This is a genomic window from Lysinibacillus sp. NPDC093197, assembly GCF_044754025.1.
Taxonomy (GTDB): domain Bacteria; phylum Bacillota; class Bacilli; order Bacillales_A; family Planococcaceae; genus Lysinibacillus.
Genome location: NZ_JBIVOH010000011.1, coordinates 1 through 57671, shown reverse-complemented (window position 1 = coordinate 57671; position 57671 = coordinate 1). Strand labels below are relative to the sequence as shown.

General features: G+C 37.6%; 37 protein-coding genes and 1 riboswitch (1 of these 38 running past the window's edge). Of the genes, 23 read left to right on the top strand and 14 right to left on the bottom strand.

From position 1 onward, the window contains the following. The 4 genes from ACIP9G_RS21140 to ACIP9G_RS21125 form a co-directional block, all read left to right on the top strand. Nucleotides 1-778, top strand: part of the annotated coding region (locus ACIP9G_RS21140) for an InlB B-repeat-containing protein (protein WP_401022034.1) (this coding region is incomplete at its 5' end). The annotated region extends 1836 nt beyond the left edge of the window; 778 of its 2614 annotated nt are in view. Nucleotides 779-1074: 296 nt separating this feature from the next. Beyond that, entirely contained in the window at nt 1075-2784 is a 1710-nt protein-coding gene (locus ACIP9G_RS21135; protein WP_401022032.1) for an RTX toxin, read from the top strand. A 54-nt stretch (nt 2785-2838) separates the two neighbouring features. Next, entirely contained in the window at nt 2839-5232 is a 2394-nt protein-coding gene (locus ACIP9G_RS21130; protein WP_401022029.1) for an S-layer homology domain-containing protein, read from the top strand. A gap of 89 nt (nt 5233-5321) precedes the next feature. Continuing rightward, nucleotides 5322-5507, top strand: coding sequence for a hypothetical protein (locus tag ACIP9G_RS21125; protein ID WP_401022027.1), 186 nt, complete (start codon nt 5322-5324; stop codon nt 5505-5507). 125 nt (nt 5508-5632) lie between these two features. On the opposite strand, the gene ACIP9G_RS21120 is transcribed toward ACIP9G_RS21125, so the two are convergent. Both ACIP9G_RS21120 and ACIP9G_RS21115 read right to left on the bottom strand, forming a co-directional pair. Then, complete coding sequence (locus ACIP9G_RS21120) at nt 5633-6334, bottom strand: response regulator (protein ID WP_401022024.1); 702 nt, start codon at nt 6332-6334, stop codon at nt 5633-5635. Between the two features lie 4 nt (nt 6335-6338). Beyond that, entirely contained in the window at nt 6339-9377 is a 3039-nt protein-coding gene (locus ACIP9G_RS21115) for an ATP-binding protein (protein ID WP_401022021.1), read from the bottom strand. Nucleotides 9378-9647: 270 nt separating this feature from the next. Between ACIP9G_RS21115 and ACIP9G_RS21110 the strand changes: the two genes are divergently transcribed. Beyond that, on the top strand, nt 9648-10463 hold the full coding sequence (locus ACIP9G_RS21110; protein ID WP_401022019.1) for a metallophosphoesterase: 816 nt from the start codon (nt 9648-9650) through the stop codon (nt 10461-10463). 365 nt (nt 10464-10828) lie between these two features. Here ACIP9G_RS21110 and tatC read toward each other — a convergent pair whose 3' ends face one another. The 4 genes from tatC to ACIP9G_RS21090 are packed head-to-tail and all read right to left on the bottom strand — an operon-like array spanning nt 10829 to nt 14409. Beyond that, the gene (tatC, locus tag ACIP9G_RS21105; RefSeq protein WP_401022016.1) at nt 10829-11668 is read right to left on the bottom strand and encodes a twin-arginine translocase subunit TatC; all 840 of its coding nucleotides are present in this window, start codon (nt 11666-11668) and stop codon (nt 10829-10831) included. Nucleotides 11669-11678: 10 nt separating this feature from the next. After that, nucleotides 11679-11882, bottom strand: a complete 204-nt coding sequence (gene tatA / locus ACIP9G_RS21100) for a twin-arginine translocase TatA/TatE family subunit (RefSeq protein WP_139860418.1) — start codon at nt 11880-11882, stop codon at nt 11679-11681. Nucleotides 11883-11936: 54 nt separating this feature from the next. Beyond that, entirely contained in the window at nt 11937-13649 is a 1713-nt protein-coding gene (locus ACIP9G_RS21095; protein WP_340821350.1) for a GMC family oxidoreductase, read from the bottom strand. 19 nt (nt 13650-13668) lie between these two features. Continuing rightward, the gene (locus ACIP9G_RS21090; protein ID WP_340821349.1) at nt 13669-14409 is read right to left on the bottom strand and encodes a gluconate 2-dehydrogenase subunit 3 family protein; all 741 of its coding nucleotides are present in this window, start codon (nt 14407-14409) and stop codon (nt 13669-13671) included. Nucleotides 14410-14719: 310 nt separating this feature from the next. Here ACIP9G_RS21090 and ACIP9G_RS21085 point away from each other — a divergent pair, with 310 nt between their 5' ends. Next, nucleotides 14720-16732 (top strand): methyl-accepting chemotaxis protein, encoded by a 2013-nt coding sequence (locus tag ACIP9G_RS21085; protein ID WP_401022011.1) that lies wholly within the window; start codon nt 14720-14722, stop codon nt 16730-16732. A gap of 143 nt (nt 16733-16875) precedes the next feature. Here the strand turns inward: ACIP9G_RS21085 and ACIP9G_RS21080 are convergent, their stop codons facing one another. After that, a complete protein-coding gene (locus tag ACIP9G_RS21080) occupies nt 16876-18081 on the bottom strand; it encodes an alanyl-tRNA editing protein (RefSeq protein ID WP_401022008.1) in 1206 nt (401 codons plus the stop codon). Nucleotides 18082-18242: 161 nt separating this feature from the next. Here ACIP9G_RS21080 and ACIP9G_RS21075 point away from each other — a divergent pair, with 161 nt between their 5' ends. The 6 genes from ACIP9G_RS21075 to ACIP9G_RS21050 all read left to right on the top strand — a co-directional run bounded on the left by ACIP9G_RS21075 (nt 18243) and on the right by ACIP9G_RS21050 (nt 24103). After that, nucleotides 18243-18530: a DUF6509 family protein gene (locus ACIP9G_RS21075; RefSeq protein ID WP_340821346.1), complete on the top strand. Its 288-nt coding sequence runs from the start codon at nt 18243-18245 to the stop codon at nt 18528-18530. Nucleotides 18531-18897: 367 nt separating this feature from the next. Beyond that, nucleotides 18898-20232 (top strand): FAD-dependent oxidoreductase, encoded by a 1335-nt coding sequence (locus tag ACIP9G_RS21070; RefSeq protein ID WP_340821345.1) that lies wholly within the window; start codon nt 18898-18900, stop codon nt 20230-20232. 26 nt (nt 20233-20258) lie between these two features. Beyond that, nucleotides 20259-20732, top strand: coding sequence for a glutathione peroxidase (locus ACIP9G_RS21065; RefSeq protein WP_340821344.1), 474 nt, complete (start codon nt 20259-20261; stop codon nt 20730-20732). A 387-nt stretch (nt 20733-21119) separates the two neighbouring features. Next, nucleotides 21120-21887 carry an ABC transporter ATP-binding protein gene (locus tag ACIP9G_RS21060; RefSeq protein WP_401022003.1) on the top strand — a complete coding sequence of 256 codons (768 nt, stop codon included), beginning with the start codon at nt 21120-21122 and terminating at the stop codon, nt 21885-21887. Then, nucleotides 21874-23742, top strand: coding sequence for an FtsX-like permease family protein (locus ACIP9G_RS21055; protein WP_401022001.1), 1869 nt, complete (start codon nt 21874-21876; stop codon nt 23740-23742). The genes ACIP9G_RS21060 and ACIP9G_RS21055 overlap by 14 nt, the downstream gene beginning before the upstream one ends. A 1-nt stretch (nt 23743) precedes the next feature. Next, nucleotides 23744-24103 (top strand): YxeA family protein, encoded by a 360-nt coding sequence (locus ACIP9G_RS21050; RefSeq protein WP_340821341.1) that lies wholly within the window; start codon nt 23744-23746, stop codon nt 24101-24103. Between the two features lie 42 nt (nt 24104-24145). Here the strand turns inward: ACIP9G_RS21050 and ACIP9G_RS21045 are convergent, their stop codons facing one another. Next, nucleotides 24146-25537: a sensor histidine kinase gene (locus tag ACIP9G_RS21045; protein WP_401021997.1), complete on the bottom strand. Its 1392-nt coding sequence runs from the start codon at nt 25535-25537 to the stop codon at nt 24146-24148. Continuing rightward, complete coding sequence (locus tag ACIP9G_RS21040) at nt 25534-26256, bottom strand: response regulator transcription factor (RefSeq protein ID WP_401021995.1); 723 nt, start codon at nt 26254-26256, stop codon at nt 25534-25536. The genes ACIP9G_RS21045 and ACIP9G_RS21040 overlap by 4 nt, the downstream gene beginning before the upstream one ends. Before the next feature lie 517 nt (nt 26257-26773). On the opposite strand from ACIP9G_RS21040, the gene ACIP9G_RS21035 reads away from it, so the two are divergent. The 3 genes from ACIP9G_RS21035 to ACIP9G_RS21025 all read left to right on the top strand — a co-directional run bounded on the left by ACIP9G_RS21035 (nt 26774) and on the right by ACIP9G_RS21025 (nt 30842). Next, complete coding sequence (locus ACIP9G_RS21035; protein ID WP_401021992.1) at nt 26774-28135, top strand: acetamidase/formamidase family protein; 1362 nt, start codon at nt 26774-26776, stop codon at nt 28133-28135. A gap of 222 nt (nt 28136-28357) precedes the next feature. Continuing rightward, complete coding sequence (locus ACIP9G_RS21030; RefSeq protein ID WP_340821337.1) at nt 28358-28912, top strand: HPP family protein; 555 nt, start codon at nt 28358-28360, stop codon at nt 28910-28912. 448 nt (nt 28913-29360) lie between these two features. Beyond that, nucleotides 29361-30842, top strand: coding sequence for a hypothetical protein (locus ACIP9G_RS21025; RefSeq protein WP_401021990.1), 1482 nt, complete (start codon nt 29361-29363; stop codon nt 30840-30842). Nucleotides 30843-30968: 126 nt separating this feature from the next. On the opposite strand, the gene ACIP9G_RS21020 is transcribed toward ACIP9G_RS21025, so the two are convergent. Continuing rightward, nucleotides 30969-32153, bottom strand: coding sequence for a CaiB/BaiF CoA transferase family protein (locus ACIP9G_RS21020; protein ID WP_401021988.1), 1185 nt, complete (start codon nt 32151-32153; stop codon nt 30969-30971). 737 nt (nt 32154-32890) lie between these two features. Here ACIP9G_RS21020 and ACIP9G_RS21015 point away from each other — a divergent pair. After that, nucleotides 32891-37141: an S-layer homology domain-containing protein gene (locus ACIP9G_RS21015; protein WP_401021985.1), complete on the top strand. Its 4251-nt coding sequence runs from the start codon at nt 32891-32893 to the stop codon at nt 37139-37141. Nucleotides 37142-37251: 110 nt separating this feature from the next. On the opposite strand, the gene ACIP9G_RS21010 is transcribed toward ACIP9G_RS21015, so the two are convergent. Beyond that, nucleotides 37252-38556 carry a hypothetical protein gene (locus ACIP9G_RS21010; protein ID WP_340821333.1) on the bottom strand — a complete coding sequence of 435 codons (1305 nt, stop codon included), beginning with the start codon at nt 38554-38556 and terminating at the stop codon, nt 37252-37254. A 384-nt stretch (nt 38557-38940) separates the two neighbouring features. Here ACIP9G_RS21010 and ACIP9G_RS21005 point away from each other — a divergent pair, with 384 nt between their 5' ends. The 3 genes from ACIP9G_RS21005 (at nt 38941) to thiC (ending at nt 44345) form a co-directional block, all read left to right on the top strand. Then, nucleotides 38941-41043, top strand: coding sequence for a methyl-accepting chemotaxis protein (locus tag ACIP9G_RS21005; RefSeq protein ID WP_401021983.1), 2103 nt, complete (start codon nt 38941-38943; stop codon nt 41041-41043). A 282-nt stretch (nt 41044-41325) separates the two neighbouring features. After that, a complete protein-coding gene (locus ACIP9G_RS21000; RefSeq protein ID WP_401014015.1) occupies nt 41326-42255 on the top strand; it encodes an AEC family transporter in 930 nt (309 codons plus the stop codon). A gap of 47 nt (nt 42256-42302) precedes the next feature. After that, a riboswitch (TPP riboswitch) is annotated at nt 42303-42417 on the top strand. Nucleotides 42418-42566: 149 nt separating this feature from the next. Then, nucleotides 42567-44345: a phosphomethylpyrimidine synthase ThiC gene (gene thiC, locus ACIP9G_RS20995; protein ID WP_401021982.1), complete on the top strand. Its 1779-nt coding sequence runs from the start codon at nt 42567-42569 to the stop codon at nt 44343-44345. Between the two features lie 245 nt (nt 44346-44590). Here the strand turns inward: thiC and ACIP9G_RS20990 are convergent, their stop codons facing one another. The 3 genes from ACIP9G_RS20990 to ACIP9G_RS20980 form a co-directional block, all read right to left on the bottom strand. Beyond that, entirely contained in the window at nt 44591-46276 is a 1686-nt protein-coding gene (locus tag ACIP9G_RS20990; protein ID WP_401021980.1) for a methyl-accepting chemotaxis protein, read from the bottom strand. Nucleotides 46277-46799: 523 nt separating this feature from the next. Further along, nucleotides 46800-48329 carry a catalase gene (locus ACIP9G_RS20985; RefSeq protein ID WP_340821327.1) on the bottom strand — a complete coding sequence of 510 codons (1530 nt, stop codon included), beginning with the start codon at nt 48327-48329 and terminating at the stop codon, nt 46800-46802. A 335-nt stretch (nt 48330-48664) separates the two neighbouring features. After that, on the bottom strand, nt 48665-50128 hold the full coding sequence (locus ACIP9G_RS20980; RefSeq protein ID WP_340821326.1) for a helix-turn-helix domain-containing protein: 1464 nt from the start codon (nt 50126-50128) through the stop codon (nt 48665-48667). Between the two features lie 206 nt (nt 50129-50334). Here ACIP9G_RS20980 and hutH point away from each other — a divergent pair, with 206 nt between their 5' ends. From hutH to ACIP9G_RS20960, 4 genes are all read left to right on the top strand, one after another. Beyond that, nucleotides 50335-51849: a histidine ammonia-lyase gene (gene hutH, locus ACIP9G_RS20975; RefSeq protein WP_401021976.1), complete on the top strand. Its 1515-nt coding sequence runs from the start codon at nt 50335-50337 to the stop codon at nt 51847-51849. Nucleotides 51850-51868: 19 nt separating this feature from the next. After that, a complete protein-coding gene (hutU, locus tag ACIP9G_RS20970) occupies nt 51869-53539 on the top strand; it encodes a urocanate hydratase (RefSeq protein WP_340821324.1) in 1671 nt (556 codons plus the stop codon). Beyond that, the gene (gene hutI, locus ACIP9G_RS20965) at nt 53536-54804 is read left to right on the top strand and encodes an imidazolonepropionase (RefSeq protein ID WP_340821323.1); all 1269 of its coding nucleotides are present in this window, start codon (nt 53536-53538) and stop codon (nt 54802-54804) included. Before hutU ends, hutI begins: the two co-directional genes overlap by 4 nt. Nucleotides 54805-54948: 144 nt before the next feature. Further along, nucleotides 54949-56805 carry an SLC13 family permease gene (locus tag ACIP9G_RS20960; RefSeq protein ID WP_340821322.1) on the top strand — a complete coding sequence of 619 codons (1857 nt, stop codon included), beginning with the start codon at nt 54949-54951 and terminating at the stop codon, nt 56803-56805. The last annotated feature ends 866 nt before the right edge of the window (nt 56806-57671 follow it).

The window sequence follows — 57671 nt, the reverse complement described above, 5'->3', positions numbered from 1 at the left end:
TAATAATTTAGCTATCTATATCGAGCATAGCGATGGTACAAAAGAGTTATTACGTGGCAAAGTTGTAGATTATCAAAAAGATATGTTAGGTGTGCAATTTGAAGTTACAAAATTCTCTACTTTCTCGATTCTCTATTTACCAGTAGATGAGGAACCAACGACTGACGATATTACACATACACCGTATATTCAAGGCTATGCAGATGGCACATTCCGTCCGAATGCATCTGTAACGCGCGCACAGATGGCAAGTATGTTCGCTCGTCAATTAACAGGTAATGCAATTCCGCAAGCGCAGGCATCGTATACAGATACAATGAAACATGACGCAAAAGATGCCATAGAATTTGTGAAGGATGCAGGTTTATTTAATGGTGTTACGGAAACAAGCTTCAATCCAAATGGCTTCATTACGCGTGCCCAAATGGCGGCAGTAGCGGCTCGTTGGATAGAAAAGCACTGCGTAGACAATCCAAATGCAGATTTTTGTAAAACAACATCAGAAGGTAATGCTTTCAAAGATGTTAGTAATAATCATTGGGCTGTTCAAGCGATTGATACTGTCTATGCATTGGGCATTATGACGGGAACAACAGCAGACACATTTAATCCAGATGGTAATTTAACTCGTGCGCAAGCAGTGAAGGTACTAAATCACTTGTTTGAGCGTCAAGCGCCAACAGAGCTTCAAAGTCCAATTTTTAAAGACGTCCAAAGTAATCATTGGGCATTTTATGAGATTCAAGAAGCTGCAGTAAAACATACTCATAATAGATAATGAATTAGTTAAAACGGCTGGATGAAAGAATTTTAGCCAGTGAAAATCCCGAACTTTTAAAAAAACACTCTAATTTAGTGTTTTGTAATAGTTCGGGTTTTCTGTTTTGCCGTTTAGTAAATTTCAACTATATAACAGATAAAATAAATTATGTAATCGCCTCCTTTATATCAAATAAAGGTTAAGAAAAATTAACTTTTGTTATTGTGATATCTCATAGTTAGGATTTTAGTACTGATATATAATGGGAGATGAGTTAAAAGTCATTGCTTAAATTTAAAAAAGGAGGGGTAACTTTGTATCGAAAAAGAGAATGTTTTATGATAGCCATTTTACTAACATTAATCTGTAGTTTTTGTTTTCAAGAAAAATTAGCCTATGCAGCTTCTGTTAATCATCCTCCTGTTGTTGTAGCTTCTGAAATAATTCCAAAGCAATCAATGACACTGGGACAAGGAAAAATTGTTATTGATTTAAGTAAGTTATTTTATGATGCAGATAACGATCAGTTAATACTTAAAGCTATTACTGAAACTGTAGGTATTGTAACAGCAGATTTAAATTCAAATTTATTAACCATTGAGGCGCTTTCACCTGGGAAGACAAGAATAAAGATTAGTGCTGATGATCGAAAGTTAGGAAGAGCAAGCAGTAGTTTTGAGGTAGAAGTCTTACCTAAGTTGAATAATATACCAATAGTTACTCAAGTAATAAATGATCAAACTGGGCATGTTGGAGATGCTCCAATTCTAGTTGATGCAAGTAATGTTTTTGCTGATGTAGATGATGATATTTTAACGTTAGAAGTTAGTTCGAGTGATGAATCTGTTGCTACAGCTCAATTGAATTCTCAAATGATAACTATCATACCAGTAGGCGTAGGCCAAAGTATAATTTCAGTACAAGCAGATGATGGTAACGGAGGTAGGGAAACTACAACATTTGCTGTTACCGTAATTAGTCCACCGAACCAACCTCCTGTGGTTGTGCAATCAATTAGTAATAAATTAGGAATAGTGAATGATGTCATCACTATAGACGGTAGTGGTATTTTTTCAGATGCAGACAATGACGTTCTTACGATAAATGTTAATTCTAGTGATGAATCTATTGCTACAGCTCAAATTCATGGACAAACAATTACTGTTCTGCCGATAGCAGCAGGCGTAAGTACTATTACAGTCCATGCGGATGATGGAAAAGGTGGGCAAGTATCTACAAGTTTTATAGTTACTGTATCTAACCCAACGTTTAACCATGCCCCAATGGTTGCTAAAACGATTAGTAATCAAAGAGCAACAATAGGCGGGAAGCATTGGGAGATGATAGTAAGTGATGTGTTTTCAGATGATGATAACGATACATTAACATTAACTGTAAGCTCGAGTAATAGTGGAGTAGCAACTGCTAGTCTGAATGGTTCGTCTCTTAAAATTACACAAAATGCATTGGGTACAAGCGTTATTACTATTTCAGCAGATGATGGAAAAGGTGGGCTAGTATCAACAAGCTTTATTTTCAGTGTAGATGCCCCAGGACTTTTTATATCGGATTTTGTGCAAAATGGAGAATATAATGATGTGCTAGAAATATATAATGCAACAATGGTTCCTCTATCAAATTATAAAATAGAAATTCAGCAATATAATCTAATTTTAAAGCAACATAGTATCAAAACAATAAATATACCTTTAGTATATCCAAACACAAACTTTGTGTTAATCCATACTTATTTTTATGACTTTTTTGATATTACTACTTCACAATACTTCAATGATGATTTTATTTTTAGAGATGCCTCTAAAATAACGGTTTCAATGACATTAAAAGACAGTAATGGCATTGTAGTAGATACGGTTGGGGTTAGGGATTCAAACATCCCGATATTGGAAAGTAACGGTGGTTATATAAGAGATAAAAGGCTACAATCTGGGTCATCAAATTTTAACAAATCAGAATGGATATTATTACCTAAAAACGATTATTCTACAATTGGTCACTATTAAAAAGAGAGGGCGATTTTTATTCAATATTCTAAAAGAAAAGTAATAAATTTAATTATGGTAACCATCTTAGTATTTATTATGATGCCTGTGACTTTTGTAGCGGCAAAAAGTGATGTTTATTCATTTAATACCGCAACTAATAAAGAAGAAATGAAATTAGCAATGACTACAGATTGGAGTGTAGTACATTACACAGCTCAAGGAAATGATTTATTTCAAAATTTTAAAGTAGCAGATCAAAATTATTTGGCAAATAAATTATTAATTGAGCGACCACAGACAGGGTATACTTCTACAAGTACATTACGACAAGTATATTTAAATGCTGTCAATGATCGATCCTATCTTATAAATGTTAACAATGCGACAGATGCACTTACACTATGGACAATTTTTATTGATGATTATCATTTAAATTATAGTAACTTCAATCGCCTGACTATAGAAGATCAAGATAAAGTCTGTCAGCAAATTATTATGGCACGTCCTAATCAAGGTTTTGATTCTATAGAAACTTTACAATCCGTGTTTGATAGTGAAGTTAATAGTATTTTTATTAAAAAAGTACAACTTGATAAAGATGCACTTACTATTTTATATGCTCAAAATGATACTTCAGAAAATGTAACTAAAAATCTTGTTTTACCTACTATTGGAGATAATGGTGCGACAATAACTTGGGTATCTGACAAGCCAGAGCTAGTTAAAAGTAATGGCGAAGTTATACGCCCATCTGCAGGCAAAGGAAATGAAATGGTTACATTGACTGCTAAAATTTCCTTCGGTGAATATGTGGAAACTAAAGTCTTCTCTATTAATGTAAAAGCATTTTCACCGAGTCAAAATGCTTTTTTAAAGGAGTTAACGATTACTTCGGGCAACTTCAATACGCCATTTGATAAGAAGACAATATCTTATACAGCAAAAGTTCCACATATAGTAGATAGTGTAAATATTAGAGCTATAGCTGAGGACGATAAAGCAAATGTAACAATAAACAGTAAGGCAAGTACGGAAGCAATAAAGCTTGTAACAGGTATGAATACAATAAAGATTTTAGTGACTGCTGAAGATGGTAGCCAAAGGGAATATACAATTTTGGTTACTAGGGAAAATGCTCCTATTAATAGCGGGGATACAACTGTCTCTGAATCTACAGAAATTTTTACTGTGAATATAGAGTCAAGTAGTGGAGAAGCTGTTTCTAAAACGACAATTAAACGAACAATTGGTGAAGATGGATTCATGAAAGATGAAGTGATTTTAACAGAAAAAAGTGCATTAGAAACTATTTCAAAGTTGAAAGAAGTAGGGTCAGATCAAGCACGTATTGTTATTCCAGATTCACAGGATAAAGTAAAACAGGTTGATATATCAATACCTAATAATATTGTTAGCCTGTTGAAAAACAATCAATTAAATCTAACTATCCAGGCTTATAATGTAAACATTGATGTTTCAAAAGATTCATTGGCAACATTTAATGATAATTTATATTTCCGACTAATACCTTTAAATGAACAAAACGAGCAATTAGAAATCGAAGAGCGTGCAAAAAATGAATTGATTGATAAAGATATAACTGGTAGTTCAATTAGTAAGTTAATAGGGCGTCCAATGAAAATTGAGACCAATATGCAAAATCGCCCAGTAACATTAACCTTACCTTTGCCTAATAATTTATCCCAAGAACAGCTTAATAATTTAGCTATCTATATCGAGCATAGCGATGGCACAAAAGAGTTATTACGTGGGAAAGTTGTAGATTATCAAAAAGATATGCTAGGCTTGCAATTTAAAGTTACAAAATTCTCTACTTTCTCCATGCTCTATTTGCCAGACAAGGGTGACGATGTTAAGTATACACCTTATATTCAAGGCTATGCAGATGGTACATTCCGACCGAATGCATTTGTAACGCGCGCACAGATGGCAAGTATGTTTGCACGACAACTAACTAGTAATGCGATTCCAAAGTCTAATGCGACATTTACAGATACGGCTCAGCATGATGCAAAAGATGCAATCGAATTTGTGAAGGAAACAGGTTTATTTAAAGGTGTTACGGAGACAAGCTTTAATCCGAACGGTTCCATTACACGTGCACAAATGGCAGTAGTAGCAGCTCGTTGGGTAGAAAGACAGTGCAAAGAAAATCCTAATGCAGATTTTTGTAAACCAACATCAGAGGGCATCGTTTTCAAAGATGTTAGTAATAGTCATTGGGCTATCAAAGCAATTAATACTGTCAATGCATTGGGCATTATGACTGGCGTAACGGTAGACACATTTAATCCTGAAGGTTATTTAACACGTGCCCAAGCGGTGAAGGTGCTAAATCGCTTGTTTGAACGGCAAGTAACAACAGAACATCAAGAGCCAATATTTAAAGATGTACCAAGTAATCATTGGGCATTTTATGAGATTCAAGAAGCGGCAAAAAAATAAAGCGAACGGGTACCAAAAGAGAAAAAGTGTTAGATTGACCGCAATCAATCTAACACTTTTTACTATGTCGTTGATGTCCGCTATGGTGGATGCTTTCCGAAGGTTTACAGGCGATTGGCAGAATGTTAGCGGCGATAACTGCAGACGTACAGGCGATTGGCAGAATGTTAGCGGCGATATCCGCTGACGTACAGGCGATTTACAGGGTGTTAGCGGCGATAACTGCAGACGTACAGGCGATTTACAGAATGTTAGCGGCGATATCTCCTGACTAACCAGCGATTCACGGGCTTTTGCCTGCGATTTCTCTAGGTATACCGTAAGCCGCAACCAAAGCGCGTGGTGCCCTTGTCTTACGTTCTAAGCAGGGGGCACCGCATCTGCTACCAAAAAGAAAGAATTACTCAAAGAGGAACTGATAACCAGAACCCCTTACAGTTACAATTTTAGCTCGATGGCCAGAGATCGATTCCAGTTTTTTTCGCAAATTACTGATATGTACTTTTAACGCCTGCGTTTGTCCGATACTATCTTCCGCCCAAATGAGCTTATACAAGTCAGATGGGTGGAAAATTTCCCCTGGTCGCTGTGCTAAAAAGTACAGAATATGAAATTCCTTAGTGGATAAAATTAAAGCTACGCCATCAATGTATACTTTTCCCGAATGAACATGGAAGTGAAAATTATTAATGACCTGCACATCTTCATTGCGTATATTTCCGTCTGTTAATTGCATATTTCCCTTCCGTAGAGAAATTCTTTCAATTGTTTTCATTAAGCGCGCTTTATCAATCGGCTTCAAAATATAATCAATGGCTTGAACAGAAAAGGCATCAATTGCATAATGCTCATAGGCAGTTACAAAAATAATATCCAATACATGTGTTAAATCTTCTAATTTACTAGCAACATCAATCCCATTCATCTCTGCCATCTCAATATCTAAAAAAAGAATATCTGGTTTGAGTGTAGGGATGTTTGCTATAGCGTCCAAAGGGTTTAAATATTTCCCGACAACATCAATTGCCCCATTGTCCTTTAACATCGTCTCTAGTAAATTGATTGCTAAAATTTCATCGTCAACAATGATTGCTTTTAACATTCTTTCACCTCTTTTCATCCAAAAATAGTGGGAACTTTAGTATCACCGTCGTTCCTTCACCAACAACACTTTCAATATGGAAAGTGGCCTTCTCGTATTTTTTTAAACGTTTAGTGATATTGCGAATCCCTACGCTCTGATGAACGGATGGCTCTTCTGATAATACCTTTTCTATTACTTCTTGTGTCATACCTATACCGTTGTCCTGAATTTTAATATCAATCATTTGTTGATCTTTTTTAATAGTCATTGTTACTTTCCCATTTATTCGCTTGTTTCTTAAACCATGGAAAAGAGCATTTTCTACTAATGGCTGAAGAAGCAGAGGCGGGATTAGTATTTTTAAAGGCTCCTCCATCTGAATTTCCCATTCAAGTTGATCTGGATATCTTGTTTGGTGAATATTAACGTAAGATTGAATTAGCACGAGCTCCTGTTCTAGAGGAATAAGGCTATTTGTATTCTCAAACGAGAAGCTACTTCTTAAAAATGTTGCAAAATCTGTTATCATAATACGGGCTTTATCCAAGTCTAAATAGCTTAGCGATAAAATAGAATTTAAAACATTGTAAATAAAATGTGGTTTAATTTGTGCTTGTAAAAATGCAGTCTCCATTTTAATTGCAATTTCAGCCGACTCCTTTAGTAATATAAGATTTCGTACCCTTGTCTTCAATTCAGCAGTATCTAATGGTTTGTGTAAAAAATCATTCGCCCCAGATTGGAATGCTGCTAGCATATCCTCTGGTCGTATCGCTGCTGTGAGCATTAAAATCGGTAACTCGGCAGAAGAATAGTTTTTCCTAATTTGTTGGCAAACCTCATATCCAGAAAGGTTCGGCATCATAATATCTAAAATCAATAAGTCTATATCTGGATGCACTTGTAATTGTTCGAAAACATGCTGACTATCATCAACAGCGATAATAGAATAGTTCTCCTTTGCAAGAATATCGATTAGTACTTTGAGGTTAATATGATCATCATCAGCAATGAGTATTTTTTTGCCTATTTTTCTTTCCTCAAAATAAGGAAATGTTATTGGCAAATAATCTTTAGTTAATGTGATTTTATTCCGTTGTTGTTTATCTTGCTGGACTTTCTTTATTGTCTGCACAGGTAATTTAACAGAGAAAGTTGTTCCTTGATCAACAACTGAATGGACCGTAATTTCTCCGCCATGCAACTTCACAAGCTCTTTCGTCACATTTAGCCCTAAACCCGTACCTTTACTTGCGTCTTCTAACTGTCGGAATGGTTCAAATATCGACTCCAAATGTTCTGGAGCTATGCCTCGACCGGTGTCACTTATTTCAATAGTCAGGAATCCTTGTTCTTCGTAGCATGAAATTTCTACTTTCCCATGCCTAGTGTACTTAACAGCATTTTCTATTATGTTATAAAGAATTTGACGCAGTCTATCCTCGTCAGCTACGATAAATTTTCCTCGTTCAATGTAATTGTAAATCTTTACGTCTTTATTTCCGATGTACGACAATATTTCAACGATGACATGGGTCACAGAATAAAGATCAACGTTAGTAAGACGAAGCTTTAGTTCGCCTTCTTTTAACTTGGAAAAATCTAAAATGTCATTCACAAGATGTGATAACTTTTCTGTGATATTAAATATGAGTGATATTTTTTCCTTTTGTTCCATCGTTAATGTAGAGCTTTCTTGAGGCTCTAACATGGAATGAGATATGGCAATCACACCGTGTAACGGAGTGCGAAATTCATGTGAGGTTTTTGCAAGAAATTCATCTTTTAACTTATCCACTCGGATTAAAGCATTTGTTAATCTACCTTTTTCTAAATAAGAATCTGTAAAGCGATGAGAAATATACAGAGCGAGCATCGTTAAACAAATAAAAGGAAGCAAGGGAGGTAAAGAGTAAATTTCTAGATTAATATTGAGATTTAAGGTAGCTACGACCATATATAAAAGAATGGACATAGTACTAAGCCATAAATAGATAGCACCTACTAATCGTTTAAAGATTGCAATCGTTTGAATATAAAGCAAATAAAAGATATTTATTAAAATATAAATAGAATGTACAGTTTGTAGGTATGAGCTAATAGATATTGGGAGCATGACTGTAGCTAATAATAAAATGCCAATAATACAAAGTACTTTCACGAACTTTTTATGTGAAAATTGCTGAAGGGCATGGTAAAAATACAGTAGCATAAAGATACCCGAACCGATACTCGAAATGATTTGGACTCTTATCAGAAATTCATAGCTGATAGGGAGTAACGACATTAATATTTTTTCTCCATGAGATAGACCGTATAAACCAACCATGAAGCAAAATAAAGAAAAGTAGAGCTGCTCAATTTCAAGCTTGGCGTATAGGTAGGAACCAGCAAAATAAATAAACATTGTAAAAAAAGCAGCAAAGGTTATTAAATCGTAGAAAAGTGAACCTTCTCTTAATTTACCAATACTCTCTTGATCCCCGATAAAAATGGAACCAATAATTCCTCCGCCTGATGCATAATCAAAATTAGCTACATGAATGATGAGTTCAAGTTCATTATTTTTAGGTGAGAAATATGCAACATACGGTACATTTTGTTGAATATATGTCGAATCTTCTGCAGGCTCTCCACTTTGTCCAATACGTTTTTCGTTTATGTAAATGGCATTCGACATCCGAATATTACCTGTTTTTATACCCAATATAGTATCTGTATCATTAATTAAAATTTTTAAACGATAGGTACCGCTACCGAGTGTAGTAAAAATTTGACCATCAAACTTGTACCTAGACCATAGTGATGGGACATTTACTGAATAAGAATGAGAGTTATTGAATTCTGAATAATTCAATAATTTATCAGGAACAAAATCCCATTCTCCATCCAAGCTTACAGTATTTTTGTGCAAATCATACTGTCTAAGATCTATTACTCCTGCAACGGCTTTAGGAGCGTTTTGGCTTTCATTATTGTGTAATCGAGATGTCATTCCAATCATCACAATACTAATAACGACCATAAAAATAAGTAATAACTTTCTCATTCTCACTTTCATTCTTGTTCTCTCATTCTTATAATATTTTAAGGTATTGATATTAAAAACGTAGTAAATGAATATGAAATTATACCCATATTATATCATGTGAAAGTTGACTAAGAATAGATGAAATGCACATGATTTCCTATAATAGATAGATGAGGATGGTTGGATTTTGTGCATTTTATGTAATTAAAGCGCATCTACTTACAATCGCTCTGTTTTTTGCTTATAATAGAAGGGTAAGAAGTTTTTCTGAAAAAGTAGCCACAAAGTGAGCGATTGCGAATGAAAAAATTATTATACGTAGTATTTTTTCTTGTTTTTATAGTCATTTTTTTGTACGTAAACAATCACTGGCTGGTTGTAAGTAAGCATGTATATGAATCTGAAAAAGTGCCAGCCAGCTTCGATGGGCTACGCATTGTACAAATATCAGATTTACATGATGCACTCTTTGGTAATAACCAACAGAAACTCATTGCAAAGGTTAAGGCTACAAATCCAGATTATATATTTATTACAGGCGATGTTATTGATAGTAATCGCTTTAATTTGGAGCAAAGCTTACAGGCAGTGAGAGGGTTAGTCGAATTAGCGGATGTATATTATGTACTTGGAAACCATGAAGTTGCGACGAATAAGGTTAGTGAAATTTATGAGGCGCTGTCATCGTTAGGTGTACATGTGATGGCCAATGAATCGACCGTGTTAGAGCGCGACGGGGAGCGTTTGGCGATTGTTGGTATTGAAGATCCGTTAATGGGTAGATCAACTGAAGAAATGCTGGACATGGCGACTGCTTATGTTCCAAAAGACATGCTAAAGCTGTTGCTGGCGCATCGACCAGAAGTGTTTGGTACGTATGTAAATCAAGAAATAGATTTAGTATTCTCAGGTCATGCACATGGAGGTCAGGTTCGGATTCCTGGCATCGGAGGACTTGTCGCACCAGGACAGGGACTGTTTCCTAAGTTTACGGCTGGTGTTTACGAGGAAGCCAGCACCAAAATGATAGTTAGTCGGGGATTAGGAAATAGTAGTGTGCCTTTCCGAGTTTTTAATCGTCCAGAAATTATTGTGCTGGATTTAAAGAAAAAATAAGTACCGTTGACAAAAGGCATCAAGAAGTTCATATTCTTGATGCCTTTTGTCATTTTTTTATGCAAATATTATTCAGTTGATTGGAGCGGAGGGCCGGTGCCGAAGGACGGTGCCAGGCACGCAAACAATTTACCTTGCATCTCATGAATTTTAAGACTATCCCAGGAAAAATCCACGAAGACTCCTGCGGCTTACGTCGTGCCCGCGGAAAGCGAAGTGGAATTTTACAATTCTAGGAGCCGACTATGCATGTATACATGCACAGTGCCAGGCACTCAAACAATTTACTTTAGTTGATTGGAGCGGAAAGCGTCCGCCCACAGCAGAAAACAACAGCAGTAGACTCTCCAATCATTGCGTCTTAGCTAAGCAGTGCTTTCTAGTTGTTTACGTTCCGTACGTCTAACAAGATGAATACTGATTTCGTATAAAATAATCATCGGGATTAATACGAGTAACTGACTAATAAAATCAGGTGGGGTAATGACTGCTGAGCCAACGCCCATTGCAATATAGGACCAGCCGCGTATTTTTTTCATGGATTCAGCCGTTAGTACACCAATGGACGATAAAAAGAGCGCAACGATGGGCAACTCAAATAATAATCCAAGTGGTACTGTTGTCATAATTAAAAAATGCATATATTCACTGGCAGAAACCATTACATCAAAATTCGTCGCACCTAAGCTTACTAAAAATGAATAGCTAAGTGGATTAACAACAAAATAGCCGAATGCTACACCTAATAAAAAGAGCATAAACATAACTGGCGCGTAGAGTCCGAGAAAGCGACTTTCCTCTTCCTTTAAGCCAGGTTTTACAAAGCTCCAAAGAAAGTGAACGAGAAAAGGCATAGATAGACCAAATGCTAAAGCCGTGGAAATCGTCATGTAAAACTTAACGACCTCTAGTGGTCCTAAAATAATGAGTGAATGACCACGCGTAACATACGGAAACCAAATATTAATGGTAGAGAATGCAACAATAAAAAATAAAATAAAGACGACAAGTCCTTTTATGATTTGTTTCCTTAGCTCTGCAATATGCTCGAGTATTGAATCTAAAGGGAAAATCGGTTTATCCTCAACTACTGATTGTTCAATATCATTGTGAGTAATTTCAACAAGAGCCTCCCGCAATGGTGGAGGCTCCTCTTCCTTTTTATCAAGTGGACTTAAATAATTTTTTTCTTCATAAGGATCCATAGGAAACCTCCTACGAAACGTCAGATTTTTTTTCTATTTTTTTCGCAGGTTCTTCGTCGTCATCCATTAACCCTTTTGTTGACTTTTTAAACTCTGCGAACGTCTTTCCAACTGCACCACCGATTTCTGGTAATTTTTTTGGACCAAAAACGATTAGTACAATAACTAAAATAATAATTAAACCAGGAACTCCAATTGCTCCAAGACCGCCCATGGCGTCATCCTCCTATTAAATATAATTTTTTTGGTGCATTTAAAATGACAAACCTTACACTAAAGAACCACCTGATTTGCTATATTTCAAAATACCTTCTGCACAGCGATAAGCTAATGCGCCAAGGGTACCTGTTGGATTATAGCCACTATTGTGAGCAAAGCTTCCAGAACTTAAAGCGAAAAGATTTTCTACGTCCCAATGTTGTAGATAGTTGTTCACAACGCCCTTATCAGGTGTTGTGCTCATTACTGTACCACCAGTATTGTGTGTCGTTTGATAAGGTACAATGTTGTAATCTGTAATTTCCGCATTTGGTACAATAGTTTTTGCGCCCATTTCTTTCATAATGTCAGCAGCACGAGCAGAAACAAATTTATGGAGCGCTCGATCCTGATCAGTGAAATTGTATGTTAATTGTAAAAGAGGTAAACCATACGCATCTTTATAATTGGAATCAAGTGACAGGAAATTTTCTTTATGCGGCATAGATGCCCCCTGCGCACCAATACCGAATGAACGTGTATAGTAATGAATAGACTGCTTTTTAAATTCCGGTCCCCATGTAGGCGTATCCGGAGGTGTTGGATTCGATCCAATAGGGCGTGCACCTGTTTGAGTGAGTGCGATATTACCACCATGGATAAAATCTAACTCACTATGGTCAAAGTTATCCCCATTGTAATCATCAATACTCATACCGAGAGAACCTGCACCCATAAATGTGTTGTATTGGTCATCAAAGAATCCTGTAGCACCAGGTAAAATTTGATAGCAATAATTTCGACCTAACGTTCCCTTGCCTGTTGTTGGATCATACAGTTGACCTATGTTAGAAACCATTAGTAGTTTGGCATTGTTAAAGACATAGCTTGTTAATACGACAATATTCGCAGGTTGAATAAATTCCTCCCCAGATATCGTGTCGATATATCTTACGCCAGTCGCTTTGTTGCCTTGTTTTAAAATTTCTACAACGTTTGAATTGTAACGTAGATCAAAATTTCCAGTTTTTAAAGCAGTAGGTATTACTGTAATTTCCGCGGAAGATTTTGCGCCATATTCACAACCGAAACGCTCACAGAAGCCACAATATTGACAAGCATTAATTGTTTCACCGTCTGGATTTTTATAGACTTCTGATATGTTAGCAGAAGGGACCATATAAGGTGATAATTTTAGATTTTTTGTTGCTTTCTCAAATTGTTGTAGCATAGGCGTCATTTTCATAGCAGGCGTTGGATAAGCACTTGAACGTTTCCCTGCAAATGGATTTTTATCATCGCCTGAAATTCCAGTTGTTTTTTCAAATTTATCAAAATAAGGCTCTAATTGATCGTAATTTAATGCCCAATCCTGTATTAAATAATCTGGACCTAATTTGTTAGCACCATAACGTTCATCTGTCAGCGTTTTAATTTGAAAGTCGTATGGCAAAAATCGGTAGGTCATGCCGTTCCAGTGCGTTCCAGATCCCCCAAGCCCCTCACCTAATAAAAAGGACCCAAGTTGACGCATAGGTAAAGCCTGCATCTTACGATTATTACGGAAAGAAACTGTTTCCTTTGACAGATTTTGCATTAAATCATAGCGAATTGCATAGCGATATTCGTCATGAATATTTAAAAAATCCTCCGTGCCACGCTTCTGACCTCGTTCTAAACCAACTACCTTTAATCCAGCTTTCGAGCACTCAGCAGCGACAATGCCACCTGTCCACCCTACACCTACTGTTACAACGTCTACACTTGGTAATGTTGTTGCCATTTATAAAACCCCCCTTAAATTAATGGTTGCCTAATTGATTTGGTTCAATTTTTTGGAACTTAGGATCTTCAATCATTGTGATATACGCCATCTGATGACCAGGGAAGTTCTTCATGCGCCATCCTTCCATGTTACGGTTTCCGCCATATAAAGGATCTGAATATGCCCCCTCTAAAGTAGCAGCACGTAATAAGGTGAAGAAGAAAGCTGATGTTACGCCATACATTTGGACTTCACCCTTTTGAAAGGCTGTTAATATTTCATCCATTTGCTTGCCCTCTAATTCGTTAAAAGGTTTTTTAAAGCGACTTTGAGCTTCTGTCTCCATTAAAGTAACGCCTTGTTTGAAAATTTCTGCACGAGTTAAACGACTTTGATAACCTTGTGTTGGGGCACCCTCCCCAAAAGGACCATGCATATATTCCTTAGAGTTACTGCCATATTGTCCAGCTAACTGATGATCAATAAAGTAAGGAACATCTAAATCAATCGCACCTGGACCTAAATCATCTTTAGGGAAAATGCGTTCAGTAGCATTCGATAAAATAGTAAAATCGCGGTCGTTCATGAAAAACATTTTAGCTTTAGGTGCAGCAGCTTCATTTGTAGTTCCGTTGCCATGCTCTAATGTAGAAGTACCTTTACCGTTAATGTTATAGCCAACAAGACCACCTATTAATCCACCACCGACTAATGTACCAGCTGCAATACCTGTTGTTTTTAAAAAATCACGACGTGAGACATTATTATCTGTACTCATAAAAATCCTCCCCTCCAAGAAGTAAATAGATTGTGTTCTATCTTTTATAATCAGCAAAAAAACCAAATTATAATCAATTTGCCATGGAAAAAGTTTAAATTTTACCCAACGAAATAGACTATTAAATAACAATTTAGAAAGAGTGTGGATAAAATGTATTAGACTATAAGCACTATGATTATGATGAAAAATACAAATTTAAACAATTTTTATTGTTAATGGAAAAGTTTTATTGACTTCTAGTTTTCGTGACCTTACTCTGAAGGAGAAGGGCAAAAAGTTACAAAATTTTAAACAAAATATTGGAGAAATGAGCAAATTAAATATGTGGATTAAAGGTATTGGTGGTAAATTAGTTGTAGCAATTATCGCTTTAGTATTTGTGACATGTGGTACGCTTGGATTTTCTACATGGTGGAATAGTACAAAAGCAGTTGAGGAACAGGTCCGAGAAAATTTAATATCTAGGGCAGAAGATGTATCAAAATACATAGAAGAACACTTCCAACTAGCATTAGTAGAGGTAGAAGCCATTGCGGAGCAAGCAGCTATCCGTAATATGGACTTTGAGGAGCAAAAGACATATTTAACGAAACGTTTTAAGGATAGTAAAAATTATTTGGGCTTTGGTATTATTACGTCAGATGGAATAGCTCATTATTTAGATAATACAACAGCTGATTTAGGTGATCGTGAATATGTAAAAGAAGGTTTCACTGGCAAGACAGTTATGTCGGAAATCACGATAAGTCGTGTAACAAATGAGCCAGTTATTTTAATTGTCGCACCTATTGATACAGTAACAGGGGAAAAAGCATTATTATTAGCACGAATAGATGGTTATTATTTATCCAACATTGTAGAGGACATTAAAGTTGGAAAAAATGGTTATGCCTTAATGTTGGACGCTAAAGGTACTGTTATTGGGCATAAAAATCACGCACTTGTAAAAGAGCAGGTCAACGCAATTGCTGCCGCTGAAAAATCTGGTGAAATGACAGGTGAATCATTAGCAGCACAAGAAATGATTAATAATTCAAATGGATATTTTGCCTTCGATACAAAGGGAGATGGCAAAAATTTAATGGGGTACCACACATTAGATAATGGTTGGAAGATGGGGGTAGTCGCATTAGAAGATGAAATGCTTTCAGGGCTTTCACAATTGAAAACAAACTTCATTATCATGACTATTATTGTTTCGATATTGGGATTGTTGATTTCGTTTGCGATTTCGCGATCTGTAAGTAGACCGCTGCGTCATGTGCTTCGTATTAGTGAAGGGTTATCTGAAGGAGATTTTACACAAGAAATACCTGATAAATATTTGAAGCGTATTGATGAAATGGGTACTCTTGCGCGTGCATTAAATAGAATGGCAGACAATATGCGAGAGATGATATCACAGGTTGGTAAGGAAGCAACGACGGTAAATGAGGCATCTTGTGAATTAATGGGTGATGTGCTTGATGTGACAAAGCATTCTAAGCAAATTGCAGGTGCAATAGGTGAGGTAGACCGTGGAGCACAAAGTCAAACGGCAATGGCTGAAGAAGGTGCATCAGCTATGGAGCAAATGGCATTAGGTATTCAAAATATGGCAGAAGTCGCTTCGACGATAGCATCTAATACTGATTTTATTTCCGAGAAAATAAGTGAAAGTAATGGAGCCGTTAAACAATCTATTACACGTATGGATGAAATACAACGAGGAACAGCTGTAGAGCTCGACATTATCCGTAAGTTAGAACAAGAATCAAAAGAAATAGAACTGATTTCTAAAATGATTACTGATATTTCAGATCAAACAAACTTACTTGCCCTTAATGCCTCAATTGAAGCTGCACGAGCAGGGGATGCAGGTAAAGGCTTTGCGGTGGTAGCGGAGGAAGTAAGAAAACTTTCGGAGCAAACAGCGGGGTCTGCCGCGCAGATTAATGTATTAATTGATAGAGTACAAGCTTACACATTAGAGGTCGTGAAAGCAGCAGAGAGTGGCGAAGTGAATGTAGCCCGAGGGTTAGTAGCTATAGAGGCAGTAGGAGAGCGCTTTGAAGAAATCGTACATGCTGTTGGTGAAATAGCAGGTCAAATTGAGGAAATGAATGCTTCGGCAGAGCAAATGTCAGCCAATACGGAAGAGGTTTCAGCTTCAATGGAAGAAATGGCGGCAACAGCACATGCTGCAAGTGATTATGTATCTGAAGTGAAAAATGCAACATCTGAGCAAATGAAAACTGTGGAGACGATGAACGATCAAACTGTAAAAATGTCTGAAATGGCAAATCGCCTACATGGAGCAATCCAAAAATTTAAATTTTAAAATAAGTAAGCGCCCAAAACAAAAGAGAAAAGTGTTAGATTGATTGCAATCAATCTAACACTTTTTTTATGCCGTTGTTTTCTGTAGAGGCGGATATTTTCCACTCAACGGCACGTATTGTATTTTCCCGCAGAAGAAAGGATTCAGAATTGTTTAGGTGTCTGGCACTTTAGTGCTTCTTGCATAGCAGTGAGCAGTTGCTCGCGGGAAATTATGCGCTCACCGCCGCCTTGCACCATTTGATCACTGCCGCCACCTTTACCATTAATGAATGGCAAAACTTTTGCAGCAAGGTCTTTCATGCTTGTTTGTACTTGGGCACCACGCGTCGCAACAAACTGTAGCTTGTCTTCATTTTCTGAAACGAGTAGTGCGATTGCATCCGAACGTTCAGCTACTATAAAACGAGCCAATTTTTGAAGCTCTTGTATCGAGCGATCATTAAAGGAAGCAGAAATAATATTGTTGTCACTAGATGCCAACGTTTTCGCTTCAAAGGCAAGCAATTCTTCCTTTGCCGCTACAAGTGCCTTTTCTGTCGTTTTTTGAGTTGCTAGTAGTTTTGCAAGCGCAGTAGCTGCTTCGGTTTCAGGTACACTTAATTGTCTCGCAACATCGGCAAGTACAGTTTTCCTCATCGCTAGCTCTGCTAAAACTCGCTGACCACATACAAAGGACACACGCACATTGCCCTTCATTTTTTCGGTACTTAAAATTTTAATAGCGCTGACTTGCCCTGTTGATGTCGGATGTGTTCCACCACAGCCATTGTAGTCAAAATCAGGAATAATGACTAAACGAATATCTCCTGTGACTGCTACCTCTTTACGCAAGTTGTAGTTATCAAGCTCTTGATCTGTAATCCATTTTGTTTCAATTGGACGATTTTCTAAAATAATATCATTTGCTCGAGCTTCAGCCGCCGCAAGCTGTTCGCTTGATAGGGTGTCGACAGCAATATCAATAGTTACCTGTTCACTACCGAGGTGAAAGCTTACTGTTTGTGCATCAAAAAGTTCAACAAATGCTGCTGTTAAAATGTGCTGTCCAGCGTGCTGTTGCATATGGTCGAATCTGCGCTCCCAGTTCAATTTACCATGCACTTCACCAGATAAAGCAGAAGCATCACTCTCGATATAATGACGTATCTCATCATCAACTTTTTCAACATCAATTACGTTAGTATTGTTTATCGTTCCCGTATCATGTGGCTGACCACCACCTGTAGGATAAAAGGCAGTGTTAGAAAGCACAACGTACTGACGTCCATCATCCTCAATGCCAGTACGTACAACTGTTGCTGTAAATTCACGTAGCATAGTGTCTTGATAATATAGTATCTCTTTCATTAAAAAGCCCCCTTTATGTAATTTGATTTAACTTGCATTGCTAAAAGTTTTACTTTATTGTGGCATAATTGCTTGTAGGTGTATACAGGTTTTCTAGTTGACCCATGCTGAAATTGATTTATTATAGAAAAGAATAGGTAAAGATAAAGGAGCTAGTATAAATGGATATTACACAATTTTCAATGGAAGAAATTTTAGATCCTACGAATATTATTGAAGGTAAGCGCTATGAGTTTATTTTAGATGTAGATATTGATGAAGAGGATGAGCTGTACCATGAAGCGGGTATTGAAATCCGTGTTTTAATTGGCGAAAAAGAAGGTGCGCCCTTTATTTTAAATTACTTCATTATGGAAAAGGCAAAGGGAGAGTATTTAGACTTTGCGCTTGAAGATGAAGAGTTAGAAGAGATTTTAACGTTCTGCAAAGAAGAAATAGCAAAAGCATAAGTACTTAAACAGGTAAAGGAAAACAATTGTTTTTCTTTACCTGTTTTTTGTAGAAGGGAAATAACCTGTGCAAAAAGTTGATTCATTTGTTCCTCTCATAGCACTCATGACCTTTTAAAAAAAGGTAGTACTGGAAACGTGCATTTATAATTAGCTTTTTGATAACATTGATTTATTGAGTTGCAAAGTAATAGGTTTTTATCGCTTGATTTACAGTGCATATCAATGGCTATAAAGCAAAGAAGCGTTATGACAATTTTATATTCTATGTGAGAGGTACTATTTGCTATGTAAGTGTCGGAAAACGTCAACTACATAGTTATGAATACTGAGATTAAGTGGTAATAAGAAAAAGGGGGCTTGTAGGATGAAATTCGTAATCATTGGGGGAGATGCGGCAGGAATGTCCGCCGCTATGGAGATTTATAGGAATGTACCAGGGGCAGAAATTACCTCTTTAGAGCGTGGATTTATATATTCATATGGACAATGTGGATTGCCTTATGTAGTAGATGGGCGGATTTCATCAACAAAGCGCCTCATTGCGCGAGATGTTGAAACATTCCGTGATAAATATGGGATTGATGCGCGAGTTGGACATGAGGTCGAGCATATCGATGTGGAAAACCAGCTTGTTGTGGGTACACAAGCTTCAGGTGAACCATTCGAGATTGCATACGATAAACTTCTTATTGCTACAGGAGCAGATCCAATTATCCCTGTGCAAAAAGGTGCTGACTTAGCAGGTATTCATAAAGTTAAAACAATACCTGAATTAGAAGATTTACTTGCAGATTTAACACCAAATATAGAGCAGGTCACTATTCTCGGTGGGGGCTATATCGGACTTGAAATGGCGGAAACAATTCGGGCATGTAATAAGAAAGTACGACTTATACAGCGAGGCAATCAAGTCGCCAATATTTTAGATGAAGAGCTAGTTAAGCATGTTCATGAAGAGGCAAAAAAGCAAGGCATTGAGCTACTATTAAATACAAATGCCGAAGCGTTTGAAGGCACTACACGTGTTGAACGAATCAAAACAGATAAAGGTACGTTAGATACTGATTTAGTTATCGTAGCTTCAGGTATTAAACCGAATACGCAATTTTTAGATGGAACAAATATTGTACTAGCTAAAAATGGTGCCATCGTCGTTAATCGTCATCTAGAGACATCCGTTGAAAATATATACGCTGCTGGCGATTGTGCAACTCACTTTCATATCGTTAAAGAACGCTTAGATTATGTACCACTTGGAACGACGGCCAATAAGCAAGGGCGCTTAGCAGGGCTTAATATGTCTGGGAAATTTGCACCGTTTCGTGGTATTGTCGGCACCTCAATACTGAAATTTTTTGATTTAACAATCGCCACGACAGGCATTAATGAGCGAACTGCAAAAGAACTTGGATTTGAGTATGAGGCATATAAAATTTCTGCACGTCATATTGCAGGTTATTATCCAGGGGCCCAGCGGATGTTTATTAAAATTGTTGTGCGAAAGAGAGATCAGCAACTTTTAGGTGCACAAATTGTTGGACCTGCTGGTGTGGATAAACGCATTGATGTCTTTGCTACAGCTTTATACAATAAGATGACATTACCTGATTTACTCGATTTAGATTTAGCCTATGCGCCACCTTTCAATGGCGTGTGGGATCCATTACAGCAAGCTGCAAGAGTAAATGCACGTCTATAATATAATGACAAACAGGGGGAATAAAAATGAATATTTATGATATTAATGTAGCTTTAGAGGATGGAACAGAATATAGCTTAGAGCGTTATAAAGGCAAGGCATTGTTAATTGTCAATACCGCAACGAAATGTGGTTTTACACCGCAGTTTGAGGAGTTAGAAGAGCTCTATAAAAAATATCATGATGAAGGACTAGTTGTGCTCGGCTTCCCATCAAACCAGTTTAAGCAAGAGGTAGAAACTGCGGAAGAAGCTGCATCACAATGTCGTTTAACATATGGTGTAACGTTCCCAATGCATGAAATGGTGAAGGTGAATGGCAAAGAGGCACATCCTGTTTTTAACTATTTAACGACGCATTCTAAAGGCTTCCTTGGTAGTAGTGTGAAATGGAACTTTACAAAGTTTTTAGTAGATCGCAATGGAGAAATTATCAAACGATACGGCTCTGCTGATAAACCAAGTAGCATTGAGGAAGATATTAAAAACGTACTAGCTTAGAGCACGAAGGGGAAAATATAATAGATGACTACTGTCGCCGTTGATTTCCGCTACGGGCGGGCGCTTTCCGCGGGCACACCGTAAGCCGCAACCCTCGCTAACGCGCGGTTTGTTGCGTCTTACGTGCTGTGCTGTTCCCGCTGGAGTCACCCGCCCTCCGCTCCAATCAACTGAATAAGTTGGTATAGACTTCGCATATTACACCATCCAAAACCAATAAAATCAAAACGACAAAAGGTATTAAGCAAAACTTTTTGATACCTTTTGTCTAGTTTGAAGCATGCACATGAAGTGCATGCTTTTTTTGATTTAAGGTTGTTGTAAGCTTGCGACAATTTTGCTGTAAGTTTGGGGTCGTATACTGTAAACAGAAAGAGGTGAGCGTATATGACGCCATTATTAAAGGTACAAAATGTAAGAAAAACATACGGCAAAGGCGCGAATACATTTACAGCGCTTGAAAATATAACATTCGAGGTAGAACAAGGTGAATTTGTCGGTGTAATGGGGCCTTCAGGAGCAGGGAAATCGACGCTCTTAAATGTTTTAGCGACAATTGATACGCCAACAACAGGCGATATTGTAATAGGAAATACAAATTTAGCACATATGAAAGATACACAGTTAGCAGATTTTCGTCGTGATAACTTAGGCTTTATCTTCCAAGATTATAATTTGCTTGATTCATTAACAGTTCGCGAAAATATAGTACTACCACTTGCCATTGCGAAGGTGCCACAGAAGGAAATTGCTCTAAGAGTAGAGCGTATTGCACAGTTGTTTGGCATTAGTGATCTACTAGATAAATACCCTTATCAAATTTCAGGTGGTCAAAAGCAAAGAACAGCATCATCACGTGCGTTGGTAACAGCGCCGAAGCTTATTTTTGCGGATGAGCCAACAGGCGCACTCGATTCAAAATCTGCAACAGATTTATTGGAAAGTTTAAGTGATTTGAATCAATCTCATGCCGCAACGATTATGATGGTCACGCATGATGCATTTGCAGCAAGTTTCTGTCAGCGTATTCTCTTTATTCAAGACGGCAAGCTTTCCAAGGAAATTCATCGTGGGGTACAGACGAGAAAGCAGTTTTTCCAGGAAATATTACAGGTGCTTGCAGGCATCGGAGGTGGAGTAAATGACGTTATTTAGTTTGGCGCGTAAAAATATTCAGCGTAATTTGTCGAATTATTTTTTATACATCGCCTCAATGGTATTTAGCATTGTGATTTACTTTACATTTGTCACGTTAAAATACAATGACGATCTTGCAGGCTCAACAGGTATGTCGCAGCAAATTAAAGGACTAATGAGTGCATCGTCAATTGTACTATTATTTTTCATAGTAATATTTATCGCGTATTCTAATTCGTTTTTTATGAAGAAGAGAAAAAAAGAAGTAGCACTCTACTCGCTACTAGGAGTACGTAAACAAAAAATAGGTCTAATGCTCTTTTTCGAGAATTTAGTTATTGGGCTCGTATCACTCGCTTTAGGTATAGTAATAGGCTTTTTTATGTCGAAGGTGTTATTAACAATTTTAGTACGACTGATGGGCTATCAAGTCGTGGCAAATTTAACATTCACCCCTGAAGCAGTGCTTCAAACAGCAGGCATCTTTGCCATCCTATTCCTATTTACATCTTTACAGGGCTACCGTGTTATTTATCAATTTAAATTGATTGATTTGTTCCATGCAGAGAAACAGGGGGAGAAAATTCCACGTGCATCGTTTTTAGTGGCAATTGTAGGGACAGCACTTATTGCATTTGGCTATTACACAGCGTCTTCTAATATTTTCACAAGTCCTATTTGGAAGCTGTTTACAATCATAGGGACACCACTTTTAGTAATAGGTGCAACAATAGCGGGGACATATCTACTGTTCCATAGCGTGAGCGTTTTCGTACTGACAGCTTTGAAAAAGGCAACATCTTGGTCTTGGAGAGGTTTGAATTTAATTGGCGTTTCGCAGCTATTATATCGAATACGAGCAAATGCCAAATCGTTGTCCATCATCGCGATTTTAAGCGCAACAACGATTACTGCCGGTGGTGGCGTATTTGGCTTGTACTACAATACAGAAGCAACGGTGCGCCACGTGCTACCAAACACATTTATGTGGAAAGGTGAAGCTGTTGAATTTGACCAACAGAACGTATTGTACAATGAATCAATTCATGCAAAATATTTGCGCGTCGATAATGAATTTGCTTTTTTTGAATATACATTATTGAAGGAATCTGATTACAATCGTTTAGCCATATTACAAGGGACAAATCGTGAACTGCATATTGCAGACGGTTCAGCTGTACTACTAGATGTTAACTTTGATGAACGTTTTTCACATGACTTTACGGGTGAAAAATTTAAATTGCAGAGCGGGGAATCTTTTCATATCGACAAAATGTATACAGATAGTGTGCTAAACTTTATTCCAGCTGGCACGGTGCTTGTCGTAAACGATCAAGCATTTGATGCGACAAATGCGGAAGGTGTGACAATGCAGGCTGTTGGCATGGACAATGATTTAAAGCAGCAAAATGTATCTAAACAAATATATGAGCAGCTATCTACTGAGCAACAAGAATGGTTTTCAAGTGTTCCTCAAAGCTATGAGGATAGCCTAGGTACTGTAGGTTCATTACTGTTTGTAGGAAGCTTTTTAGGATTAGTATTTTTAGCAGCTACGGGAAGTATTATTTATTTTAAAGTGTTAACAGAAGCAGAAGAAGATCAGGCGAAGTATGCCGTATTAAATAAAATTGGTGTGAATAGCAGGCAAATATTGAAGACAGTTGCAGGACAGGTTGCGGTCATATTTAGTGCACCTCTTGTTGTCGGCATCGCACACAGTGCTTTCGCGCTTCTAGCATTTTCACAATTATTTAATATGGATATAACGAAGCCCGTTATATTATGGATGGTTGCATATTCAGTCATTTACGGCTTGTATTATCTCTTTACTGTACGGTCGTTTTATAAAATTGTGAGACAGGGGAATTAATATGAAAAAGGTGTTTATAAGTATTGGAGCATTGTTTATATTGTTTGTAGCAGGTCTTGGCGTACTCATGACAGTAGATTTTAATCGTTTAAATAAAGACACTTACTATGTGCATATAACTGCCGATGGGGAAGTTGAGGAATACAAGGCAGATGATGGGCAAATTATCCAAACGTATTGGTATGAGCTACCGGCATTTAAAGAAAACGGTGAAGAAATGACGTTGAAATTTTCTGCTCAAAAAAATTTACGCCTAGATGCATATTTAAAGCTTTATGTGAAAAAAGAAAACGAAGTAACGTCTTATAATGAAATACAATTTGATGAAATGCCTGCAAAGGTACAAGCACAAATGAAATAAAAATATAAGAGGAGCAGTCCATAATAAATGGACCGCTCCTCTTTATTTTTCGCTCACTTTAAGCAATTGGATAGTGACAGTTGTTCCTTTTTGTTCTTCAGATGTGATGGATACCGTTCCTCCGTGAGCTTCAATAATATCTCGCGCAATAGCTGTACCAAGCCCAGTACCCTGCTTTTGCTCAGTATTTGTTCCGCGGTAGTAACGCTCAAAAATATGCGTAAGGTCTTCAGCGCTTATACCATGACCATTATCAGCTATTGTGATGGTGTTAGCATCTACTAATACGTGAACACATACGTCAGGAGGATTATGAAGTATTGCATTATATAAAAAGTTCACAACAGCACGGCGCATAAAATGCTCGTCAATTGAATGGACAATGACATCTGCAGTTGCATCAAAATCAATATTTGCTTGTTCATAAGGTGGCGTATTTAGTGTGTCGATGACAATTTCACGCATAAACTGGACGATATTCACCTCAGTTAAAGTCAGTGGAAGCTGCTGGTGTCTTAGTCGCATTGTTAAATTTAAATCATCGAGTAAATCTTGCATATGCAATGACTGCTTTTCAATAATTTGTGCGTATTCGGTTTGCTCATTTAGTGATAAGCCCCGCTCATTTAGTAACTCTGCATAACCACGAATGGAGGCAAGTGGCGTCTTCATATCGTGTGAAACATTGCTAATCCACTCCTCACGCATCATCTCTAGTCGTTTGCGTTCTTGCTCGTGAGCGGCCAACTCGCTTGATACTTCACTTAAATTTTCAAAAACAGGTCGATAGAGACCCTTTGGTACTTTTATTGGCATGTGTTTATGATTTTTTAAATGCTGAATACGTTCTATCATTGCGTAAAGAGGCTTCGTTAATGTACGACCAAATAGCCAACCGACAAGTGTCGCGACTAGTAAATCCGCAATAACGATTAGCAATCCATACTTTCCGATAAGTTGTAGTATAGATGCGGCCGAAAGGTGAACTACTAACCTTGAAACGCCACTACCTTTAATGCCAATTAAATAGCTAATGTTATCTTTACTTCCTACATAAACCGTTGTACCAGCTTCGTATTCCTCATATTTGTAAACTTGAATTAAATCAATGGGTGCATAATGGGAAAGTGCGTTTTCAGGTGCGAAATAAGCATCGATAACTTGTCCATTTGCATCAAGCAATTGAATCCAAGCATTTCTTTGATGTAATTGTTGTAGCCCTTCCTTACGTACGGAAGATTGACCACTGTTTACGTCAATATACTGCTGAAATTCACGCACAAAGATTTCCTCTGTATCTGCAGTAGCATCATTAAATTTGTTGAATTGCTGATACACCATTAACCCAATAAAAATGGCAGTATTGACGAAAATTACAATGACTACAATAGACAATATGGATAGTAAAAAACGAGCAGTTAATCGCCATTTCATGTTTGTGGCTCTTTTGGCACGACCAATTTATAACCTAGCCCTTTGACCGTTGTAATATAAATAGGTTTAGATGGGTCATGTTCAATCTTTTCACGAAGACGACGAATATGCACCATGACCGTATTGTCTGAACCAAAAAAATCCTCACTCCAGACACGCTCGAATAATGTCTCCTTACTTAAAATACGGTTTGGATTATGCATAAAGCAAGCCATCAATCCAATCTCCTTAGCTGTTAACTCTAATAAAGTACCATCTTTATGTACTTCGGTTTCATCGCTATTGAGCACAAATGGTCCAACTTGTATCGTCTTCATTGTGGTAGTTGTAGGTGCTTCCTGTATTTGATAGCCAGCACGACGCAGATGCGCCTTTACACGATAGGCAACTTCTTTAGGGCTAAAAGGCTTGGTAATATAATCGTCTCCGCCAATGGCGAGCCCTAAAATTTTATCTATTTCCTCATCTTTAGCTGACAAGAAGAGAACTGGAATATGTGATACTTCACGAATACGTCGGCATAAATCATAGCCTTCACCGTCTGGAAGCATAACATCAAGTAGCACGATATCGGGTTTTATCTGTTGAAAGCTCGCCCAAGCTTTTTCAATAGAGTCTGATGTATGGATAAGCTTATAGCCCTCTTTTTGAAGACTAACTTTTAGCAAATTGGCTAAATCAGCTTCATCTTCTACGATTAAAATAGTTGGTTCTGTCAAAGTTCATACGCCCTTTCCTTTAAGGTTGGCAGTCATTTCTTATTTATCAGCCTTATTATAAATGAAAGTAATGGAAAAGACGAAGCACGATGAATGAGGAACAGCAATTGTGTATATTGAGTTATCTCTTGCAAACGACGGTAGCGCCAAAAAGCCTGCACTCGATGGAGAAAATAAGCTAAAAAACATTTGCTCCGACAGTAACGCTATGCATTGTGTAAAATTGGCAAGGTTTTACTCGAAATAGCAGGAACTAATGACCTCTATGTCGAAATTAATTTTATAAGCGGTGATGTGTAGCTTTCAATCGACATCGATTACCAAGTTGTTCGTAAATGCAAAGCAAAATGAAGATAAGCTATAGAGATGGCTTCATTATGATGCAAAAATTTACACATATTTTAGATTTGTACATGAATAAATTATTAATAATGGCTCTCTGCTCATGAGTGGAGAGCTCTCTTTTACACTTGTGTAGATACATAAAATATTTTTTGGATTGGGAGAGTGGAAAAACATGATTACGGAATTACAAATGCATGAAAAAGCTAAACAACCAGAAAATGAAGAAAGTGTACAGCAGCTCGAAGCAGTGGAAACATTGTTTGTGAATGAGTTCATAGATGGTATTTTAGATCCACAGCAAAAAATGCTTGGCCCTGTCAAAAATGGAGGCACAATTATCGCCAATACAACGCCTGGATGTTGGGGACCAATGCTAACGCCAACAATTCGTGGTGGACACGAAGTAACGAAGCCCGTTTTTGTAGAAGGTGCTGAAGTAGGTGATGCCATTGTTATTACAATCAAATCCATTCAGGTCACATCTCTCGCGACGGCATCTGGGCATGATGAGGCAATACCTGACCGCTTCATCGGAGATCCATTCGTATCAGTTAAATGCCCTGGCTGTGGCAAACTACATCCAAGTACAGTGGTGACTGGTATAGGACCGCAAGCAATACGCTGTTCCACATGTGATACAGAAACCGCGCCTTTTAAAATGACAAATGGTTATACAATGGCACTAGACCAAAAAGGTAATATCGGTTTAACGGTTGGACGCGAAGGTGCTCGACGTATTGCGTTAGAAGCAAAAAATTATATGCGCACACCTGAAAATTCAGTGCAAAATCCGGTAGTAGCTTTGGCACCGAGCGATTTAATTGGTGTAATGGCAAGAATACGACCTTTTTTAGGTCAGCTTGGAACGACGCCTTCGAAGGCAATGCCAGATTCACATAATGCAGGTGATTTTGGTTCGTTTTTAATTGGAGCGCCACATGAATATGCATTTACAGAAGCTGAGCTAGACACACATCGTACAGATGGACATATGGATATTAGCCGTGTTCGCGAAGGTGCTACAATTATTTGTCCTGTAAAGGTACCTGGCGGTGGTGTGTATATTGGCGATATGCATGCGATGCAGGGAGACGGAGAAATTGCTGGGCATACAACAGATGTCGCAGGAATTGTACAACTGCAGGTAAGTGTTTTGAAAAAAGTAGCACTTGAAGGTCCTATTTTGTTACCAAATGAAGAGGATTTGCCATATACAGCAAAACCTTTTTCTAAGGAAGAAAAACGCCGAGCTCGCGAACTAGCAGAGGAATTTGGTGTGAAACAAGTAGAAGAGGCGTTCCCTGTGTCTGTAGTAGGTACAGGTACAACATTAAATGAGGCGACAGATAATGCAATTAGTCGAGCAGCAAAACTATTTGAGATGAGTGAGCCAGAAGTAATGAATCGCGCAACAATTACAGGATCCATTGAAATCGGCCGCCATCCTGGTGTCGTTACTGCAACTTTCCAAGTTCCAAAGACTGTGCTAAAAAAAGCACGAATTTATAAACCTATTAAAAAGCAGTACGATTAAAATTTAGTATATATCTACAAATCAAGAAAACAAGGCACGAGCCAATGTAATGAAAGAGTACATTGGTCTCGTGCTTTGCTGTTGTAACTTCTCATCATTGTAAAAATATAAAGTAAAATTGAATTCTCGTTGTTAGCTGATATAATAGTAAAAGCTTCTAAATCTCTCTATATATAATTACGTTTGATATAATTTTAACTTTTGATTACAAGGATGGTGAATATGGCAGATTTCATACGTTTGCAAGAAAAAGAAGCAAAAAATCATCGACTAAAAGCATACATAGCTAAGATGAGTGGAGGGGGACATGCTCCTTCAAGAACTAATTTTGCCGATGCAATAACAGGTGCAGTTGGTGGCTTACTTTGTATCTTTGTATTGCTTTGTTTAACAAACTATACAGGGGCACCTTGGTTAATGGCATCACTTGGGGGTAGTTGTGTACTCGTATTTGTTGTATGGAATGCGCCATTGTCGCAACCCCGTAATATTATCGGAGGACATTTGATTTCAGCCTTTATCGGTTTGCTAATGTATTCATTATTAGGATCAAGCGTCTTTTCAATCAGCCTTGGTGTCGGTTTAACGATTTTTTTCATGGCACTTTTTGGTGTGATCCATCCACCAGCGGGAGCGAATCCGATTATCATTATTTTAGGCGGCTATAGCTGGGGCTATTTATTAATGCCGGTATTAATTGGTGCAGTAATTATTGTCATCTTTGGATTACTAATAAATAATTTACGACAGACTAGAAAATACCCACAATTTTGGTGAGCCGTTAAAAAAATAAAATTTTGCACAATTTCGTGTAACTATTTAGTTTTTGGTCCGTCTACTGTATTGGTAATGTTAGCTGTTCTTGAGAACAGTGGATACTTAAGTATGTAAATGAGTATGACGCTGACATAGATTAACGTCGGGCAAAGAGCCATCTGAGACAATGCACTGGGCTACCAACTTAAGGGCAACTATCAGATGAGCTCGTTTGTTTTTGTTTAAAATTTAACGAGCTTCGTGAAAATTTCAATGTTGCTCTAAGTAGAGCTAAAGTGTTTTGGATGAACACTTTAGCTCTTTTATTTGTGCATATTCGGAAATTTTTAGCATATGTTGGATAGGATTTGTTATATTGGAGAAAGAGTGTTGAAATATTTGAGAAACATATTTTTGCATGATAGGGGAAGATCTTTGTTGCGTGAAATTGATAGGGGGCTCTGGTTGTATGCTGCTGGACTGTGATGAGCAATTATTCATAACATATAGACAAAGTGGTGAAAATGGCGCTGAAAAATTACTTTCAAAATGGGCGGAGGCCGAGGCCGAGGTCACTCCACAAGTTGATCCCAAAATATTAGGTACGGCATTATCACCGCAATTATTTTTAGTAAATAAAGAGGCGGCGATGAACATTGCCTTTTCGACAGCTCGAAAATATTGGGGACGTGTATCTACGGAGTTGCAACTTTTTTTCAACAAGCATGGCCTAGATACAAAATATGTGAATGACCGACTTAATGCTTTTTTTTATACCCAAAAAGGGAAGCAAGCTTTTTTTGAGCAGCTTTTTGCCCAGCATACAATGGATTTGGAGCGGTTAGTTTGGCTTGTGTTCGGAAAGCGATGGCAGGTCGAGTTACCTGAAAATGATTTACAAACTATATATTTATATAAATTTGAAGATGACTATTTTGTGCATATGATTTATGAAGAAGAGGCTTTGTTTTGGCACTGGCTTTTTATGAAAAAAGTTTATTCACTGCTTATCCACAAACCTTTAGAACAATTCACATTTATCCATGAAATAATGGGTCATTTTGAACAATCGTCAACAATTACTTATGCACATGTGGATAACTTTGTGCATAAGTACAGAAAAACTCTGGATAAGTGTATAACTTATGTGGATAAATGCAATTTGTCTTGTTTAGCGAAAAAACAGCTTCGTCTATATCAAATTGTCACACACTACCGTTTGTCAGAGGGGCAGTATCAATGCATTAAAGAATTGATTACTTCCTTTGAGGCTGATTGGCGTTACTCTATGTATGCCTTAACCGAGAAAGAAAAGGTTTTGATTGCATATATTTTATTGCATATAGCTCATCAAGAACGCGATTATGAAAATGTACTTAATTATGGTGAATATTTATTGGAAGATGAACGACTTAATAATTATGCCATAGAGATTTTGTTGGAGTACAAGGACTTACTCCCAAATCGAAAACCAACACCGCCTGCAATAATAAAAAATTATAATTTGAATTATTTAGAAAATCTGTATGCAGTATTACTAGATACTTATGTCAGATTGGAACGTTACCAAGAGGGGTTAGTGCTCTTAAAGGAACATGGCCTCGCATCCAATAAAAAAATAAATGCCGCATTAGTACAGCAAAACTACAGTAATGAGCAATTAATTGCCATTGAGGCATCGATGCAGCAAGATATAGCGCTTCAAGTAAACAATTCGTTACAGCATATTGGTCTGTCAGTGGAAGAATGGCGCCAACATTATCGCCAGCCGGATGCTCCTTATTTTTTAGTAGCAAAGAGCGCTTCCATGCATATGATCAATATTTTAAAAATCCTATTTGTCACTGAGCAGTATGAGCTATTTGAGAAATTAATAGAGGTCTATAAAAAATATTTACTCATTGAAGACCACTTCGAAAAATTACGAGTATTTATTAGTGCGTATGTATAACAGATAAAAAGAGTGTCCCATGAAGTCAAAAAATGACTTCATGGGACACTCTTGCTTTAAAAATAAATATTGATGACTATTACTGTTGATTTCAGAATTGTTTGAGTGCCTGTCACCTGCTCTTTATTATTCTAAAACCCCTTTTTCTTGAAATGCAATGATTTGTTCCGAACTATAGCCAAGTGCTGACAATACTTCTTCGTTATGCTCGCCTAGCTTTGCGCCAACATGCTTGTACGTTGGATTGGCTCCATCAAATTTAAAGGCAGATGCAATTTGTTTTTGCGTTGTACCATCATTTTTCGGAATCTCCACAATCATCCCACGAGCTTGTAATTGCGGATGCTCGCACGCTTCTGGAAAAGTTAACACCGGTTCGACACAACCTTCGAAATTTTCGTTAAAGACTTCGAGCCATTCGTTGTAGGTTTTCGATAAAAAGGCATCATGCACTGCCTCTTTAAATCGAATTTGAGTATAGTATGAATCATTGAATGTATTATCAATAAGTTCTGGAATATCAAGAGCTTCACATAGTAGCCGACGAAACTGTGGCTCTAGACTGCCTACTGAGAAAAATCGTCCATCCTTCGTTTTGTAAAAATCATAGTAGCTACCACCGTTTAAAATTTCTTGTTCAGGCTGAGGCACACGGCCACCGCCAATATAGGCAGAGCCATACATTGCATTAAGTGAGAAAACGGCATCGGTCATGCTAATATCGACATACTGACCTTCTCCTGTTTTTTCTCGGTGTAGTGCTGCAGCAAGTACCCCTATAGCAGCGTGCATTGTACCACCAGCAATATCTGCAAGCTGAACCCCCATGGAGACAGGTTTTTTGTCTTTATGACGAGAATAGTCGAGAACACCAGCTAGTGCCAGATAATTATTATCATGTCCGGGTCGGTTGCTATATGGTCCAGTTTGGCCATAGCCTGTAATAGCACAATATATCAGTTTTGGATTTACTTCTTTTAGCTCTTCGTAGCCAATACCGAGTCGTTGCATGACCCCTGGTCGAAAACCTTCAATAATTACGTCGTAATCTTGTATAAGTGACTTGACAATTTCTACTGCCTCTGGCGATTTTAAATTTAATGTAAGTGACTTTTTGGAACGATTCAAGTGCTGATGAATATATGCCTCATGATCTTCATCATAGGGAGGCATAATCCGCGTTAAATCTACGCGTTTGGAGGATTCCACATGGATGACCTCCGCACCTAGGTCGGCAAAAATCATCGTTGCCATAGGCCCTGGTAGTAATGCAGAAAAATCGAGAATTTTTAACCCCTTTAAAATACCCAAATCTTCCAACCCCTTTTTGTGTAGGCTACAATGCAGTCTTTTAAGAAGCATTAGTAGCGCTTTTCTCATTATCCCCATAGTGCGAAAAGCGTGTTTTATAAAATTCTGTATTAATACAGATTGTGTTTATTTTATTCAGTATTATAACAGAAGATACATTGAATTGCCTATGTTATTTTTTATTATAAATTAATTTATCAGAAAATTATATGTCGCAATAACAATAAAAGGAAAAATATTTAGAAATTAGATGGGTATTAATGATGGAAATGGCGATAGAAGTGGGTGTATCGCCGATAACCTCGAGGAAATCGCCGATAAAATTACGTAATCGCCTGCATGAGCCCATAAATCGCCGATAGAACTTTCGTAAATTAAAAAATCTAATCATAAATATGTTTACCTTTTAAGATTATGGGTATTTGAATAATAGAACGATAATTTGGGCAAGCTATTGATATAAATAATACGTAAACTCGGGACACATCTCTCGATCAACTTGGCAAGACTTAAGGTTATCCCCCTTTCCCTTATGACAGAACAAGTATGATATGATGTATGCCTATATTTTGGGAAAGTCAAGAAAGCACCGATGCTTCTTGGCTTTTTTATTTTGTATCCGACTTTCTTCCATTATTTTAGAAATACTATGAAGGTTCACTATCTACCTGTCGATATAAAGGGTATGATGAAAATGATATTTTTACGTATTAATTATATGTGAAAGGAAGAGTGAGATGGATAAAACAAAAATCCAAAAAGTGAACAAAGCACTTATTGCAACTGTTTTAGCTACTAGCGGGATTGCTGTTGTCGTATCACCACCACAAAAAGTAGCAGCAGCTACTTCACCATTTGTAGATATTAATCAATATTCAAGTCACTATGACAATATTTTAAAATTATACTCTCAAGGTGCAATTAGTGGGTTTGCAGATAAAACGTTTCGACCAAATCAAAATGTAACGCGTGGTCAAGCAGCAAAAATGCTGGCAACGGTTTTAAAGCTAGATTTAAAAAATGTACAAGATCCATATTTCAAAGACGTTCCAAAGAGCAATGAATATTATAAGTATGTAGCAGCATTGCAAAATGCAGGGATTATGTCTGGTTATGCAAGTGGTTCATTCATGCCAAATGAAGTTATTACGCGAGGACAGTTAGCCAAAATTTTAGTGCTTGGCTTTAAATTCGAAGTAGCATCGAATTTTAATCATAGCTTCCAAGATGTAAATAGCCAAACGAGTAATGCCTACTATATTCAAACTTTAGTAGATTTACAAATTACAGAAGGAACAACACCTGTCACATTCTCTCCATTCAATGCGGTAACACGAGGACAAATTGCTTCCTTTATAGTTCGTTCACAAGAGAAAAAAAGCAATGCATCAACTTATAAGATTACTGGTGTTGAAGATGATATTGTTTACATAAATGCTGAACCGTATACAGTACCAGACAGCCTTTCACATATTTTCAATGAATATAATGCAGATGTACTAAAAGGTGCATTTATTGAGGGAGACCTCTCAGGAAAAACACTTTATTCTGTCGCAAAGTTAACGTTGAATGCAAGTGGTACGAGTTCACGATTTTTACAGTTTGATGGAGACTATAAGTCCTTTGGTGGCACAATCGTTGTAAATGGGAATTATATTGAATTTGCTAATGTAACATTAACGGGCACAATGTTAGTCAACGAAACGGTACGCCCACCGTTACATTTAGATGTTTCTTACTATAAGCCTTTAGCACTTGGCCGTGTAGCTAGCAATAATTTTTCATTTATCAACTGGTCTAATCCAGATAAGCAAGAAGGGGAAAGCTCATCAAATAGTAACTCATCGAGCGATCTTCAAAACTGGACGGATTCAAATCAAAATCCAGATAAAAACAAACCTTTTGAAAACTGGTCAAAAGATCAAGTAACGATGAAAAATGTTGAAAAGCATATTGAATTTTACAATAGTACTGTATCACGACTAGTTGTGTCTCAAAGTGGTACAAAAATTGAAACAAATAAAAAGCTACCTCGTGTAGATATTATCGGAAATGTACGTGAATTTGAGATTCAAGGCAATATCGGTACGCTGAATTTAGATACAGAAACAAAGCTAACGATATATGGAACGAGCAATATCGACTGGATTAATTACAATAGCTATACCGATTTAGAACTTTATATAGATGGTCGTGTAGGTACGCTTTATGTAGATAATGCATATGGCTGGATTGATATTGGTGACTACACATATATCGACAAAGTGATCCTTCCAAAAGACGAAGGACCAAATAATATTTTCGATGATTTCTTAGATGATAAAGATAACATAGGAAATATTACAGACCCAGATGGTAAACCAATCGATAAAGATGATATTGACAATCAAAAGCCAGCAGATAAAACAAAGCCGTTAATCGATATTACAAATGTAAGCGTATTGAATGGTAGTGATGTTCAAGTAGACTTTACATCAGATAAAGTGGGAACGTATTACTATATCGTTCGTGAAAAAAATGCCGAAGCACCAACAAAACGAGAGATGGTCAATCGTATATCTACTGATAATGTAGCAAGTGGCACGGCATCAGCCGTCAATGGCAAAAACACGTTTAAAGTAACTAATTTAGGCGAGAAAAAGGAATATGTTGTCTATGTAATGGTAGTAGATGGAGCGAAAAATACGTCGGATATTAAATCGCAATCATTCCAAATGAAAGATTCATCACCACCAGTCGTAAAATCGCTAGCAGTAAACCCTCTACATGGTGGGACACGTGCAGAATTTACATTTACAGCGAGTGAACCTGGAGAATACTACTACTATGTGCGTAAAAAAACAACTGCCGCAGATCCAACAACAGCAGATATTGTTGCTAAACCAACAGGTAAGGGGAAGGCTGTTGCTGGTAAATTGAAAGTTGACGGATTACTGACGGGTTTAGACCCTGAAGAATCGTATCAACTTTATGTAGTAATGAAAGATGAGTCAGGCAATTATTCAGTTGACCCAATTCCAAAAGAGGCGATTAAAGAGTTCAAAACAGGCGCTTTAGATAATATTCCTCCATACATTGTTGGCGGAGAACTCGTTTTACAAGATGAAATTAAAAATGAATTTTATGTAACAGTAAGTGAAGAGCTAGATCTAACTTCTGCTGAGAAAGTGGAAAACTATGAACTGACAGGGACAGGTATTGTTAACCAAGGTTTACAAAAACCGATTCGCCCTGAAAAAGTAGTATACAATAAAGCTCAAAAAAGATTAACTTTCACAATTCCTTCTTTAACAGGTTTTGTTAATGGAGATAACTTGGTCGTAACGATTTCTCCAAACGTAAAAGATTTAGCTGATAATGAATTTGAGAATATTAACAATGCACCAGTGAATAGCGTTCCGCGTAATACAGCAGAGTATATTCATAGAGATGGTGAGTGGCCATATTTAACGATTATCGGTGAACCTGCTATTAACAATGCTAAAGATCAGACACTTGTCGAATTCAATGCAACAAAAGCAGGAACATATCATTATTTAATTATGGAATCAGATTTAAATTTAACACGTGATGATCGTTTACGATTAATCGAAGCTGTGCAATTAAATTCAAAAGAATTTAATGTAGGAGGCACGAATATACCGATTATCGGTAGTGGCGGTAATAAGCCAGCACAGTTAGGAAAACAAAAGGTGACAATTCCGCTACCTAATACGATTCCACCTTTAGATCCATTTAAGAGCTATTCAATTTATATGGTATTGCGAGATCGTTCAGGGAATGTCTCGGATATTCAAACAAAACATGTTATTGATGACCGTACACCACCAGTTATCGACAATACGTCAATTAAAATATTAGAAGGGGATCGAAAAGCAACCTTCAAATTTATGTCAGACGAGGACGGTTCGTATTACTACGTTCTTCGAAATGTAGGCGACTCAACACCTGGACCAACAACTCCTGAAGAAGTGATGGCTAAAGGAATTACGAGCAGCATGCGTAAAGATACAAATGAGATTTCTTTAACGCTTGCGCCACATCAACAGTATGAGCTATATGTTGCTGTAAAGGATCGTTATAATAACGTAACGATGCTACAAAAAGGGACAGAATCAAAAGTTTATACATTTGATGAGAAGCAAAATAAAACGATAGCCTTACCTAATGGTGGGGATGGTAATGGTGTGATGAAATACACATTCTTTGCAGATGGAACACCGCCAAAAGTTCAAGATCCAATCTTTAAACGACTTGATGGTAAAACATTTGAAGTGACATTTTCAGAGGCCATCGATACAGGATTTGACTTTACATTAGTTGAGCCAGGTACTACAACAGCTATTACACCAACCTACACATCAAGCTGGCTTGATATTACAGGCACAAGGGATTGGGAATCTCGTAAGCTAATTATCAAGTTTGCTAATGAAGTAAAACAAAGCTTTGATATCAGCGTAAATGCTACCGCAAAAGATAAAGGCGGATGGACATTTAGTAAAGATAGAGCAGAGTACAAATATCCAACAAAAGAAAATACAATTACTTCTGCGACATTATTACCAGATACGCAATTCCCAAGCAATTTAAATATTTCTAAGAAGGTTCAGGTTGTTGCGAATCTGAATGCTGATATTACATGGGATCAGCACTATTACTACGCAGTATTGAACGACGGATATGATTTATCACTTAATAATATTGAAAGTATTATTGCCAATGCAGATAGTAATAACTTTACGTATATTCCTGGTGGAGCGATTGTTTCTTACGGTAAAGGTAAGATTACAGCACCTGCAGATGCAAGTTCTGCGAAGACCTTTACAGCGATCCAAACAGGTAGTGATCCAACTTCAACAAATATATTCCAAAAAGATCAACGAATTTATCTGTTCACGAAAGATAAGTATGGAAATATTGTGTACGCAAAAGCTTCAACAGATCCAGCAGCTTTAAATTATGTATTAATTCAGCCTAGAACACAATAAATCAAAATTAGAAAGACACTAGCTATTTATAATGGCTAGTGTCTTTTTATGTGGACAAAAGAAAGATTCCCACACCTATTAATGACTGGAATCAAGGTGTGGGAATTTATTCAATTTCTAACAATTTGGAATGTACCAGATGTTTGCGTTTCAATGATGTATTGATTGCCATTGACTGTATAGGACACAGGCTCGTGGTCTCCAAAATCATTGATTTGAACGATGGAAGCATTCTCAGGTAAATTTTCTAAAATGATTTCGATATTTGCTTCGAATTTAGCAGGCATTTTATTTAATACCGCTTGGAACGTAATGCGATTTAAATTTCTTGTTAGCTGAATGTCCATTACGCCAAAATCTTCATTAACGAGCGTATTTAATGGTGGAATGATAACAACCATATTTGCTTTTGTTGTTAATACAAAGCGTTCATTGTCATTTTCAGAATCAGCAACATTGATTTTTGCTTTATATGTGTTTCGACTTTTCGACATGAGCGTATTTTTTCCTGGTACTGCGGCAGAGTCGGATAATTCCGGTGTTTTGATCGTATTGCCCTTAGCTGGTAGTTTATATTTTCCTTTTACATAGTCTACTAATATCCAGACATTTGGCACAAGCTGTTGTTGTACAGGCGTTAATGCTTCGAAGGCAGTTTTTACTGCTTGTACATCGTGCGTTGTAGATGTTTTCGGCGATAAAGCTGCAATGGCATTTTCGACTTCTTTTGCAGCGGCCTTATCCATCGTAACGACGTGTTCAGCATCTAGTAAAAGCTGTTCAATACCTGTAGGCAAATAAACATTTGAGAATTTTCTTAATGCATTATACTCTGCTCGTGCTTCAGCCACATCTTTATGGAAGCTAAGACGAGAGGCGTTTAATAGTTGAATTTTGTTTACAACTTTATCGATAGAAGTATTTGGTGTAATCGACGACGTCAATATTTTTTGTGTTTCGGCACTGACAAAAGTTTTTTGCGCAGCATTCAATGTGTTGTACCAATCTCTCGTTTCAATAACGTTTTGATAATAGTTAACAGAAGTAGAATCGACTGAAGCCAATTTTTCTTCAATTTGAGCAGCTAGTCTACGATAATTCACTCTTGTTTGTTGGTGATTTGATAGAGTCGAGTAATTTGTAACATATTGTTTTTCAGTTTCTGACAATGCATTGTAGGCTTTGATGGCAGCCTCTAAGTAAGCCTGAAACGCAAATGATGTATCATTAATATTTGAAATAAGCTGTATAACATTCTGCACGTTGGAATTATAGTAGTAATAATTATTATATATGTATGCCGTCTTTGCATGTGTCGAGGTATCGGCAGCTGATGCAGACGTTATAGGTGTTGAATAAATAAGTGATGGAACGGCTACTAGAGCAAGCAAGGCTAGGCTTTTTTTATGTTTCATACGGGCAAACCTCCTATTTTAATAATACTAATTTTATCATAGCTTAAGGATTTTTTATGCATATTTTAGGTTAATAGGTAAAAAGGTCAGTCGTTTTTTATAGTATAATATATCATTACTACCACTAGAAGCGCTTCCGAAATTTCTACAGTGATAAAGAGAGCGGGAATTTTAGTTAGAAAGTTATTTCTAATGCCTATAGTTGTTTAACTCACATAGATATTACAAATTTTAGTAAAAATGGGTTTTGGTATCAATTTGTTGTCTAAAAATCAGGCATTTTTATTAGAAAATTTTATTTGACTTGGTAAAATTAGATTATTTATTGTTGTGATACATAGGTCCATACATTATGATTATTTTATAAAAATGGAGGTGTTTGTAATGAAAAAACCAAAAAGTATTGCTTTAAAACTATCTTCTTTAATTTTAGGATTATTTTTAGTGTTATTTATCGCTTATACATTGGTAACAAGTGTTATTCTACATAATCAGAGTGTCAATGATTCAGAAAACGCAACGCTTCAAAACGCGGAATTATCTGCTGCGAAGATGAGCGAACGGTTTAAGAAAGCCAATGATACATTACAAACGACAAAACGTATTGTTGAAGCAATGCAAAAAAATGACGAGCTTTCAACAGAAAGTGTAATGGATATACTGGAAACTAATTTAATGAAAAATGAGGATTTACTTGGTGTAGGTGCCGTCCTTGAAAATGGCGCTATAAAAGTTGGCCCAACTATCGACACTGCATTAATAGATCAAAATAATCGCTTCATACCTTATTTAACTAAAGATGGAAATAAGACTTCTACTAATGCTATAGAGGGAATTGACAAAACGGATGCGGCTGATTGGTATCGTATACCAACAGAAGAAGGTCGTGCTGTGCTAACAGAGCCGTATGATTATAGCGTGAATGGTAAAACGATATCGATGACGACAATTGCAGTACCGCTAGTTAATGCCTCAGGTAAAAATTTTGGCGTATTAACAGCAGATTTATCTGTTGATTTTTTAAAGGGATTAGCCGAATCCATTACTCCTGATGGTGGTTATGCAGGAATTATTACAAATCAAGGTATGTTAACAGTAAATAGTATTAACGAAAAGCTAGACGGGACGAATATGCAGGATGCTATTGATTGGACAAGTGTTAAACAATCCATGGACAATGGGGTGCTAGATAGTCTGTATGTTGACTCTAAGCAGCTTGGAGAAGAATCATTCAATGCTTTTGCTCCAATGATGTTAGAAAACATTGACGAAGTATGGTCAGTGCAGTTAGTTTTACCTAAATCTAAAATATTAGAAACGTATAATAAAGTTCTCATCTTTACGATTGTAGCTGCAATCATTATGGTAGTTTTAATGGCTGCTGCCAGTGCGATGTTTATCTTTAAACAGTTAAAGCCTTTGAAAGTTTTACGTGCATCTATTGAAACGGCGGCTGAAGGCGATTTAACTAAAAAAATAGATGAAAAATTTATAAAATCAGATGAAATTGGTGCTGTTGCAGTAGCCTATAACAATATGCTGGACAAAACGAATGATGCCATCCATACGGTATTAAATTCTTCAACATTACTTAATCAATCATCAGATGATGTCAATGAAGCATTTAATGAAATTGTCGCATCAAATCAGGAAGTATCTGTAGCTATCAATGAAATTGCGCAAGGTGCTTCGAAACAATCAGAGGATACGGAAGAAACAAATTATCGAATGATTGATTTATCCGATCAAATTGACGCCATTACAATGCTTTCCAAACAAATGGATGAGCTGTCAATGAAAACAAAATCTTCTACAGAGCAGGGCATGAAAGAAGTTGAAAGCTTACGTGATCGAAATGCTGAAACAAATGAAATGAATGTACGCATTCAAAGTCAGATGGAATCTTTATCTAGCAACATCAGAAATATCAACCAAATTATTGTATCCATTCAAGGAGTAACGGAGCAAACCAACCTACTAGCGTTAAATGCAAGTATTGAGGCTGCTCGTGCAGGAGAGCATGGAAAAGGCTTTGCGGTAGTAGCGGAAGAAGTTCGTAAACTAGCGGAACAGTCTAAAAACGAAACAGAAGTGATTAAGAAAACGGTGACTAGCATTCTAGAAGACGCGAAGCAAACGGTGTCTGTTATTGCTTCTAATGCTGATTTGATGCAAGCTCAAAATGAATCAGTGCAAAATACAGAGCTTGCTTTTAAAGATAATAATGAGCTTTCTCATTCTATTGCAACGGCAATTAATGATCTATTGTCAAATCTTTCCCAAATGTTAGAGCAAAAAGATCAGGCAGTTACAGCGATTCAAAGTATTTCTGCCGTTTCAGAGGAAACTGCAGCTTCTGCTGAACAAGTAAGTGCATCTGCTGTGGATCAACAGGCAGAAATGCAAAAGGTTGCAGAATCAATTAACAATATGAACCAAATCTCTAAAGAGCTACAAGAAGTCGTGAATCGATTTAAACTTGCATAATTAAGCTATTGAATTTTCTACAAAGCAAAGTGAATATCCCGAGGAAATCGCCAGTAAACCCTCGGAAATCGCCGATAAACGTGGGGGAATCGCCGATACACCCTCTGAAACCGTCGATAACCTTTGAGAAACCGCCGGTAAAACTTCTTGATGCTTTTGTAGACATGTTGAGACTGTCCTTTTCCAAGGACAGTCTCTTTTTATGTAAACGGTAGAGCGGAGAGGGCATTGACCCAGTTTGGGAACAGTTTTACTATAGAAAGATGAAAGGGGGGCGCCTCCATGATGTATCTCGGTATGATTTTCTTTAAAATTGTTGCGCCTATTTTAGTGTTGCTTGTACTTGGTGCGTTTTTACAGAGGAAATTTCAATTTAATTTAAAAGCGCTATCCCAGCTTATTACATATTGTTTTATGCCAGCAGCCGTATTTGTAAATTTATATGAAACGAGCGTGGAACTATCGGTGCTCGGTGAAGTGGCATTATTTATTGTGCTCTTTATTGGGAGTCAAATGGTGCTTAGTCATTTTATAGCGAAGGGGCTAGGTTTAAAGAAAACAGAGGCAGCGGTATTTAAAAATAGTGTTGTACTCATTAACTCTGGTAACTATGGCATTCCGGTGGCACAAATGATTTTTGTGACACAACCAATTGGGGTGGCCATTCAAGTTATTCTCGTTATTTTTCAAAATGTAACGACCTATACATATGGATTATATAATTTAATTTCTTCAACTAAATCAGGTATGGCCATTGTGAAGGACTTCCTGAAAATGCCGATTATTCATGCGCTCATTATCGGTGTGGCAATGAATTTCTTTAATATTGGCATTCCCCAATTTATCCGTATTCCAATTGACCACGTTGCTGATGGGTTTATCGCAGTTGCTCTTATTACGCTCGGTGCGCAACTATCTCAGCTTGAAATTAAATCAATGTTCAATAGAACTGTGTTTGTCAGCTGTTTTACACGACTTGTAGTAGGTCCAGCTGTTGCATTGCTTATCATTTTTGTCCTCGGCTTAGATGGCGTTGTGGCCCAATCGCTCTTTATTGCGAGTGCATTCCCAACTTCACGTAATAGCTCGAGTCTAGCTCTAGAATATGATTTAGGGTCAGAAACCGCTGCACAAACGGTGCTTTTTTCAACAATTGTTAGCTGTATTACAGTAACAATCGTAATTTATATGGCAGAAATACTATTTACTTAATGGCTTCCATCTATTAGGAATATCTGTTACACTAGCATCAAACTGAATAGCTTAACTAGGGGAGTCCGATGAGTCGGGCTGAGAGGGAAACGCATTGAGGTTTCTTGACCCTTTGGACCTGATCTGGCTCATACCAGCGTGGGAAAGTTAATGAACTTCGCACTCCTTGAACTTTGCGATAAATGTAACCTTACATGTACAGCCGGATCCAATATTTTTTTGGATTCGGCTTTTTATTTGTAATGCTACTTGTTGGAGTGGGCTAGATTCGGTCCTTTTAATAATTTACGTAAAAGGGAGCGGAATAGTAAATGACAACAGTTAGCGAAAAAAACATGAACATTATGACAAGCTTTGACGGAAGTAAAAAAGTATATGTAGAAGGATCACGTCCAGATATATTAGTGCCAATGCGTGAAATTAAGCTAAGCCCCACAACGGGTAGCTTTGGTGAAGAGAATAACGCACCTATACGAGTTTATGATACGAGTGGCCCTTATACAGATCCAACTTACAAAGTCGATATTACAAAAGGTTTACCAGCTTTGCGTCGTGCGTGGATTAAAGAACGGAGCGATGTAGAGGAATACGAGGGACGTACCATTAAGCCCGAGGATAATGGATTCCGCAACGCGGATGACCCGCGCATAAAGGAAAATGTTTTTCCAAAGCTTTCTCGCAAACCTTTACGTGCGAAAAAAGGCTGTAATGTGACACAGCTTCATTATGCAAGACAAGGAATTATTACGCCAGAAATGGAATTTGTAGCGATTCGCGAAAATTTAAAACCAGAATTTGTACGTGCAGAAATTGCGGCAGGGCGTGCTATAATGCCATCTAATATAAATCATCCTGAGGCGGAACCGATGATTATCGGCCGTAACTTCCACGTGAAAATTAACGCCAATATTGGAAATTCAGCTGTTACTTCATCCATCGCTGAGGAAGTTGAAAAAATGACATGGGCAACACGATGGGGTGCTGATAATATTATGGATTTATCTACTGGGAAGCACATTCATACAACTCGCGAATGGATTATTCGTAATGCTGCTGTGCCTGTTGGAACAGTGCCAATTTATCAGGCGCTTGAAAAGGTAAATGGCGTTGCTGAGGATTTAACGTGGGAGGTGTATCGTGACACGCTAATCGAGCAAGCTGAACAAGGGGTTGATTACTTCACGATTCACGCAGGTGTATTGCTGCGCTATGTACCGCTTACAGCTAATCGTGTAACGGGTATTGTTTCGCGTGGAGGTTCAATTATGGCACAGTGGTGTCTATTCCATCATCAAGAAAATTTCTTATATACTCATTTTGAAGAAATTTGCGAAATTATGAAAACGTATGATGTTGCCTTTTCGTTAGGGGATGGATTACGACCTGGCTCAATTGCAGATGCCAATGACGAGGCGCAGTTCGCAGAGCTTGAAACGCTAGGGGAGTTAACGCAAATTGCTTGGAAGCACGATGTACAAGTGATGGTAGAGGGACCTGGGCACGTGCCAATGCATCTTATTAAGGAAAATATGGACAAGCAATTAGAAGTTTGTAAAGAAGCGCCATTTTATACATTGGGTCCTCTAACGACGGATATTGCTCCTGGCTATGATCACATTACATCAGCAATTGGCGCTGCAATGATTGGCTGGTTTGGAACAGCGATGCTGTGCTATGTAACACCGAAGGAGCACTTAGGGTTACCAAATCGAGAAGATGTTCGTGTAGGTGTTATCACATATAAAATTGCGGCACATGCAGCGGATTTAGCTAAAGGTCATCCTGGTGCACAGCAGCGAGATGACGCTCTTTCAAAGGCTCGCTTTGAGTTTCGTTGGCGCGATCAATTTAATTTATCGTTAGATCCAGAGCGAGCTGTAGAATATCACGATGAGACTTTACCAGCAGAAGGAGCAAAAACGGCACATTTTTGCTCGATGTGTGGTCCTAAGTTTTGCAGTATGAGAATTTCTCAAGATATTCGTAACTATGCTAAAGAAAACGATTTAAATACGACAGAAGCAATCCATCAAGGGATGCAGGAAAAGGCAAAAGAGTTCAAAGATACTGGTAGCAGACTGTATCAATGATAAAGAACAGAGGCGTTAAAGTTTTCCCTTTAGTAATAAATAAAATGGAACAAGAGCGCAATAGTTAATGGTAGTGGATGCGGTGCTTGCACAGAACATAAAACGCAATGAACCACTCACAAGCAAGTTGTAGCTTACAGTGTGAAGAGTGGAAAGTGTCCTCCGTAGTCATAACAATGTTCATAGCAAAAAAGTGTTAGATTGATTACAGTCAATCTAACACTTTTTCTTTTTTTGGCTGGCTATTAAATTTTAAATTTATTTATTTCTTCTTGAAGGGTTGTTGCCTCATCACTTAATGATTTTGCAACAGCGTTAACCTCTTGAATAATTGATGTTTGCTCTTCAATTGCCGCAGCTATCAATTCGGATTGCTGTGCCGCATTTTTTGCCACAGATGACATTTCATTGACCGATGCAGCAACCTCTTCAGTAGCGGCAGAAATTTGCTGTGTGGAAGCTGAAACGTCTTCAATTTCAGATGCCATATGTTCAATTGCGTCCATTATTTCATTAAAGGCAGTTTGTGCATTATGAATGTATGTAACGCCTTCATCAACTTTTTGCACTGTGACGCTCACAGCTTTTTCTACTTCTCTTGTGTTTTGCTGAATATTTGTAGTTAAATTGATAATTTGGTTGGCGGATATTTTTGACTCTTCAGCTAGCTGACGTACCTCATCAGCAACGACTGCAAAGCCTTGTCCGTGTTCGCCTGCACGTGCAGCTTCGATGGCTGCATTAAGTGCAAGTAGGTTGGTTTGATCGGTAATATCGGTAATAACTTTCGTGATATTTTCAATTTCAGCCGATTGTGAACTTAACTGTTTAATGAGTTCGTTTGTCTTATCTGAGGATTGCTGAATGACCATCATCTGATTTTCAGTCGTTTGCAACATTTTTTCGCCGTTATCGGCAACAGTTTGTGTATCAATCGCCTTTGAATGTAACATTTGTGTTGCTTCAGCGATGCGTTGGACACCACGAGCTGTTTCGTCCATAGCGGTAGAGGTATCCTGTCCAGTAACTACAGCTTGGTTACCGTCCTCTGCCATGATTTCTATACGTTTTGCAATATCGCTAGAAGTAAGAGAAACTTCCTCTGTACTTGCCGACAATTCTTCAGAGCTAGAAGTCGTGTACTCAATATTTTTTGCGACATTATCAATAAGTGAGCGCAAATTAGTTTTCATGACATTAAATGAATCAGCCAAATTTCGAATTTCATCTTTTGTTTTTACTTCTACATCTTCCTGTCGTAGATCTCCGCTAGCAATTACATTTGCTGCTGTGGCTAGTTTATTAACGGGAATTGTAATCACTCTTGTCATAATGAACGTAATTATAAAGGAGAGAATTATAGAAGTAGCAGCGAGGATTAGGATGATATTCGAGCTTACAGATTCTGCTCTTGACGACTCTGCACGGGCTAGTTGTATTTGCTCCTCTTCATAAATGGCAATCTCGTGAATTGCTTGTTGAATTGCCTCTCTTGCAGGATGTGCTCTTGCTCTAAGAATATTGATAGCAGATTGTACATCATCTGGGTTATATGTATTGATAATCTCTTGTGCTGCATTTTCAAAAATGGCTTGGTTCGTTTTAATAATGTCCATTTGCTGTTGTGTTGTTTGGCTAGTAAACATTTTGTCCAGCTCTGTTATTTTAGCTTGGATTATTTGTTCTTGCTCCTCGAGCTTTTGTATTGTTACGTCATCTGGTTCAAGCATATATGAACGAAGATAGTTTCCTTGCAAAGCAGCAGCGATAAGGATTTTATCGACTTGTATAAGTTTATTAACACGGTTTTCAAATAATTCTTTATTCAATTTATCGATGTTATTCAGTTGGTAGTAGGATATTGAGCAGATAATTAGTAGTAGAAGAATAATTGTACCAAATCCAATATAGAGTTTTTTTCTGATAGACATCGTTCTTTTCCTCCATTCCAGTTTTGTTGTATTAGTAAGCAACAATGTCAGCATATCTTATCGTTATTTAGAGTATGAAAATAATATGAAATTGTGGAATTTATCGATAGATATAAATGTTAATAAAAACACCTATATGACAATGGGGGATTTACGAATCAAAAAAACAATAACTATAGGTGAATTTAATCGTTGAATTCCACTGTGTTACATTATCAGTGAGTGGGGGAGATACCTTCCAGAACGAGTGGTGGCACTTGGCTCCAATCAACTGAATAGTAAACGGAATATTACAGTATCTGTTTTTGTGACAGATGAGAAAGCTTTAGAACGAAGGAAGATTAAAATATGTAAGATAGTCTTCCATTATAGCTGCTTGTTATAAAGCTTATTGGGAAAACTCGAAGGAACTAGCAATTAAACGGAGTAAAAATGACAAAAGGCATCGAGAAGTTAATTCTCGCTACCTTTTGTCTACTTGCCAGTGACGGCAAGCAATATTGGATATCAATAAAGTGGAATATTAAATGTTTGCTACTTGTTTTACTTCTGGTTTTACTTCTTGTTTTACATATGGGTTTGAAAGATTCATTCCATCTAATGAAAGACCCATCGCTTTTGCTACACCTTCACCGTATGCAGGATCAGCTAGATAGCAGTGTAGGATGTGACGACGTTTAATGAATTCTTCAACAGTAGCCATATCGTTTGCTGTATTTTCGAATAAGCGTTGTTGTTCTTCCGCAGATAAAAGACGGAATAATTTACCTGGTTGCTCGAAGTAGTTATTGTCATCTTCACGGAAGTCGTGGATATCTGCATGACCATCAATACGTAATGGTGGCTCTTTATAGTCTAAATTGTGCTCCCATTCACCATAGCTGTTTGGTTCATAACTTAAAGTAGAACCAAGGTTACCATCAAAACGCATAGCGCCATCGCGGTGGAATGAACGGAATGGGCATTTTGGTGCGTTTACAGGTAGCATGTGGTGGTTTACGCCTAAGCGATAGCGAGCTGCATCCGCGTAAGCAAAAATACGTGCTTGTAACATTTTGTCTGGAGAGTAGCTGATACCAGGCACAATGTTAGATGGTGCAAACGATGATTGTTCTACTTCTGCAAAGTAGTTATCAGGGTTTTTATTTAACTCAAATTCACCAACTGGAATTAGCGGGAAATCTTTTTTATACCAAACTTTTGTTAAATCGAATGGGTTATATGGTAATTCACGAGCTTGTTGTTCTGTCATGACTTGAATGTACATTTTCCATTTAGGGAAATCGCCTTTTTCAATTGCTTCATATAAGTCACGTTGTGATGATTCACGGTCTTTACCGATAATTTCAGCTGCTTCGGCACCAGTTAGGTTTTTAATGCCTTGTTCTGTGCGGAAGTGGAATTTCACCCATACACGCTCGTTTTGTGCATTGATAAAGCTATATGTGTGTGAACCGAAACCATGCATATTGCGGTAGCCTGTTGGAATACCACGGTCAGACATAACAATTGTAATTTGGTGTAACGCTTCAGGTAATAAAGTCCAGAAATCCCAGTTAGAATTTGCGTTTTTCATATTTGTACGTGGGTCACGCTTAACTACATGGTTTAAATCTGTGAAGTGTAGCGGATCACGGAAGAAGAATACAGGTGTGTTATTACCAACTAAGTCCCAGTTACCTTCTTCAGTATAGAATTTAAGTGCAAAACCACGAATATCGCGCTCTGCATCTGCAGCTCCGCGTTCCCCCGCTACAGTTGAGAAACGAGCGAACATTGGCGTTTGCTTCCCAATCTCAGAGAAGATTTTTGCTTTCGTATATTGAGAAATATCATGCGTAACAGTAAATGTGCCGAAAGCTCCAGAACCTTTTGCGTGCATACGACGTTCAGGTATAACTTCACGGTTGAAGTTTGCTAATTTTTCAATTAACCATACATCTTGAAGTAAAAGAGGACCACGAGGACCTGCTGACATAGAGTCGTGGTTGCTTACTACTGGAGCACCACCTGCTGTTGTAAAACGACGGCTACGATCATTTGCGTTTGTCATATTAGTTTACCTCCTGAAAAATATTGTGAGTCAAACTCCTCGTAAATAACTATAACAAATATAAAATAGAATTTCTAGTACATTATAATAATTATTGTTAAAGAATTTATCTCGCAAGATATAAAGTATAAATATATGCGTGTTTTTCAAAAAATATACATAGTTTTTCAAGTTGTTTTCACTATTTATATAGTGTTTTCAGTCGTTTCGAAGGAAATTGAGATTTACTATTATATAAGTATTAACCTGTGTGAAGTATAGTAATTTCTTTTGTTTTACTATTTATATTGAAAATAGAACGGGCTAATTGAAAATCAATGTAGAATGCACTCTCATTAGATCTTCCAACCTTTTCGATAGCGATTAGGTGTAGTCCCTATTAGCTGTTTAAATAATTTACTAAAATAATTTGGATCATCAAAGCCATTTAAAAGTGCGATTTCACTAATAGCAAAATCTGTTTCAATAAGCATTTTGGTCGAATTTTGAATACGAACCTGTTGTAAATAGCGTTTAAACGGCTGGCCTTGCTTCTTTGCAAATATAGTACTTAAATAATTGGGACTAATACCTAACTTTTGGGCGATGAAAGGTAAGGATAGTTCGCTGTCATGGTATTGATGGTCAATTATATCTAAAGCTAATTCTACATAGTCTGCTTTTTTCTCCATTCGAGCCTCTCTTGCCAATTCAATAAGTCTTTGTGTGAATAAAATAATGCCATTGAGAATTGTATAGAAAATCGGGTGTTCAATAATTAAATGAAAAAGCTGACGATAGTTTTGTTCAATCGCGGCTTTCTCATGAAGTTTATATTTCAACATAAAGCGGCGAATTTGTGCTAATACACTTGTTAGATGAATGCGTAAATCATCTTGTTCGTAATAAATACTTCCATTTGATAATCGATATAAAAATGCTTTTACTGCCTCGATATTTCCTTCCTCTAAACTCTTAATAAGTAGCTGTTGTTCCTCTGGTGTGAGTAAAGGATCTAAGGGCTGTGTTTGATATTGTTTAGTTGCATAAAAAATATGGCCAAAGCCTTCGTAAAAACTTTGAAGAAGGGCGCGTTTTGTTAAAGCATACATATCTTTTAAAGTTGTTGGCTTACCATCATAAATCCCTATATTTAGAGCACCATTATTAGTCATTTGCCATTCTTTTAGTAATGTACGAATATCCTTTTCAATAATTTTTAAATCGCTTGTTTGAAACAAGCAGATAATTGTATCTGATAATGGATAAATGCTCATTTGATAAAAAATAGGTGTTTGTTGGAGCCATATGAACAATTTATTTAATGTTTCTAAATGCTCAGGTTCAATCATCGTGAACTGAATATTTGTTGTTAATGAGCTTGTTGTACTTTCTAAAAATAATTGATAGTAAAAAGATTCGTCTTTAGCATCAGGAATCGCTTTTTGTATTTGAGGTGTATGAAGAGAAATAGCAGTGAGTTTCTGCTTCAACACTTCTAAATCAATTGGTTTTACAAAAAGATGCGCCACCTGTAAATCAATTGCTTTTAATGCGTTTTTAAATAATGGCTCTGTCGTTATGGCGAGTATTTTGCCAGGGTGCTTTTGTAAAAGTCCATAAAGAGCTGTTAAACGGTTATTAGGCAGCAAATCAATATTTAATAAAATGACCTCTGGGGCAAATTGTTGGATGCTCTTTGTGGCCTCGGAAATAGTAGAACACATCTCAATTGATAAATCTCCAGGAAAGTATGTATGTAAAAACCATCGTATGCCTGACAGTTCTGTGAGATCTCGATCAATTAGTAACAGTCGCATGGAATCAGCCTTTCGTAAAATATTCTAGTTTCGTAAATTATTACGATTATATTAATAAAAATAACATAAAAATTCGAAATAATTCCTGTTTTCTCTTTTAAAATTCTATATTTTCTGAAAAAGGTAGTTTGTACAATGGATATAGAGAAATTCTATTTTTTTTACGCTTTAATTTACATATGCTGTTAAGAATAGGGGGATATCGTATGCAAAAAATCATCGAACTTGATGGCAATACGTTAACGAGACAACAGGTTGAGGAAATCGTGAGAGGTCAGGCTACGGTTGCACTATGTGCTGAAAGTACGAAACGTGTTCAATTAAGTAGGGAACGGATTGAAAAACGTTTAGCTGAAGGGCATGTAATCTATGGCGTTAATACTGGGTTTGGCAAGCTAAGTAATATACAAATTGAAGAATCGGATATTGAGTTATTACAGTTGAATTTATTGCGCTCAGATGCAACAGGTGTTGGAGAGCCACTTCCAACTGAAGTTGTGCGTGCGATGATGATTTTACGTGCAAATGCATTAGCACGTGGCTTTTCAGGTATTCGACAAGAAACATTGCAACTATTACTAGACTGCATCAATAAAGGTGTACATCCAATCGTTCCATCGCAGGGGTCAGTTGGAGCAAGTGGGGATTTAGCACCGTTATCACATTTAGCTTTAGTGCTTGTAGGTGAAGGGAAAGCTGAGTTCAACGGGGAGCTTATGACGGGTGGTGTCGCGTTACAAAGAGCAGGCCTATCAGCTGTAAGACTACAAGCGAAAGAAGGTTTAGCACTTGTAAATGGTACGCAAGCAATGACAGGAATTGGTGCTTTGACATTGAATGAAGCAGAGCGTATTGGGCTTGCCGCAGATATGGCAGCGAGTCTGTCGTTAGAGGCGTTAAAGGGTATTACCAATGCATTTGATCCTGCACTTTTAGCTGTAAGACCACATCCAGAATTAGAGCTTGTAGGTGGGCGTATTCGAAAATGGCTTGATGGTAGTAAACGTGTGACGAAGCAGGGAGAAGTTCGGATGCAGGATGCATATTCGCTTCGATGCATTCCACAAGTACATGGTGCTTCTTGGCAGTCATTTTACTATGCTGAGCAACGTGTGCAAACGGAAATGAATGCTACAACAGACAATCCTATCGTTTTAGAAAATGGAGAAGTTGTATCGGGAGGTCATTTCCATGGCCAGCCAATAGCGTTAGCGATGGACTTTTTAAAAGTTGGGGTTAGTGAATGGGCTAATATTTCGGAACGACGCACAGAGCGTATGGTTAATCCTCAGCTTAATGATGGTTTACCACCATTTTTAGCAACAAATCCAGGTATTGAATGTGGGCTTATGATTGCACAATATACGGCTGCTTCGATTGTATCCGAAAATAAGGTGCTGGCACATCCTTCGAGCGTGGATTCTATTCCTACATCAGGGAATCAGGAAGACCATGTCAGCATGGGAACAACGTCCGCTCGACAAGTGCGACAAATTGTACACAATGCTGCACGGGTGATTGCAATAGAAATGATTTGTGCTTCGCAAGCTATTCATTTAGACAAGGCAGAGGAGCAATTATCTCCGACAACAAGGTCGTATTTAGAAAAAGTACGTGAATTCTGTCCACCATTATTAGCAGATCAACCTATCGGCGATGAAATTGAAGCATTAGCGAAGTACTTATTGGCAAGTGATGATTTAGTAATGTTAGCAAAATAAAAGCAAAGGGGATGGCAGTATGAAAACACCAACAACGATTCGTGCACCAAGGGGAACAGTGCTCTCTTGTAAAGGATGGACACAAGAGGCGGCAATGCGCATGCTGATGAATAATCTGGATCCTGAAGTTGCGGAAAATCCTGATGAGCTCATCGTATATGGAGGCATAGGTAAAGCAGCACGGAACTGGCAAAGCTACGAACAAATCATAGCCTCTTTAAAAGAATTAGAGAATGATGAAACACTTCTTATTCAATCAGGAAAGCCAGTAGCTGTCTTTCGTACACATGAACATGCACCACGCGTCTTAATAGCCAATTCAAACTTAGTGCCTGCATGGTCGAATTGGGAGCATTTTTACGAGCTAGAAGACCGTGATTTAATGATGTATGGTCAAATGACAGCTGGTAGCTGGATTTATATTGGTGCTCAAGGGATTTTACAAGGAACATATTTATCGTTTGTAGAGGCTGGGAAGAAAGTGTTTGGGACTGCTGATTTACGTGGTAAATTCATTCTTACTGGTGGTATGGGCGGCATGAGTGGTGCACAGCCTTTAGCTGGGAAAATGGCTGGTGCAGTCATTTTAGTCGTTGAGGTGGAACGTGCGCGCATAGAACGCAAAATAAAAGAGGGCTATTGTGATTATCTTGTTGAGACAGTAGATGAGGCAATTGCGTTAGTCAATAAATTACGTGATCAGCAAGAGCCTGCCTCTATTGGTCTTGTCGGCAACTGCGCAGATATTAATCGGGAGCTATTGAATCGAGGGATTATTCCGGATTTTGTGACAGACCAAACATCTGCACATGACCCGATTAATGGTTATGTACCGAATGGCATGACCTTTGAAGAAGCGTTAGAATTACGCAAAAATGATGTTAAAACATATGAGCAAAAGGCAAAAGAAACGATGGCAGAGCATGTTCGTACAATGCTTGAATTTCAACAGGCTGGTGCAGAAGTATTTGATTACGGTAATAACATCCGTGCTTATGCGAAAGAGATGGGTGTCACGAATGCCTTTGACTTCCCAGGCTTTGTGCCAGCATATATTCGTCCTCTGTTTTGTGAGGGTAAGGGACCATTCCGTTGGGCAGCCCTTTCTGGAAACCCAGAGGATATTTATAAAACAGATGCTTTAGCAAAAGAAATGTTTGCGGAAGACGAAGGGCTTGTCAATTGGATTGATATGGCGCAAAAAATGGTGAAATGGCAAGGGCTACCTGCTCGTATTTGCTGGTTAGGCTACGGTGATCGTCATCGCTTTGCATTGAAGGTCAATGAAATGGTAGCGAATGGTGAGTTATCTGCACCAATTGTTTTTGGTCGCGACCATTTAGATTCTGGCTCTGTGGCATCGCCAAATCGTGAAACAGAAGGAATGCTTGATGGCTCCGACGCTGTTTCAGATTGGCCGATTTTAAATGCACTTGTCAATACGGCGAGTGGAGCAAGCTGGGTTAGTGTCCACCATGGCGGAGGCGTAGGAATGGGTTATTCTCAGCACGCAGGTCAAGTGTTAGTGGCAGATGGCTCAACGCTAGCAGCTGAGAAAATTGCACGCGTGTTGATTTCCGACCCAGGAATGGGCATTGTGCGCCATGCTGATGCAGGCTATGAAATTGCTATTAATACGGCAAAGAACAAAGGTGTCCGTATGCCGATGTTAAAGGATGATGTGAAATGACCATTTTGATTAAAAATGCGAATGAAGTCATTACGTTAAAAAACACAGTACAAGGTCCTCGGATAAAAGAACAAATGCGCGATATCGCAGTAATAGAAAATGCCAGTGTGCTGTTGCAAGAAAATCGTATAGTCGCTGTTGGGTCTTATGAGCAGTTAGCAATAGATTTCCCACATTTAGTAGAGGTAGCGGATGTTATTGATGCCACTGGGAAGATTGTGATGCCTGGTTTAGTGGATTGTCATACGCATTTAGTACATGGTGGTACACGTGAGCAGGAATTCAATATGCGACTTAATGGTTCCACTTATATGGACATTATGAATGCTGGTGGCGGCATTCATGCTACGACAAAGCGTACACGAGAAACAAGTTTTGAAGTGTTATATGAAAAGACGATGCAACATTTAGATGTATTTTTAAAGCATGGTGTGACAACCGTTGAGGCAAAATCGGGCTACGGTTTAGATTGGGAAACGGAAAAGAAACAATTGGAGGTAGCGAAAAAGCTACAAGACACACATGCTGTAGACGTCATCAGTACCTTTATGGGTGCACATGCGGTGCCGCGCGATTTTAAAGGTCGTGAAGATGAATTTGTCGATGTTGTTATTCATCATATGTTGCCAAAAGTGGCAGAACTAAAGCTCGCAGAATTTAACGATGTATTTTGTGAAAAAGGGGTATTTACTCCACTGCAATCCCGACGTATTTTAGAGGCTGGCAAAGCGCTTGGGCTGACACCGAAAATACATGCTGACGAAATAGAGCCTTATAATGGAGCGGAGTTAGCTGCTGAAGTGGGAGCCATCTCGGCAGAGCATTTGTTAGTAGCCTCTGATGAAGGAATTCAAAACATGGCTACAGCTGGTACGATTGCGGTATTGCTACCTGGAACTGCCTTCTTCTTGCGCGCGCCATTTGCGAGAGGGCGTTTGATGATTGATGAAGGGGTACCTGTAGCTATATCAACAGACTTTAATCCGGGTTCATCTCCGACAATGAGTTTGCCATTTATTATGAATTTAGCTTGTATGCATATGGGTTTGACACTAGAGGAAGTGTTAACTGCTACGACGATTAATGCTGCTTGTGCACTTAACAGAGGTCATGAAATTGGGACACTTGAAGCAGGGAAGCAAGCTGACGTCATCATATTGGACGTTGCTAATTACAAGCAACTACAATATTTTTACGGCATGAATCATACGCATACTGTTATTAAAAAAGGGCAAGTCGTAGTACGTGAGGGCATTCTTTTATAGTAACAAAGGTATTGGATGCGATATTAATAGTAATTGTGCATTTATTTACAAATTAAATATTACAGAAAAAGCATAAATAGGGAGAGATCCGTTATTTATGCTTTTTTTCGTATAGAATATAGTTGTTACTATAGATAGAAGGGAATGTTTAACGTGCAGCTTACATTAACATTTCTTATTTTAGGAATGACGATTTTTGCATTTATGACAAATCGAGTGCGCGCTGATTTTGTTGCTATCGTGTCACTTCTCGCATTTGTTATCGCTGATATTTTAACACCTGCGGAAGCTTTAGCAGGCTTTTCAAATTCAGTTGTTCTTATGATCGCGGGACTTTTTGTTGTTGGCGCGGGTATATTGCGTACAGGGCTTGCGGCAATGGCTGGACAATTATTAATGAAATGGTCGGGTAATAGTGAGTTAAAGCTATTTGTATTATTGCTCATTATTGTGGGCTCTGTAGGTGCCTTTATGAGTAATACGGGGACAGTCGCCTTAATGATGCCTATTGTTGTTAGTATTGCAATTAGTATGAAAGAAAGTCCTTCAAAGTTTTTGCTACCACTTTCTTATGTAGCTAGTCTATCGGGGTTAATGACGTTAATTGCATCTCCACCAAATTTAATTGTCAGTCAGCTTTTGGTCGATCGTGGCTATCAGAAGCTAGGGTTTTTTGAGGTAACACCCATTGGCATTGTTGGGATGATTGCGGGGATTTTATATTTGGTGCTCGTGCGCAATATATTGCTACCACATGATAAAAATAAAACACAAACATCTTCTGGTTACAAGCTCTCGCCAAAGAAAATTGTTAAACAATATGATTTAAACAATCGACTGTTTAAAATGTTTGTGCCTGAAGATTCTACCATTATCGGTATATCACTAGCAGAATTAAAGCTTCCTGCAAAATACGCGCTCTGTATGATGAAAATTCAACGCAAATCACAGGATGGTATCAATTTACTCCCTATGACTTATCAAGAAATGGCGGGTCCAACAAGTGTTATACATGCCTTAGATGAACTCTATGTACAAGGTGAGGAAGAGGATATTGCTTGCTTGGCTGCAGATTATGGCTTAGTGATGCAGGAATTAACAGAGAATGAGGCAGATGAATTAGTAACAAAGCACCTTGGTATTGCGGAGGTCTTATTAACACCAAATTCTAGTTTCATTAATGAAACAGTAAGTTCACTTGGATTCCGTGAAAAGTATAATCTCAATATTATTGGTATTAACCATAGAGGTGGCTATAAGCTACAGGATATGGTTAAGCATAAGTTGAAATTTGGGGATGCCATTTTAGTGCAAGGTGCATGGGATGAAATATTAGTGCTTGCTAGAGAGACGCAGGATGTTGTTGTAGTTGGTCAGCCGAAGGAGCATGCGAGTGTTGCGGCAGCTACTGGTAAGGCTGGTATAGCGGGTGCGATTATGTTATTGATGGTTGGATTAATGGCGTTTGAAGTTTTTCCGGCGGTGATTTCCGTTATGATAGGAGCGGTTTTGATGATTATAACGGGCTGTTTGCGAAATATGGAAGATGCGTATAGTAATATAAATTTTGAAAGTATTGTGCTTGTCGCGGCGATGCTACCAATGGCAACCGCACTAGAGAAAACAGGCGGAATGGTTATTTTATCAGATGGTATTATTGATGCTCTCGGTAGCTATGGTCCATATGGGGTGCTGATAGGGATATATATATTAACAGTAATTTTTGGCCAATTTATTAGTAATACGGCAACTGCCGTTCTGTTTGCGCCAATTGCTATGAATGCAGCGATTGCAATGGATGCAAATCCTACAACATTTATGATTGGTGTAGCTGTTGCAGCGAGTATGGCGTTTGCCACGCCAATTGCCTCCCCAACCAACGCACTTGTTATGACGGCGGGTGGCTATAAATTTATGGATTTTGTAAAGATTGGCGTACCATTACAAGTTGTTATGTTTATTGTAATGATGCTAGCAGTTCCATTCTTCTTTCCGTTTTAAATTTTATGTTTTGCTGAATTTCAGACGTTAGACATTGGTGATCTGAATATATGCTGTCTGCTGTGGTTTTCGTTATGCCACAGTGGACAGCAAACAGCAAATGTTTGAAAAAAGTAATAGACGCAAAAGAAAGAATGGCTATATCAGTAGAAGGAAAATCGAAATTGGTATGGGAATAGCTACGTGATGGTGGGATTTTTTTTATACGAACACGTTCTAGAAAAAATGAGGAAGTAATCTTAACGAAAAAAGATATTCAAAATATATTACGAAAATATCCTTTATATATTGTGTAGCTGTCCTTATTAGCATATGAGGTAAACGAGGCTCCAACGTGTATGTAAAATACAAATATACAAAAACCTATATATAGGAAGGTTCTCATGTAAACTTAAAAAACAATGATACTATTAATAGCTTACTAATGAAGTTTTTTTTATAAATTAATATTTTTTGTAGAAAAACACTTGCAGAGATTGTAGAATCGTGATAAATTATTACTTGTCGCTAAGACGACTCAACAATAAGTACTACAAGCTTTAAATAACATCATAAAAAAGTGTTGACATTAACACTTTGGAGTGATAAGATATAAAAGTTGTCGCTTCTAAAACGAGAAAAAACATCTCGGAAAAAGTTGTTGACAAAGAATGTCGAAAATGTTATTATATAAAAGTTGCTGAAAACAAAGTGCAACGAAATGAACCTTGAAAACTGAACAAGCAAAACGTAATCAATATAGTTTTTACTAGCTAACTTCGTTAGTGAACGAAACAAAATTTTGGACATCAAAATTGATGCCAGCAAAACAATTTGAGCTAATCAAATTTCTTTTATGGAGAGTTTGATCCTGGCTCAGGACGAAC

What these genes read in the sequence shown, in the direction of transcription:
- ACIP9G_RS21130 (WP_401022029.1), top strand. Translation starts at nt 2,839, where the DNA reads ATGGTAACCATCTTAGTATTTATTATGATGCCTGTGACTTTTGTAGCG.
- ACIP9G_RS21125 (WP_401022027.1), top strand. Translation starts at nt 5,322, where the DNA reads ATGCTTTCCGAAGGTTTACAGGCGATTGGCAGAATGTTAGCGGCGATA.
- ACIP9G_RS21120 (WP_401022024.1), bottom strand. Translation starts at nt 6,334, where the DNA reads ATGTTAAAAGCAATCATTGTTGACGATGAAATTTTAGCAATCAATTTA.
- ACIP9G_RS21115 (WP_401022021.1), bottom strand. Translation starts at nt 9,377, where the DNA reads ATGAAAGTGAGAATGAGAAAGTTATTACTTATTTTTATGGTCGTTATT.
- ACIP9G_RS21110 (WP_401022019.1), top strand. Translation starts at nt 9,648, where the DNA reads ATGAAAAAATTATTATACGTAGTATTTTTTCTTGTTTTTATAGTCATT.
- tatC (WP_401022016.1), bottom strand. Translation starts at nt 11,668, where the DNA reads ATGGATCCTTATGAAGAAAAAAATTATTTAAGTCCACTTGATAAAAAG.
- tatA (WP_139860418.1), bottom strand. Translation starts at nt 11,882, where the DNA reads ATGGGCGGTCTTGGAGCAATTGGAGTTCCTGGTTTAATTATTATTTTA.
- ACIP9G_RS21095 (WP_340821350.1), bottom strand. Translation starts at nt 13,649, where the DNA reads ATGGCAACAACATTACCAAGTGTAGACGTTGTAACAGTAGGTGTAGGG.
- ACIP9G_RS21090 (WP_340821349.1), bottom strand. Translation starts at nt 14,409, where the DNA reads ATGAGTACAGATAATAATGTCTCACGTCGTGATTTTTTAAAAACAACA.
- ACIP9G_RS21085 (WP_401022011.1), top strand. Translation starts at nt 14,720, where the DNA reads ATGAGCAAATTAAATATGTGGATTAAAGGTATTGGTGGTAAATTAGTT.
- ACIP9G_RS21080 (WP_401022008.1), bottom strand. Translation starts at nt 18,081, where the DNA reads ATGAAAGAGATACTATATTATCAAGACACTATGCTACGTGAATTTACA.
- ACIP9G_RS21075 (WP_340821346.1), top strand. Translation starts at nt 18,243, where the DNA reads ATGGATATTACACAATTTTCAATGGAAGAAATTTTAGATCCTACGAAT.
- ACIP9G_RS21070 (WP_340821345.1), top strand. Translation starts at nt 18,898, where the DNA reads ATGAAATTCGTAATCATTGGGGGAGATGCGGCAGGAATGTCCGCCGCT.
- ACIP9G_RS21065 (WP_340821344.1), top strand. Translation starts at nt 20,259, where the DNA reads ATGAATATTTATGATATTAATGTAGCTTTAGAGGATGGAACAGAATAT.
- ACIP9G_RS21060 (WP_401022003.1), top strand. Translation starts at nt 21,120, where the DNA reads ATGACGCCATTATTAAAGGTACAAAATGTAAGAAAAACATACGGCAAA.
- ACIP9G_RS21055 (WP_401022001.1), top strand. Translation starts at nt 21,874, where the DNA reads ATGACGTTATTTAGTTTGGCGCGTAAAAATATTCAGCGTAATTTGTCG.
- ACIP9G_RS21050 (WP_340821341.1), top strand. Translation starts at nt 23,744, where the DNA reads ATGAAAAAGGTGTTTATAAGTATTGGAGCATTGTTTATATTGTTTGTA.
- ACIP9G_RS21045 (WP_401021997.1), bottom strand. Translation starts at nt 25,537, where the DNA reads ATGAAATGGCGATTAACTGCTCGTTTTTTACTATCCATATTGTCTATT.
- ACIP9G_RS21035 (WP_401021992.1), top strand. Translation starts at nt 26,774, where the DNA reads ATGATTACGGAATTACAAATGCATGAAAAAGCTAAACAACCAGAAAAT.
- ACIP9G_RS21030 (WP_340821337.1), top strand. Translation starts at nt 28,358, where the DNA reads ATGGCAGATTTCATACGTTTGCAAGAAAAAGAAGCAAAAAATCATCGA.
- ACIP9G_RS21025 (WP_401021990.1), top strand. Translation starts at nt 29,361, where the DNA reads ATGCTGCTGGACTGTGATGAGCAATTATTCATAACATATAGACAAAGT.
- ACIP9G_RS21015 (WP_401021985.1), top strand. Translation starts at nt 32,891, where the DNA reads ATGGATAAAACAAAAATCCAAAAAGTGAACAAAGCACTTATTGCAACT.
- ACIP9G_RS21010 (WP_340821333.1), bottom strand. Translation starts at nt 38,556, where the DNA reads ATGAAACATAAAAAAAGCCTAGCCTTGCTTGCTCTAGTAGCCGTTCCA.
- ACIP9G_RS21005 (WP_401021983.1), top strand. Translation starts at nt 38,941, where the DNA reads ATGAAAAAACCAAAAAGTATTGCTTTAAAACTATCTTCTTTAATTTTA.
- ACIP9G_RS21000 (WP_401014015.1), top strand. Translation starts at nt 41,326, where the DNA reads ATGATGTATCTCGGTATGATTTTCTTTAAAATTGTTGCGCCTATTTTA.
- thiC (WP_401021982.1), top strand. Translation starts at nt 42,567, where the DNA reads ATGACAACAGTTAGCGAAAAAAACATGAACATTATGACAAGCTTTGAC.
- ACIP9G_RS20990 (WP_401021980.1), bottom strand. Translation starts at nt 46,276, where the DNA reads ATGTCTATCAGAAAAAAACTCTATATTGGATTTGGTACAATTATTCTT.
- ACIP9G_RS20985 (WP_340821327.1), bottom strand. Translation starts at nt 48,329, where the DNA reads ATGACAAACGCAAATGATCGTAGCCGTCGTTTTACAACAGCAGGTGGT.
- ACIP9G_RS20980 (WP_340821326.1), bottom strand. Translation starts at nt 50,128, where the DNA reads ATGCGACTGTTACTAATTGATCGAGATCTCACAGAACTGTCAGGCATA.
- hutH (WP_401021976.1), top strand. Translation starts at nt 50,335, where the DNA reads ATGCAAAAAATCATCGAACTTGATGGCAATACGTTAACGAGACAACAG.
- hutU (WP_340821324.1), top strand. Translation starts at nt 51,869, where the DNA reads ATGAAAACACCAACAACGATTCGTGCACCAAGGGGAACAGTGCTCTCT.
- hutI (WP_340821323.1), top strand. Translation starts at nt 53,536, where the DNA reads ATGACCATTTTGATTAAAAATGCGAATGAAGTCATTACGTTAAAAAAC.
- ACIP9G_RS20960 (WP_340821322.1), top strand. Translation starts at nt 54,949, where the DNA reads ATGTTTAACGTGCAGCTTACATTAACATTTCTTATTTTAGGAATGACG.